At 65.2% G+C, this 57,671-nt stretch carries 51 protein-coding genes and 1 pseudogene (2 of these 52 running past the window's edge); 23 read left to right on the top strand and 29 right to left on the bottom strand.

Annotated features, from left to right (window positions below; all coding sequences use genetic code 11):
• The 7 genes from gndA to BFN03_RS07760 form a co-directional block, all read left to right on the top strand.
• A protein-coding gene (gndA, locus tag BFN03_RS07790) for an NADP-dependent phosphogluconate dehydrogenase (protein WP_070378539.1) crosses the window boundary here: on the top strand, nt 1–187 show its 3' portion. It extends 1,265 nt beyond the left edge of the window; the window shows 187 of its 1,452 coding nt (coding positions 1,266–1,452); its start codon lies beyond the left edge, outside the window; its stop codon occupies nt 185–187.
• Between the two features lie 108 nt (nt 188–295).
• Nucleotides 296–1,684 carry a DEAD/DEAH box helicase gene (locus BFN03_RS07785; protein WP_070378538.1) on the top strand — a complete coding sequence of 463 codons (1,389 nt, stop codon included), beginning with the start codon at nt 296–298 and terminating at the stop codon, nt 1,682–1,684.
• Nucleotides 1,685–1,749: 65 nt separating this feature from the next.
• Nucleotides 1,750–3,186: a GuaB1 family IMP dehydrogenase-related protein gene (locus BFN03_RS07780; protein ID WP_070378537.1), complete on the top strand. Its 1,437-nt coding sequence runs from the start codon at nt 1,750–1,752 to the stop codon at nt 3,184–3,186.
• Between the two features lie 299 nt (nt 3,187–3,485).
• Nucleotides 3,486–4,856: a hemolysin family protein gene (locus BFN03_RS07775; RefSeq protein WP_070378536.1), complete on the top strand. Its 1,371-nt coding sequence runs from the start codon at nt 3,486–3,488 to the stop codon at nt 4,854–4,856.
• Nucleotides 4,849–5,940: a hemolysin family protein gene (locus tag BFN03_RS07770; RefSeq protein WP_070378535.1), complete on the top strand. Its 1,092-nt coding sequence runs from the start codon at nt 4,849–4,851 to the stop codon at nt 5,938–5,940. The genes BFN03_RS07775 and BFN03_RS07770 overlap by 8 nt, the downstream gene beginning before the upstream one ends.
• Before the next feature lie 29 nt (nt 5,941–5,969).
• Nucleotides 5,970–6,845, top strand: coding sequence for a 3-methyladenine DNA glycosylase (locus tag BFN03_RS07765; RefSeq protein WP_084385541.1), 876 nt, complete (start codon nt 5,970–5,972; stop codon nt 6,843–6,845).
• Between the two features lie 38 nt (nt 6,846–6,883).
• Nucleotides 6,884–8,218: a CoA transferase gene (locus tag BFN03_RS07760; protein WP_084385540.1), complete on the top strand. Its 1,335-nt coding sequence runs from the start codon at nt 6,884–6,886 to the stop codon at nt 8,216–8,218.
• Nucleotides 8,219–8,245: 27 nt separating this feature from the next.
• Here BFN03_RS07760 and BFN03_RS07755 read toward each other — a convergent pair whose 3' ends face one another.
• Complete coding sequence (locus BFN03_RS07755) at nt 8,246–8,785, bottom strand: VOC family protein (RefSeq protein WP_070380711.1); 540 nt, start codon at nt 8,783–8,785, stop codon at nt 8,246–8,248.
• A 5-nt stretch (nt 8,786–8,790) separates the two neighbouring features.
• Nucleotides 8,791–9,672: an oxidoreductase gene (locus BFN03_RS07750; RefSeq protein WP_070378534.1), complete on the bottom strand. Its 882-nt coding sequence runs from the start codon at nt 9,670–9,672 to the stop codon at nt 8,791–8,793.
• 115 nt (nt 9,673–9,787) lie between these two features.
• On the opposite strand from BFN03_RS07750, the gene BFN03_RS07745 reads away from it, so the two are divergent.
• Both BFN03_RS07745 and BFN03_RS07740 read left to right on the top strand, forming a co-directional pair.
• A complete protein-coding gene (locus BFN03_RS07745) occupies nt 9,788–10,942 on the top strand; it encodes an RNA-guided endonuclease InsQ/TnpB family protein (protein ID WP_070378533.1) in 1,155 nt (384 codons plus the stop codon).
• A 147-nt stretch (nt 10,943–11,089) separates the two neighbouring features.
• The gene (locus tag BFN03_RS07740; RefSeq protein ID WP_070378532.1) at nt 11,090–12,127 is read left to right on the top strand and encodes a nucleoside hydrolase; all 1,038 of its coding nucleotides are present in this window, start codon (nt 11,090–11,092) and stop codon (nt 12,125–12,127) included.
• 4 nt (nt 12,128–12,131) lie between these two features.
• Here the strand turns inward: BFN03_RS07740 and meaB are convergent, their stop codons facing one another.
• From meaB to BFN03_RS07725, 3 genes are read right to left on the bottom strand one after another with little or no spacing between them, the layout of a single operon-like run.
• Nucleotides 12,132–13,136 carry a methylmalonyl Co-A mutase-associated GTPase MeaB gene (gene meaB, locus BFN03_RS07735; protein WP_070378531.1) on the bottom strand — a complete coding sequence of 335 codons (1,005 nt, stop codon included), beginning with the start codon at nt 13,134–13,136 and terminating at the stop codon, nt 12,132–12,134.
• Nucleotide 13,137: 1 nt separating this feature from the next.
• Nucleotides 13,138–15,417 carry a methylmalonyl-CoA mutase gene (scpA, locus tag BFN03_RS07730; protein WP_070378530.1) on the bottom strand — a complete coding sequence of 760 codons (2,280 nt, stop codon included), beginning with the start codon at nt 15,415–15,417 and terminating at the stop codon, nt 13,138–13,140.
• Nucleotides 15,414–17,339, bottom strand: coding sequence for a methylmalonyl-CoA mutase family protein (locus tag BFN03_RS07725; protein WP_070378529.1), 1,926 nt, complete (start codon nt 17,337–17,339; stop codon nt 15,414–15,416). Before BFN03_RS07725 ends, scpA begins: the two co-directional genes overlap by 4 nt.
• Nucleotides 17,340–17,469: 130 nt before the next feature.
• On the opposite strand from BFN03_RS07725, the gene BFN03_RS07720 reads away from it, so the two are divergent.
• The 6 genes from BFN03_RS07720 to BFN03_RS07700 all read left to right on the top strand — a co-directional run bounded on the left by BFN03_RS07720 (nt 17,470) and on the right by BFN03_RS07700 (nt 20,956).
• The gene (locus BFN03_RS07720; RefSeq protein ID WP_070378528.1) at nt 17,470–18,303 is read left to right on the top strand and encodes a hotdog domain-containing protein; all 834 of its coding nucleotides are present in this window, start codon (nt 17,470–17,472) and stop codon (nt 18,301–18,303) included.
• Nucleotides 18,304–18,353: 50 nt separating this feature from the next.
• Nucleotides 18,354–19,028, top strand: coding sequence for a TVP38/TMEM64 family protein (locus tag BFN03_RS07715; protein WP_070378527.1), 675 nt, complete (start codon nt 18,354–18,356; stop codon nt 19,026–19,028).
• A gap of 59 nt (nt 19,029–19,087) precedes the next feature.
• On the top strand, nt 19,088–19,669 hold the full coding sequence (locus BFN03_RS07710; RefSeq protein WP_070378526.1) for a hypothetical protein: 582 nt from the start codon (nt 19,088–19,090) through the stop codon (nt 19,667–19,669).
• Nucleotides 19,666–20,199 (top strand): hypothetical protein, encoded by a 534-nt coding sequence (locus BFN03_RS07705; protein WP_070378525.1) that lies wholly within the window; start codon nt 19,666–19,668, stop codon nt 20,197–20,199. Before BFN03_RS07710 ends, BFN03_RS07705 begins: the two co-directional genes overlap by 4 nt.
• Nucleotides 20,200–20,306: 107 nt before the next feature.
• Nucleotides 20,307–20,558 (top strand): hypothetical protein, encoded by a 252-nt coding sequence (locus BFN03_RS20795; RefSeq protein ID WP_232320465.1) that lies wholly within the window; start codon nt 20,307–20,309, stop codon nt 20,556–20,558.
• Entirely contained in the window at nt 20,558–20,956 is a 399-nt protein-coding gene (locus BFN03_RS07700; RefSeq protein WP_332309189.1) for a class I SAM-dependent methyltransferase, read from the top strand. The genes BFN03_RS20795 and BFN03_RS07700 overlap by 1 nt, the downstream gene beginning before the upstream one ends.
• A gap of 104 nt (nt 20,957–21,060) precedes the next feature.
• Here BFN03_RS07700 and BFN03_RS07695 read toward each other — a convergent pair whose 3' ends face one another.
• The 3 genes from BFN03_RS07695 to BFN03_RS07685 are packed head-to-tail and all read right to left on the bottom strand — an operon-like array spanning nt 21,061 to nt 23,546.
• Nucleotides 21,061–22,263, bottom strand: a complete 1,203-nt coding sequence (locus BFN03_RS07695; RefSeq protein ID WP_070378524.1) for an SPFH domain-containing protein — start codon at nt 22,261–22,263, stop codon at nt 21,061–21,063.
• Nucleotides 22,264–22,698: an NfeD family protein gene (locus BFN03_RS07690; protein ID WP_070378523.1), complete on the bottom strand. Its 435-nt coding sequence runs from the start codon at nt 22,696–22,698 to the stop codon at nt 22,264–22,266. It lies immediately after the preceding gene.
• 8 nt (nt 22,699–22,706) lie between these two features.
• Complete coding sequence (locus BFN03_RS07685; protein WP_070380710.1) at nt 22,707–23,546, bottom strand: DUF3097 domain-containing protein; 840 nt, start codon at nt 23,544–23,546, stop codon at nt 22,707–22,709.
• 66 nt (nt 23,547–23,612) lie between these two features.
• Here BFN03_RS07685 and BFN03_RS07680 point away from each other — a divergent pair, with 66 nt between their 5' ends.
• Nucleotides 23,613–24,416: a hypothetical protein gene (locus BFN03_RS07680; protein WP_070378522.1), complete on the top strand. Its 804-nt coding sequence runs from the start codon at nt 23,613–23,615 to the stop codon at nt 24,414–24,416.
• Nucleotides 24,417–24,477: 61 nt separating this feature from the next.
• On the opposite strand, the pseudogene BFN03_RS07675 reads toward BFN03_RS07680, so the two are convergent.
• The 8 genes and pseudogenes from BFN03_RS07675 to BFN03_RS07640 all read right to left on the bottom strand — a co-directional run bounded on the left by BFN03_RS07675 (nt 24,478) and on the right by BFN03_RS07640 (nt 33,147).
• A pseudogene (locus BFN03_RS07675) lies at nt 24,478–25,574 on the bottom strand (ferrochelatase).
• A gap of 40 nt (nt 25,575–25,614) precedes the next feature.
• Complete coding sequence (gene inhA, locus BFN03_RS07670; RefSeq protein WP_070378521.1) at nt 25,615–26,412, bottom strand: NADH-dependent enoyl-ACP reductase InhA; 798 nt, start codon at nt 26,410–26,412, stop codon at nt 25,615–25,617.
• 43 nt (nt 26,413–26,455) lie between these two features.
• Nucleotides 26,456–27,205 (bottom strand): 3-oxoacyl-ACP reductase FabG1, encoded by a 750-nt coding sequence (gene fabG1 / locus BFN03_RS07665; protein WP_070378520.1) that lies wholly within the window; start codon nt 27,203–27,205, stop codon nt 26,456–26,458.
• Between the two features lie 61 nt (nt 27,206–27,266).
• Nucleotides 27,267–28,247 carry a VWA domain-containing protein gene (locus tag BFN03_RS07660; protein WP_070378519.1) on the bottom strand — a complete coding sequence of 327 codons (981 nt, stop codon included), beginning with the start codon at nt 28,245–28,247 and terminating at the stop codon, nt 27,267–27,269.
• The gene (locus BFN03_RS07655; protein WP_070378518.1) at nt 28,244–29,248 is read right to left on the bottom strand and encodes a DUF58 domain-containing protein; all 1,005 of its coding nucleotides are present in this window, start codon (nt 29,246–29,248) and stop codon (nt 28,244–28,246) included. Before BFN03_RS07655 ends, BFN03_RS07660 begins: the two co-directional genes overlap by 4 nt.
• Entirely contained in the window at nt 29,245–30,492 is a 1,248-nt protein-coding gene (locus BFN03_RS07650) for an AAA family ATPase (RefSeq protein WP_442971869.1), read from the bottom strand. Before BFN03_RS07650 ends, BFN03_RS07655 begins: the two co-directional genes overlap by 4 nt.
• 142 nt (nt 30,493–30,634) lie before the next feature.
• Nucleotides 30,635–32,119, bottom strand: coding sequence for an NlpC/P60 family protein (locus BFN03_RS07645; protein WP_084385539.1), 1,485 nt, complete (start codon nt 32,117–32,119; stop codon nt 30,635–30,637).
• A gap of 431 nt (nt 32,120–32,550) precedes the next feature.
• On the bottom strand, nt 32,551–33,147 hold the full coding sequence (locus BFN03_RS07640; protein WP_070378516.1) for an Rv1476 family membrane protein: 597 nt from the start codon (nt 33,145–33,147) through the stop codon (nt 32,551–32,553).
• 304 nt (nt 33,148–33,451) lie between these two features.
• On the opposite strand from BFN03_RS07640, the gene acnA reads away from it, so the two are divergent.
• On the top strand, nt 33,452–36,253 hold the full coding sequence (gene acnA, locus BFN03_RS07635; protein ID WP_070378515.1) for an aconitate hydratase AcnA: 2,802 nt from the start codon (nt 33,452–33,454) through the stop codon (nt 36,251–36,253).
• 94 nt (nt 36,254–36,347) lie between these two features.
• Nucleotides 36,348–36,914 carry a TetR/AcrR family transcriptional regulator gene (locus tag BFN03_RS07630; protein WP_070378514.1) on the top strand — a complete coding sequence of 189 codons (567 nt, stop codon included), beginning with the start codon at nt 36,348–36,350 and terminating at the stop codon, nt 36,912–36,914.
• A 31-nt stretch (nt 36,915–36,945) separates the two neighbouring features.
• On the opposite strand, the gene BFN03_RS07625 is transcribed toward BFN03_RS07630, so the two are convergent.
• From BFN03_RS07625 to BFN03_RS07600, 6 genes are all read right to left on the bottom strand, one after another.
• Entirely contained in the window at nt 36,946–38,577 is a 1,632-nt protein-coding gene (locus BFN03_RS07625) for an ABC-F family ATP-binding cassette domain-containing protein (RefSeq protein WP_070378513.1), read from the bottom strand.
• 116 nt (nt 38,578–38,693) lie between these two features.
• Nucleotides 38,694–40,151 carry a sugar porter family MFS transporter gene (locus BFN03_RS07620; RefSeq protein WP_070378512.1) on the bottom strand — a complete coding sequence of 486 codons (1,458 nt, stop codon included), beginning with the start codon at nt 40,149–40,151 and terminating at the stop codon, nt 38,694–38,696.
• Nucleotides 40,152–40,206: 55 nt separating this feature from the next.
• Nucleotides 40,207–41,289 carry a zinc-dependent alcohol dehydrogenase gene (locus BFN03_RS07615; protein WP_070378511.1) on the bottom strand — a complete coding sequence of 361 codons (1,083 nt, stop codon included), beginning with the start codon at nt 41,287–41,289 and terminating at the stop codon, nt 40,207–40,209.
• A 36-nt stretch (nt 41,290–41,325) separates the two neighbouring features.
• A complete protein-coding gene (manD, locus tag BFN03_RS07610) occupies nt 41,326–42,540 on the bottom strand; it encodes a D-mannonate dehydratase ManD (protein WP_070378510.1) in 1,215 nt (404 codons plus the stop codon).
• A 290-nt stretch (nt 42,541–42,830) separates the two neighbouring features.
• Nucleotides 42,831–43,607 carry a FadR/GntR family transcriptional regulator gene (locus tag BFN03_RS07605; protein ID WP_070378509.1) on the bottom strand — a complete coding sequence of 259 codons (777 nt, stop codon included), beginning with the start codon at nt 43,605–43,607 and terminating at the stop codon, nt 42,831–42,833.
• 187 nt (nt 43,608–43,794) lie between these two features.
• Nucleotides 43,795–44,577: an SDR family NAD(P)-dependent oxidoreductase gene (locus tag BFN03_RS07600; protein WP_070378508.1), complete on the bottom strand. Its 783-nt coding sequence runs from the start codon at nt 44,575–44,577 to the stop codon at nt 43,795–43,797.
• 928 nt (nt 44,578–45,505) lie between these two features.
• On the opposite strand from BFN03_RS07600, the gene BFN03_RS07595 reads away from it, so the two are divergent.
• From BFN03_RS07595 to ku, 4 genes are all read left to right on the top strand, one after another.
• Nucleotides 45,506–46,531, top strand: a complete 1,026-nt coding sequence (locus BFN03_RS07595; protein ID WP_232320463.1) for a phosphatidylinositol-specific phospholipase C — start codon at nt 45,506–45,508, stop codon at nt 46,529–46,531.
• Nucleotides 46,532–46,687: 156 nt separating this feature from the next.
• Nucleotides 46,688–47,716 (top strand): phosphatidylinositol-specific phospholipase C, encoded by a 1,029-nt coding sequence (locus BFN03_RS07590; protein WP_232320461.1) that lies wholly within the window; start codon nt 46,688–46,690, stop codon nt 47,714–47,716.
• 97 nt (nt 47,717–47,813) lie between these two features.
• Nucleotides 47,814–48,968: a lycopene cyclase family protein gene (locus BFN03_RS07585; protein WP_084385537.1), complete on the top strand. Its 1,155-nt coding sequence runs from the start codon at nt 47,814–47,816 to the stop codon at nt 48,966–48,968.
• A 36-nt stretch (nt 48,969–49,004) separates the two neighbouring features.
• Nucleotides 49,005–49,877: a non-homologous end joining protein Ku gene (ku, locus tag BFN03_RS07580; RefSeq protein ID WP_442971868.1), complete on the top strand. Its 873-nt coding sequence runs from the start codon at nt 49,005–49,007 to the stop codon at nt 49,875–49,877.
• Between the two features lie 89 nt (nt 49,878–49,966).
• Here the strand turns inward: ku and BFN03_RS07575 are convergent, their stop codons facing one another.
• From BFN03_RS07575 to BFN03_RS07545, 7 genes are all read right to left on the bottom strand, one after another.
• Nucleotides 49,967–50,395, bottom strand: a complete 429-nt coding sequence (locus BFN03_RS07575) for a metal-sulfur cluster assembly factor (RefSeq protein ID WP_070378506.1) — start codon at nt 50,393–50,395, stop codon at nt 49,967–49,969.
• Nucleotides 50,392–50,925 (bottom strand): Fe-S cluster assembly sulfur transfer protein SufU, encoded by a 534-nt coding sequence (gene sufU, locus BFN03_RS07570; RefSeq protein WP_070378505.1) that lies wholly within the window; start codon nt 50,923–50,925, stop codon nt 50,392–50,394. The genes BFN03_RS07575 and sufU overlap by 4 nt, the downstream gene beginning before the upstream one ends.
• Complete coding sequence (locus BFN03_RS07565; RefSeq protein ID WP_070378504.1) at nt 50,922–52,181, bottom strand: cysteine desulfurase; 1,260 nt, start codon at nt 52,179–52,181, stop codon at nt 50,922–50,924. Before BFN03_RS07565 ends, sufU begins: the two co-directional genes overlap by 4 nt.
• A 6-nt stretch (nt 52,182–52,187) precedes the next feature.
• Nucleotides 52,188–52,997: a Fe-S cluster assembly ATPase SufC gene (gene sufC / locus BFN03_RS07560; RefSeq protein ID WP_070378503.1), complete on the bottom strand. Its 810-nt coding sequence runs from the start codon at nt 52,995–52,997 to the stop codon at nt 52,188–52,190.
• A 44-nt stretch (nt 52,998–53,041) separates the two neighbouring features.
• Nucleotides 53,042–54,271, bottom strand: a complete 1,230-nt coding sequence (sufD, locus tag BFN03_RS07555) for a Fe-S cluster assembly protein SufD (protein WP_070378502.1) — start codon at nt 54,269–54,271, stop codon at nt 53,042–53,044.
• Nucleotides 54,271–55,731, bottom strand: a complete 1,461-nt coding sequence (gene sufB / locus BFN03_RS07550) for a Fe-S cluster assembly protein SufB (RefSeq protein WP_070378501.1) — start codon at nt 55,729–55,731, stop codon at nt 54,271–54,273. The genes sufD and sufB overlap by 1 nt, the downstream gene beginning before the upstream one ends.
• A gap of 74 nt (nt 55,732–55,805) precedes the next feature.
• Nucleotides 55,806–56,573: a helix-turn-helix transcriptional regulator gene (locus tag BFN03_RS07545; RefSeq protein ID WP_442971867.1), complete on the bottom strand. Its 768-nt coding sequence runs from the start codon at nt 56,571–56,573 to the stop codon at nt 55,806–55,808.
• Nucleotides 56,574–56,712: 139 nt separating this feature from the next.
• Here BFN03_RS07545 and mptB point away from each other — a divergent pair, with 139 nt between their 5' ends.
• Nucleotides 56,713–57,671 carry the 5' portion of a polyprenol phosphomannose-dependent alpha 1,6 mannosyltransferase MptB gene (gene mptB, locus BFN03_RS07540; RefSeq protein ID WP_070378500.1) on the top strand. The gene runs 817 nt beyond the window's last position, so 959 of the gene's 1,776 nt are visible here — the first part of the coding sequence; its start codon is at nt 56,713–56,715; its stop codon lies off the right edge, out of view.

The following is a 57,671-nucleotide window of genomic DNA, read 5'->3' as shown; positions in this document are numbered from 1 at the left end:
GGGAATCCCGGTGCCGGCGTTCGCGTCGTCACTGTCGTACTACGACGCCCTGCGCGCCGAGCGACTGCCTGCGGCGCTGACCCAGGGACAGCGGGACTTCTTCGGCGCCCACACCTACGAACGGGTCGACGCGGAGGGCAAGTTCCATACGCTGTGGAGCGGTGACCGCAGCGAAGTGCAGGCCTGAGACCGGGGCCTTCGCCGGTTTCGTATTTCTCAGGGAGCGCCGTGCCGCTGATCCGCACGCGCCACGGCGCTCCCTGGGGGGCTCCGCGTAGACGGTAGCCTTCACGACATGTCCGGACACCAGGGTTCCTCGCCCGCACCGCAAGGTGAGACGTTCCTCGGACTCGGCCTTCCCGCAGTGATGATTCACGCCCTGGGCCGTGGCGGCATCACCGTGCCGTCCCCCATTCAAGCCGCCGCAATTCCTGACGCCCTCACGGGAAGGGACGTCCTGGGCAGGGCCCCGACGGGGTCAGGGAAGACCCTCGCATTCGGATTGCCTATGTTGGCGCGACTCAGAGGTGCTGCGAGTCGACGTGGTTTCCCCCGCGGAGTCGTTCTGGTTCCTACCCGGGAACTGGCACTGCAGATCGTGCGTGCTTTGGACGAGCCCGCACTGTCGCTGGGGCTGCGAGTAGCCGCTGTGGTGGGCGGCATTCCGATCAAGCGGCAGGTCGAAACACTCTCCCGCGGCGTTGATCTGCTGGCCGCGACTCCCGGCCGTCTCGCCGATCACCTGGCGCAGGGGTCGGTGTCCCTGGACGACGTCGTCGTCACCACACTCGACGAGGCCGATCACATGGCCGACTTGGGTTTCATGCCGCAGGTCACGCAGATTCTCGACAAGACCCCCAGTGATGGTCAGCGACTGCTGTTTTCGGCCACTCTCGACGGTGAGGTCGATACGCTTGTAGAGCGATATCTGCGCGATCCCGTCACGTATTCGACGGCACCTGCGGAAGCCCCCGCGTCGACGATGCGGCACCACCTGCTGTTCGTGGATAAGAAGGACAAGAGATCCGTTGCGGCACATATCGCTTCACGGCAGGGCCGTACACTCATGTTCGTGCGCACCAAGTTCGGGGTGGACCGTCTCGCGAAGCAGTTGCGCGACGCAGGGGTTTCGGCCGGAGCGTTACACGGCGGTAAGACGCAGAACAACCGAAACCGCACGCTCGAGGCGTTCGCCGACGGGACCACCCCGGTGCTGGTGGCCACCGACGTGGCCGCCCGAGGCATCCACGTGGACGGGATCTCACTCGTTGTCCACGTAGACCCCCCGACCGAATCCAAGGACTATGTCCATCGCGCCGGACGAACCGCCCGGGCCGGAGCGACCGGTGTGGTGGTCACCCTCGTCACCGAAGAAGAGCGCGCCGAGGTCGAGGAGTTGACCCGCAAAGCGGGGATCGTGGTGGAGGGCGTACCCGTACGCCCTGGCGACGCGTTTCTCACCCGGATGACCGGCGCACGGCGACCGTCCGGGAAGCCCATTTCCGTACCCGGCACCGGTGCCACCACGCAGGACACTCCGAAGAAGGGTAGGCAGGCACATGACTCGGAGGGGGTGTCGTCGCGCCACGGCAGACCTCGAGCCGGAAGTTCGGGGGTGCGGCGTGGTCGTGGGCCCGGGTCTGCGCGTGCTACGCAGAGACACCGCAAACGCGGGGCGCGCTGAGACGCCCAGGGCATGAGCACTGGGACGTTCGCCATCACCGCCGTATCCCCGGTATCGTCCTGACCGTGCAGTTCCTCGACGGGCATCGCCCTCCCTATGACCTGACCTACGACGACGTGTTCCTGGTGCCGAATCGCACCGAGGTCACGTCGCGTTTCGACGTCGACCTCTCCACAGCCGACGGGACGGGAACAACCATTCCGATCGTCGTCGCCAACATGACCGCGGTCTCCGGTCGGCGGATGGCCGAAACGGTGGCTCGCCGTGGCGGCCTGGTCGTTCTCCCTCAGGACCTTCCGGCAGCCGCCGTGGCAGAGACCGTGTCCTTCGTGAAGAGCAGGCATCTCGTCGCAGACACACCGGTGACGCTGGACCCCGACGCTGCCGTAACCGATGCACTGGCCCTGATGCACAAGCGCGCGCACGGCGCCGTGGTGGTCGTCGAGAACGACCGGCCCGTCGGTATCGTCACCGAGTCTTCCTGTTCAGATGTCGACCGGTTCGCTCGACTGCGAGCGGTGGCGCTGACCGACTTCGTCACCGCCCCCGTCACCGCATCTCCCCGCGAGGTATTCGAGCTTCTCGAGGGCAAGCACGACTCGCTCGCGGTAATCGTCAACGAAGATGGCACGCTCGCCGGTGTTCTCACCCGTACTGGTGCTATCCGTGCCGGCATCTACCGACCAGCTGTCGACGCCAGCGGGCGGTTGAGTCTTGCTGCCGCGGTCGGCGTCAACGGCGACGTCGCCGCGAAGGCTCGCGCGCTCGTCGAAGCCGGCGCCGACCTGCTGGTCGTCGACACCGCGCATGGCCACCAGCAGAAGATGATCGATGTTCTCGGCACCTTGAAGAAGGCCGAACTCGGGGTTCCTCTCGTCGCCGGCAACGTCGTCTCCGCCGCCGGAACCCGCGATCTGATCGACGCGGGCGCGGACATCGTGAAGGTCGGCGTCGGACCGGGTGCGATGTGCACCACCCGCATGATGACCGGGGTGGGCAGGCCACAATTCTCCGCTGTCGAGGAATGCGCCACACAGGCGCGCACGATGGGTGCCCACGTATGGGCGGACGGAGGCGTTCGTCACCCACGGGATGTGGCCCTCGCCCTCGCTGCGGGCGCGTCGAACGTGATGGTCGGGTCCTGGTTCGCGGGGACCTATGAGTCTCCCGGCGACCTGCAGGTGGATCGGTCGGGCAACGCCTACAAGGAGAGCTTCGGTATGGCCTCCAAACGTGCGGTGGCCGCCCGGACCGCGAGCGACACCGCTTTCGACCGAGCCAGGAAAGGGCTGTTCGAGGAGGGTATTTCGAGTTCCCGGATGCGTTTGGACCCGGAACGCCCTGGGGTCGAGGACCTACTCGATCACATTTGTTCGGGCGTGCGCAGCACATGCACCTACGCCGGCGCGCGAACGCTCGAGGAGTTGCACGACAAGGCGGTTCTGGGTGTCCAGTCCGCGGCCGGATTCGCGGAGGGGCGTCCCCTTCCCACCGGTTGGTGACGAACGCGCACCCCGAGGTTTCGGTGAGTGTCCTGTTCCGCTGAATCGGGCACTCACCGGGTATCATTGACCGCCGAACCACACTGGTTTTCGGCACCGGAACCCTCCGGTTGCCGACTCCGAACGAGAGGACTCCGGTGCCCGAGGCACCCACATACGTAGCAAATGTCCCACCCGTCGACGCATCGGTCGACGCTTCAGAGGGGTCGGACTCCGATTCCGCCGGTTCGGAGGGATCCTCTACCGAGCCGGGCGACAAACCCGGCGCCACTCACTTCCCCGCTTGGCGGCGATGACCTATGGACATCGCGCTCAGCATTCTCGCCCTTCTGGGCTTCCTCGCACTGACAGCCGGCACCGCGGTGTTCGTCGCGGCCGAGTTCTCGCTCACAGCCCTCGAGCGCAGCACCGTCGACGCGCATGCACGCGACGGCGACCTCCGCGCCCGTCAGGTTCAGCACGCCCACCGCACGCTGTCCTTCCAGCTGTCGGGTGCGCAACTCGGAATCACAATCACAACACTGATCACCGGCTACTTGGCCGAACCCGTCCTGGCCCGGTTCATCCGGCCGATTCTGGACACCTTCGGCTTGAGCGAATCTCTCTCTGCAGCTATATCGTTGGTGATCGCGCTCGTTCTCGCGACGTCGTTCTCGATGATCTTCGGCGAACTCGTACCGAAGAACCTGGCCATCTCCCACCCGCTTCCCACCGCACGAGCGGTAGCGGGACTGCAGGCCGGATTTTCGCTCATCTTCAAGTGGGCGATCAACGGACTCAACGGCACAGCAAACATGTGGGTGAGGCGGCTCGGTATGGAGCCCACTGACGAACTGCGGTCGGCTCGGTCCCCGCAGGAACTCGGCTCGCTCGTTCGAGCGTCCGCACAACGCGGTGCCATCGACAAGGGCACGGCCCTTCTCGTCAACCGCTCTCTCCGCTTCGGGGAGCGCACCGCGGAGGAGTTGATGACGCCGCGGGTGAAGATCGAGTCCTTGGCCACCACCGACACTGTGGCAGACCTGATCGACACCGCCGCGCGTACCGGGTTCTCCCGGTTCCCCGTGGTCGACGGTGACCTCGACGATTCCGTCGGCGTGGTGCATATCAAGCATGCCTTCGCGGTACCCGCGAATCGCCGAAGCACCACGCGCCTCAGCTCTCTCGCGCAGACGGTCCCGGTGGTTCCCTCGAGCCTCGATGGTGACGCCCTGATGGAGCGAATCCGGTCCGATGGCATGCAGGTCGCCTTCGTCGTCGACGAATACGGCGGCACGGCCGGACTGGTCACGATGGAGGATCTGATCGAGGAGATCGTCGGTGACGTGCGCGACGAGCACGACGAACCCCAGATCGACGTCCAACGGATCGGCAACAGCTGGTCCTGCTCCGGTTTGCTCCGCGTCGACGAGGTATCCGATACCACCGGCTTCACTGCGCCGGAGGGCGAGTACGAGACCCTCGGCGGACTGGTACTCACCCATCTCGGACGGATCCCCCGAGGCGGCGACGTGGTGGAACTCCCGACGTCCGGCGCCACGCCCGAACCCGGTCTCAGGTGGACGGCCACGGTGACTCACATGGATGGACGGCGCATCGACCGGGTGCTGCTGACACCAGTTCCCGCCGACACCGGCAAAGCCGACCCGGAGGAGGGTGAAGATGGCTAACGATGTACTCGGGATGCTGCTCACCTTCGTGCTGCTGGCCGGCAACGCTTTCTTCGTCTGCGCGGAATTTGCGCTGATCTCGGCGCGACGTGACCGGCTCGAAGCCCTCGAGGCGCAGGGCAAGAAACGAGCCCGCACGGTCATCAAGGCCGGCGAGAACTTGTCGTTGATGCTGGCCGCCGCGCAGTTGGGCATCACAATCTGCTCGATCCTTCTCGGCAAGGTAGCCGAGCCGGCCATCGCGGATCTCCTGGAGGTCCCCCTCGGCGCGCTCGAGCTACCGGACGGCGTGCTGCACGCGGTGTCGTTCACGATCGCAATGTCGCTGATCGTGGTGCTGCACATCCTGCTCGGCGAGATGGTGCCCAAGAACATCGCGCTGGCGGGACCGGAACGATCGGCCATGCTGCTGGTGCCGATGCACTTGCTGTTCATCAAGCTGGCCCGCCCGCTCATCTCGTTCTACAACGTGTGCGCGAACCTCACGCTGAGGTTGCTGCGGGTCGAACCGAAGGACGAACTGGAGGTCACCGTTTCGGCAGTGGAACTGTCGGAGATGATCGGCGAATCCCGTTCCGAGGGCCTCATCGACGCGGAAGAGCACCGGCGGCTGACCCAAGCCCTGGAATCGACCGACCGCACCGTCGCCGAGGTGATGATTCCCCTCGAGGAGGTCCGGACCATCCCGCTCTCGGCTGGTGGAACCCGGCTCGGCAGCATCGAGGAGGCCGTCATCGAGACCGGCTTCTCCCGATACCCGGTGCGCGCCGAGGACGGTTCGCTGGTGGGATACCTCCACCTCAAGGATGTGCTCGACGACGTAGCCGACGAGCACGCGGGACCCGACACGGTGATTCCGAGGTCCGACATTCGACCCCTGCCGCAACTGGCGACCGGCGCACCACTCGCGGAGGCCCTTGCGAGTTTGCGTCGCTCCAGTTCCCACCTGGGGGCCGCGGCGGACCCGACCGGGCGGATCGTCGGCATCGTCGCGCTCGAGGATCTGGTCGAGGAATACGTCGGCACCGTGCGCGACGGAACCCACCAAATCGAGGGCGCCGATCCGGGACAGCGATCGATGTGACGGTGAGCACCGGGTGTGGGCGCCCTCCCGTGGTTCTCTGCAGCCGGGAGTGGACGGCGCGGCGGGCGCGTCACCGCGAACGGGTGGCGCGCATCGTCGAACCACACCAGGACCGCAAGGCCGCCGGGGTCACGCACCCTGTGCACGACTTCCTGTTCACCTACTACAGTTTCCGGCCCAACCAGCTGCGGCGCTGGCACCCCGGTTTCGGAGTGGTTCTCACCGGCTCCGAGACCGGGGAATACCTGCAGTACACCGGATACCGGGCGGTGAGCATCGACGGTGATACCGGCGTTGCGGTGGATCCGGACGTGCTCGACCGACGGCGAGAGACTGTCGAGTTCGTCGCCGGACTTCTCGCCGCCACCGAGTCCCGCAGCCCACACCTGAACTGTTTCGGGCTGCACGAGTGGGCGATGGTGTATCGCGGCGGGGGCGATGCGGTACGGCACCGGCAGGTGCCGCTGCGGCTGAGCCATGAGGACACCGACGCCGTCGTGGAGTCGATGCCGCTGCGCTGCACCCACTACGACGCGTTCCGGTTCTTCACCCCTGCTGCCGTCCCCCGGAACGCAACCCAGCTCGACCGGGCGGGGCAGGTCCGCAGTGAACAACCGGGGTGCCTCCACGCGGGAATGGATCTGTACAAGTGGGCGTACAAACTGGTGCCGTTGATCGACGCCGACCTGGTCGTGGACTGCCTCGAGCACGCCCTCGCCGCTCGCGAACTGGACATGGCCGCCAGCCCGTACGACCTGTCCGAATACGGTTACGAACCGGTGCCGATCGAGACGCCGTCCGGCCGTGCCGACTATGTGCGCCGACAACTGCAGCTCGCCGAGCGGGCCGCACCGCTGCGCGCCGCCCTGCTGGAACGATGCAGGAGCCTGTTGTCCCACCGGTAATCTCGGGCCACAGAGGGTCGAGACGAGGCGAGGTTGCGATGAGTGCGTTCGGTCGGGTGCTGCGCGACTACGACCGTGGAGCCGGTGTAACCACCGACCCCGCCCGGATCTGCTGTGGGGATCGCGGCGACTACCTCGCGGCACGTCTGCCAGTGTTCGCTCTCGCCGCAGGATCCGTCGCGGCACTCACGGCAGCGGTCGACCGCCGTCTCGTGGCCGACGGTCGGGAGCCCCGCAGGTGGCATCTGCACCCAGATCGCATCGCCGCATCGTTCACGAGCGACCGCCTGCTACGCGTGGCGGGTTCTCCGGTGCCCGGGTTCGCGGAACTGTCTGGATTCCTCGCGACCGCCGACGGCTGGGTGCGCACCCACGCCAACTATCCGCATCACCGCAGTCGACTGCTCGCATCGCTCGACCTGCCCGATGACGCAGACCGATCCGCCCTCGCGGCGCGGGTCGCGACGATGACCGCGCAGGACGTCGAAGACCTCGCCGCCGGCGCGCAGGCCGTCGCCGCCTGGGTTCGGTCGGAGTCCGAATGGGCAGCCGACCCCGCGGGCCGGGCCGCCGCCTCCGGGCACCTCGTGCACACCACCTCACACGGGGACACCGCTCAACCGCGGTCGGCTCGGGTGGACTCGGACCGTCCACTCGCGGGTGTCCGGGTACTCGACCTGACGCGGGTCATCGCCGGACCCGTCGCGACCCGGACCCTCGCCCTGCTCGGTGCCGACGTCCTGCGGATCGACCCACCTGCGATCCCGGAAATCGACATCCAGCATCGCGACACCGGTCAGGGGAAGCGAACCGCCCTGCTCGATATCCACTCCGGCGACGGCCGCGCCATCCTCGCCGCCCTGTTGGCCGATACCGACGTCGTCGTGTCCGGGTACCGTCCGGGAGCCCTTGACGACGTATTCGCCGCCCTGCCTGCGCCCCCGGTGCGGGCACGGTTGTGCGCCTGGGGTTTTGCCGGCCCGTGGGCCCAGCGGCGTGGTTTCGACAGCATCGTACAGGCAGCCTCTGGGATTTCCCTGGTCGAGGGTGCTCACGGCACACCGGGCGCGCTACCCGCCCAGGCCCTCGATCACGCGACCGGCTATCTTCTCGCCGCCGGCATCATCGACGCGCTCACCGCCGTGCGGCGCGACGGCCGAATGCGCACCGTCGAGGTGTCCCTTGCCCGCACCGCCGCCTGCCTGCTCGGTGCCGGGGACCGCGTCGCCACACCCGCTGCGGCGGCCGCACCCGACGCCTCCTGCCTCGTCGAGCACGGCAACTTGTTCAGCGCCCGCCCCGCGCTCTTCGAGTACGCCGACTACCCGTTTCCGGCTCGGCCGTGGGGCGAAGACCGACCCGTCTGGGAGTGAACCCGCGACTCGGTGACATCGCGCAGGTCAACCACGATCGCGCGCGGCGAACACCCGCTCCCACAGATGACGGTCGCTGCGCGGTCCCCCTCGGGTGTCGGCACCGTAGCGGGCGATCTCCGCGTCGATGTCCAGCGAACGCGTGGGCGGTTGCGCAGGAACTAGTTCGTCCATCACGAGTTCGTCGGGCACCAGCCAGCACACCTCGAACTCGATTCCGTCCGGGTCGCGCCCGTACACCGCCTTGGTCGAGCAGTGGTTGCTCGACCCGGTCAGCGCATCCGCCGTGACCAAGCGGTTGCGCATCTCGGCCAGGCCCGCGAGCGTGTCGATCTCCCACGCCAGGTGGTAGAGCCCGACGTTTCCCGACGTCACCTGACTGGTCGGATCCTGACTCTGGAACAAACCCAGATCGTGGTCGTTCGCCGAGTCCGGCGCCTGCAGGAACGCCCCACCGGGAAACCCGCCCGGTAACTCCCTGAACCCGAGCACATCGCGGTAGAACGCCAGGCTGCGCTGCAAGTCGGACACGTACAGGACCGCGTGATTGAGTCGCTCGATCGCCATCGCGGTCATCCTCCGAAATCGAAATTGACGCCAGTGAGCTGCTCTGACAACGACCACAGTTGTCGAGCAACGGTTTCATCGTGCGCCTTCCCGTTCGATTCGACCACTTTCGGGTAGCCCCGGGTCTCGAACATCGACGACGGGCCGACGTAGCTGCCGCCGCCGGCATCCGGGACCGTCGCCGCGTACAGCATCGGCAGCGCGCCCATTTCTGCCGACTGTGCGATCACCGGGTTGGCAAGGGACAGGAGCCTGCCCTGGACCGTTTCCGTGTGGGACTGCAGGTTGGTCGCCGCGTATCCCGGGTGCGACGCGAGTGCCTTCACCTTCGAACCCGAGGCCGCGAGCCGACGCTGCAACTCGTACGTGAACAACAGATTGGCCAGTTTCGATTGCCCGTACGCGGGCCACCGCCGGTACTTGCGATGCTCCCAGTTGAGATCGTCGAGTTCGATCGTGCCGATCCTGTGCATGATGCTCGCCATGGTCACGACCCTCTCGCGGACCTTGCCGAGCAGCAGGGCCGTCAATGCGAAGTGGCCGAATTGATTTGTGCCGATCTGCATCTCGAACCCGTCGACGGTGCGGCGCAGCGGAACCCCCATGACTCCCGCGTTGTTCACCAGCACGTCGACCGAGTCGATCGACTCGGCGAACTCACGAACCGACGCCAGATCCGCGAGGTCGAGTCGTCGTACCTTGGCGCGCTCTCCAAGCGGCTCCGCGACCGCGCGACCCTTCTCGACATCTCGGCACGCCAGGATCACGTTGGCGCCCGCTCTCGCCAAGGCCTTGGTCGCTTCCGCCCCGAGGCCACTGTTCGCGCCGGTCACGACAAGAGTCCGGCCCTGCTGATCGATGATGTCCCCCGCCACCCATCCGGTCATCGAACACCGCCCTGGAAACCCTCGGCTTTAGCCGTGGAGAGGAAAGGGTGGTCAGGTACTGCGTCCGACATGGGCATTCTCCTCTTGTGTCGGTGGTGTCGATTAGGTTCCGGTTGTGGTTGAAGAAGTGGTGCGCTACACCTACCGGCTGCGCCCTGGTGTGCAGGCTGAACGCGCATTGCTCGACGAGTGGCATCGTTGCCGATTCCTGTGGAACGAGGCTGTCCACCAACACAGGTCGGGGAACAAGCCGACATTCGGGAAGCTGTCGAAGCTCCTCACCGAAGCCCGCAGCAAGAGCGCATGGCTCAGGTCTGGTTCCCAGAACGCCCAGCAACAGATGCTCCGCACCTACGGGCAGGCCCTCAGCCACTCGTTCACGGTGAAAGGCCGTGGGCGACCGAAGGTGAAGTCGCGGAAGAAGGTGTTTCCGTCGCTCGAGTACACCACTCGCGGGTTCTCGATCCGAGATCGCAGGCTCGTGCTGCCGAAGGGTGTGACGATCCCGGTCGTCTGGTCGCGGGGGTTGCCGTCCGGGCCGACCTCGGTGCGCGTGTACCAGGATTCGCTGGGGCATTGGTACGCCTCGTTCGTGGTGTCCCGCACCCCTGAACCGGTCCCTGTGGCCGAGGCCGTGGTCGGTGTGGATTGGGGTGTCACCACCACGGCCACTACCACCAACGGCGCTTATGACCTGCCGTATCTCGGGCACCGGAAGCGGTGTGCCGCCGAGCTGGCGAAAGCCCAACGGAAAATGGCGCGGCGGCACAGTGGTAGACGTGGTCCCCAGTCGAACGGATACTTGCGGGCCAAACGTGAGGCCGCGCGTCTGCACAAGAGGGCGGCCCGGCAAACCCGACACGACTCGCGGGTATGGGCCAAACAGGTCGCCGACAACCATGCGCTGATCGCGGTGGAGGATTTCACACCGAAGTTCCTGGCGAAGTCGACGATGGCCCGTAAAGCCGCCGACGCCGCGATCGGTGCGGCGAAACGAGAACTTGTCGACCGCGCCGTGCGGGCTGGCCGGAAGGTGGTGTTGGTGGGGCCCGCGTACACGACGATGACGTGTTCGAGGTGTTTCGCGAGAGCCAAGCAGCAACTCGAACTCGACGAACGCACTTTCCTGTGCCGATGCTGCGGACACACCGACGACCGGGACAGCAACGCCGCCAGAGTGATTCTGGCTGTGGCAGAACGGGGCCACACAAGTGTCGACGATGTAAGACACGTGCATCCCTCCTCCGGGTCGGGTGCGTGTGCGGTCTGAGCTTGAAATCCCCCGGCTTCAGCCGTAGGGAACCGCTAAGGTCACCAGCCTACGGAAGGCGGGGTGACGAGCGTCCCGTTCAGCAATTTGTTCCGCCGTGGACAATGGCCCTGTGACGATATGCGACAACACCCTGGCAGCTTCCGCATGAGCACTCGGCGACTGATCGTCGACGTCGATACTGGCATCGACGACTCCCTCGCGCTGCTGTACCTGTTGGCCAGCCCCGAAGTCGAGATCGTCGGGATTGCCAGTACCGCGGGGAACGTGCCCGCCGCACAGGTGGCCGCGAACAACTTGAACTGGCTCGAGGTGTGCCGGGCCCGCGACATCGAGGTAGCACTCGGCGCCCCGGTCCCCCTCGTCACACCGCTACGAACCACCGAGGACACCCACGGCCCGCAGGGCGTGGGGTATGCCGTCCTTCCCGACTCCGGCCGCGCACTGTCGACGCGCGACGCGGCCGCACTGTGGGTCGAGTCCGTCCGCGAACACCCCGGGGAACTCACCGGTTTGGCGACGGGACCACTGACCAACCTGGCCCACGCCATCCGTGCAGAACCGGAACTGCCGCACCTGCTGCACCGGCTGGTCGTGATGGGTGGCGCGTTCAACTACCCCGGCAACACCACCCCCACCGCGGAATGGAACGTGTCGGTGGATCCGGAGGCCGCCAAGGAGGTCTTCGATGCCTTCTCGGGGGCGCCGGAGGGCCGGCGCCCGATCCTGTGTGGACTCGGCGTCACCGAGACGATCGAGATGACACCGCACCACGTCCGGAGACTTGCGGAAGAGGCCGGTAGTACTCCCGCGGAAATCATCTCCCCCGACGACGGCCCGGATGTCCGCTCGCGCGCGTCGAATCCGGTGATCCGGCACCTGTCCGACGCGATCCGGTTCTACATGGACTTCCACCGCACCCACGACCAAGGTTTCATCGCGCACATGCATGACCCGTTCGCGGCGGCGGTCGCATTGAACCCAGGTCTGGTCCGGACTCGCCCGGCCACCGTCGACGTCGAACTGGACGGCCGGCTCACACGGGGAACGACGGTCGCGGACTGGGTCGGGCACTGGAACCGGGAACCGAACGCCGATATCGCGGTGAGCACCGACCCGGACACCTTCTTCGACGATCTCATCGACCGGGTCGGACGCTTCGCGAAATCCGTCGGGTCCCGCTAGCGGGTCAGTCGGCCGAGCCTTCGGTGTCGTCGAAAGCCTCGAGGATTGCTGCGGCGGCCAGTGCGGCCGTGAGTGATCCGGACCGCACCTGCTGTTCGATCTCCGCGCGAATCGCTTTGACCCTGGGATTGGTCTCGAGCCGCCGCAGCAGTTGGTCGTGGACCATGGTCCACGACCAGTCGACTTGCTGGCGTCGACGGTTTTCCTCGAACTGCCCTGCGGCGCTGAGCACCTCACGGTGCTTGCACACGGTGTTCCAGAATTCCTCGAGACCGATTCCCTCCAAACCGCTCGTCGTCAGGACGGGTGGCTTCCACAGTGCATCGTGCGGATGGATCATCCGCAGAGCCCCCGTCAGTTCGCGGGCGGCGCCCCTCGCTTCCTTCTCGTGCGTGCCGTCCGCTTTGTTGACGGCAACGAGATCTGCGAGTTCGAGCACGCCCTTCTTGATGCCCTGCAATTGGTCGCCCGTGCGGGCAAGTGTGAGGAAACAGAAGCAGTCCACCATGTTGGCCACCGTCACCTCCGACTGCCCGACGCCCACCGTCTCGACCAGAATGACGTCGAACCCGGCGGCTTCGAGCAGCACGATCGTCTCCCGGGTCGCACTCGCGACACCACCGAGCGTTCCCGATGTAGGCGACGGGCGAATGTAGGCGTCCTTCTCGACGGCGAGACGCGCCATCCGCGTCTTGTCGCCGAGAATCGACCCGCCGGTGCGGGTCGACGACGGATCGACTGCGAGCACCGCCACCCGGTGCCCCCTGCCGATCAGGTACATCCCCAGAGCATCGATGAACGTCGACTTGCCCACACCGGGAACACCGGTGATGCCGACCCGGTGCGCATTCCCTGATTCCGGCAGCAGCTCGAGAAGCAACTTCTGCGCCGCCGCCCGGTGATCAGTCCTGGTGGACTCGATCAGTGTGATTGCCTTCGCCAGCCCGGCGCGCTGATTGCCGCGCACGGCCCGGGCCAGGGCGTCGATGTCAACTGGCTGACGCCCCATGCTATTCCGGTTTACCGCTGGGATCCGAGGCACCGAGGTCGTGGCCGAGTTGCGCGGCCAACTTCTCGACCAGATCGCTGGCGGCATTGGCGATGACCGTTCCTGGTGGGAAGATCGCGGTCGCACCCGCCTCGTACAGCTCCGCGAAATCGCCGGGCGGGATGACACCGCCGACCACGATCATGATGTCGGGGCGTCCTACCGCAGCAAGAGCTTCTCGCAGCGCGGGTACCAGGGTGAGATGGCCGGCAGCCAGCGACGACACCCCGACCACGTGGACGTCGTTGTCGGCAGCCTGGGCGGCAACCTCTTCCGGTGTCTGGAAAAGAGGCCCCACGTCTACATCGAATCCGATGTCGGCGAATGCCGTGGCGATCACCTTCTGTCCGCGATCGTGGCCGTCCTGCCCCATCTTGGCGACCAGGACACGCGGGCGGCGACCCTCCTCCTCCGCGAACTTCTCTACGAGTTCCGTTGCCCTACTGATGTTGGCGACCTTTCCGGCTTCGTCCCGGTACACACCGCTGATGGTCCGGATTTCGGCCTGGTGACGTCCGAACGCCTTCTCGAGGGCGTCGGAGATCTCGCCGACCGTGGCCTTCGCGCGAGCCGCATCGATGGCCAGGGCCAGTAGATTGTTCTCCATGCCACCCGCCGTGGCGGCCGCGGCGCGGCTCAGTTCGGCGAGTGCCGCGTCAACGGCGTCGGGATCCCGATCGGCGCGCAGCCGCGCGAGTTTGTCCAGCTGTTCCTGACGGACCCGCGAGTTCTCGACCTTGAGGACCTCGATCTCGTCTGCCTCGTCGGGCACGTACTTGTTCACGCCGATGAGCGGCTGCAGGCCCGAGTCGATACGGGCCTGAGCGCGTGCCGCGGCCTCTTCGATCCGAAGTTTCGGGATGCCCTCACCGATAGCCTGCGCCATGCCGCCCGCCCGTTCCACCTCGGCGATGTGCGCCCGCGCCCGGTTCGCCAACTGATGCGTCAGCCATTCGACGTAATGCGAACCGCCCCACGGGTCGATCGGGCGCACCGTTCCCGACTCCTGCTGCAGCAGCAACTGTGTGTTGCGGGCGATGCGGGCGGAGAAGTCCGTCGGCAGGGCAAGTGCTTCGTCGAGGGCGTTGGTGTGCAGCGACTGGGTGTGTCCCTGCGTCGCCGCCATCGCCTCGATGCAGGTGCGGGCCACGTTGTTGTAGACGTCCTGGGCGGTGAGCGACCACCCCGATGTCTGCGAGTGAGTGCGCAGCGACAACGATTTCGCGGACTTCGGTTCGAACTTCGCGACCAGCTCGCTCCACAGCAGGCGCCCCGCGCGCAGTTTCGCAACCTCCATGAAGAAGTTCATGCCGACACCCCAGAAGAACGACAGGCGGGGCGCGAACTTGTCGATCTCCATGCCGGCGTCGAGTCCGGCACGGATGTACTCCACACCATCGGCAAGGGTGTAGGCGAGTTCGAGATCGGCGGTCGCCCCCGCCTCCTGGATGTGGTACCCGGAGATCGAGATGGAGTTGAACTTCGGCATCTTCGCGCTGGTGTAGGCAAAGATGTCGGAGATGATCCGCATCGACGGCTTCGGCGGATAGATATAGGTGTTGCGGACCATGAACTCCTTCAGAATGTCGTTCTGAATGGTTCCGGCCAACTGCTCGGGTGCAACGCCCTGCTCCTCCGCGGCCACCACGTACAGCGCAAGGATCGGCAGGACGGCACCGTTCATGGTCATCGAGACGCTGACCCTGTCGAGCGGGATGTGATCGAAGAGCTGACGCATGTCGAGGATCGAGTCGATCGCAACCCCGGCCATTCCGACGTCACCCTGTACTCGCGGGTGATCGGAGTCGTAGCCGCGGTGCGTCGCGAGATCGAACGCCACCGACAACCCCTTCTGGCCGGCCGCGAGGTTGCGCCGGTAGAAGGCATTCGATTCAGCGGCCGTCGAGAAGCCCGCGTACTGACGGATCGTCCACGGCTGGTTCACATACATCGTGGGGTACGGGCCGCGCAGGAAGGGGGCCGCGCCCGGGAAACTGCCCGCCGGATAACCCTCGGCCTCGGCGGCGTCCCGGTCGGCCTTGGTGTAGACCGGCTTCACGTCGATGCCCTCGGGGGTGGACCACACCACCTCTTCGGGTGTGTAGTGGTGCGCCGCCGCCGCGGCGGTGATCAGCGCATCCGCCTGTTCCTTCGTCGGAGCGGCCGGTTGCGGGGACTGGGGATCCTCCAGCGGCACTTCGGCGAAACTGCCGATAACGTTCTTGACCTCACGAGTTGTCACTTCTTGCTCCCTGCAGCGCCCGAGGCGACGCTCGAGCTCTCGATGGTGTCGAGCAGACTGGACAGGACCGAGACCGCGTCGATGCGGGACGTGACGAATCCGTCGGGCCGCGCGGGGCCGTCGGTGCCGGCAACGACTGCTTCAGGACCGGCCAGCAAGACCGTGTCGATTCCCACGGCGCGCAATTCCTCCACGGCAGTCGCGGCCTCGTCCGCGTACCGCGTGTCCGTGCCACAGATCACTGCGATCGACGCTCCGGATCCCTTGGCGGCGGTGGCGATACTGCCGTCACCGATCGTCAGCGGTCCCGGGTTCACGGCTTCGATCCCGCCCGACGCCAGCAGGTTCGCGCTGAACGTGGTCCGCACGTTGTGTTCGGCGACCGGTCCGAGCGGAGCCAGGACCACGGCGGGCCGCACTCCGTTCGCCGCCAGGTAGGCATCCGAGCGGTCGCGTAACGCCTCGAACGGCGCCGCGCACCGGGCCACCCGGCTCGACTCTGCGGCACCCGGCGGTAGCGGCGGCTCGGCGAGGTTGGGGAACTCGTTGACACCGGTGACGGCGGTCCGGCGATGCGAGATATCCGACTCCCGCCTCGCGCGCGTGGAATCGATACGGTCGGCGATCAGCCCCGATTCACGCGCGGCACGGTAGCCGCCGGCGGCCTCGATCTGCTGAAAGAACTCCCACGCCTTCGTCGCGACCTGTCCGGTGAGTTCCTCGACGTACCAGGATCCTGCGGCTGGGTCGAGCACCCGCCCGAGGTGCGATTCTTCGAGCAACAGCAACTGGGTGTTGCGAGCGATCCTGGAGGCGAACGTCTTCGACACTCCCAGGGCCCCTGCCGGTAATGCGGCGTCGAACGGCAGAACCGTGACGGCATCTGCTCCACCTACGCCGGCACCGAACGCGGCGAGCGTGGTGCGCAGCATGTTCACCCACGGATCGCGCTGCGCCATCATCGCCGCCGACGTGACCGCGTGCTGCGGAGCGCCTCCGCAGTCGGGAGCGCCGCACACCTGGGCTATGCGCGCCCAGACCTGTCGCGCCGCACGGAATTTGGCGATGGTCTGAAATTGGTCGTCGGTGGCGGCGTACCGGAAGCCGACCTGTCCCAGCGCCCGCTCGACGGTCAGCCCACTCGCGGTCAGTGCCCGCAGGTATTCGAGTCCGGCCGCGATCGATGCGCCGAGTTCCTCTGCATCGGAGGCTCCTGAGTTGTGAAACGCTGTGCCGTCCACCGTGATCGCGCGTACGTTCTCGGTGCGCACCGATGCCTCGGCCGCGAGCGCCACCGCCTCGTCCAACCCGACATCCGCCGCGCCGGAGAAGTCGCTCGTCAGGGGCGCCGCACCCAACTGAATCCGGGTCGCGGAACGGTCGGATGCACCGCCGCCCGCACCAGCTCGCATATCGAGTAGTGCAAACAGCGCCCGCGCCGCCAGTGCGACATCGGATCCGGCGTCGAGCGTCAGCGGTGCGAGGTCCAGGAGCACACCGTCGAGCGCCGACTCGAGCGACCGGACCGGCAGATTGCCGCAACCGACGGCGAGCCACAGCGCGCTGACACCGTTCTCCAGGGAGTCGAGGATCGACCGGTTGACATCCGCGACGGCGGCCGCGTCATTGCCGTCGCCAAATCGGCCGCTGACCAACCAGCCTGTGTTGACGTCGCGAGTAGCGTCAACGCCGCGAACGTAGGGAAAGGTGCCGGGCAGCGGCTGCTCCGGCCGCTCATCGCGTGGGCTGTAGAGCGGCGCGACGGTGACGCCGTCGTACGTGACCGTTTCGAGGAACTTCTGGGGATCCGTACCCAATTCCGCAGCGTCGATCCGACGCGACTTCGCGAGGACACCGGCCACTGCGCGCTGCCAGTCCGCGTACGCCCGCGCAGCTTCCTCGGTCTCTGAAGCTATCGACACGGTGTCGGCTTCCTCTCCCTGTGGACGATCCTGATGAGCGATCGATCAGTATATTGGCTTGACTGTGATGCTAGCCGCACTTCGACGCCTCCTATCGTGCGGATCACTCTTTGGCGCATAACCTCTGGACATGCGTACTGCGCGAGAACCGACAGCCACCGATCACAGTGTCACACGGCGGTTGTTCGGACTCGGCCGACCGGTCAGGGGCGTCGACGACTGTGGCGAACCACTCAATCGAATGAGCATGGACATCGGGGCGATCGGGCCGAACACCGAAGAGACCTCCTACGGCGGCGTGCTCGGCGTTCTCCTTGACGATCTTCTGGGATTCACCTTGTGGGACAAGCGCGGCGGACGTGCCGGAATCGTCACCGCGGAATTGTCGATCGACATCCTGACCCCCAGGCGCTGGCAGGGATCTGCGCTGCGGGCGGAGGGCAGACTGCTCACGCTCACCGCGGACGGCGGTGCCGCCGGCGCGCAGGTGTTCGACGCCTCGGGCACGTTGATCGCCACCGGCACCCTGTGGGGCAACTTCGTGGACGATCCCGGCCGTGATTCGGGGGCTTCCTCTTCGAATGCCTCGCAACTTCCGGAATTTCCGGCAGAAGGAATCCCCCCGCTCGAATGGATCGGCGGGCGGATCGAGGACGGGCCTGCGGTGCGAATCGTGATTCCACCCAATCCCCTGATCTCGAACAAGCGGGGGTATATGCACGGCGGTGTCCAGGCGTGCGCGGCGAGCCTTGCCGCCAACGCTGCCATGAAACGCAACGGCCTCGACATGGACGCGGCATCCGTGCGGATCAACTACTTCCGGCCCGTCGGCCTGGATTCCGACGCCGCCTTCACCCCGGCAGTGGCCAGAGCCGGCCGCACAGTGTCCGTGGTCCGGGTGACCGGCACCTTCGGCGGGCAGGTCTGCACTGAGGCGACAATCACAGGGCGCCGTCTGACCTGACGCTTCCTCGTAGAGCCCCTCCGCGGATCATCAAGGTAGCCTCGTGCCCTGTGAAAAGACGCCTCGAAGACCGTAGGACTGTCGGCGTCGCGATACTGGCCGTGGCACTGGTTGTCGTCGCACTGTTGACGCCACACCCCTCCGTTCTTCAGGTCAGGGATTGGGCGCAGTCGATCGGACCCACCTTGCCCCTGGTCTTCTTCGTGGTGCACGCCCTCGTCACGATCCTGCCGGTCCCCCGCACCGTATTCACCTTGAGTTCCGGATTGTTGTTCGGTGCATGGTTGGGCATCACGATCGCCGTGCTGGCGTCGATGGTCAGTGCGGTTGTCGCGCTCCTCGTGGTGCGCGTCGTCGGCCGAGACGTGGTGTGGCGACACATCTCGAGTCCCACAGTCCGCCGGGTAGACGAGCGGATAGCGCGTCGGGGCTGGCTCGCCGTGGGTTCTCTGCGTTTGATCGCATTCGCCCCGTTCTCCGTGGTGAACTACTGCTGCGGCGTCTCCTCTATCCGCTTGGCCCCGTACGTTTTCGCCACCGCCGTGGGCATCCTGCCCGGGACCGTTGGTGTCGTCGTCCTCGGCGACGCCCTCACCGGGCAGACGAAGCCGGCGTTTCTCATCCTTTCCGGCGTGTGCATCGTTGCCGGAGTCGTCGGGCTGATCATCGACTCGCGACGACCGGCGCGCGAGCCAGGCACCGAGTTGGCAACCCGGCAACCTTGAATCCACCATGTCAAGCCATAGTGCTTGACATCCAAATATCTAGTCCTTAGCCTTGACGAATGTTCGTACTGACGGTCGATCAGCGCGGGAGTCGTCGTGACGTAGACCGCGTCGACAAACTCATCGGCGAACTCGACAACCACGATCTCGCCCGCCCCTTCCAGCGCACTGCAGGCGACGAAGTACAGGCCGTCGTCACCGATCCGGCCACCGTTGTCGATCTCGCCCTAGAACTCGTCGCGCGAAAGCACTGGAGTGTCGGTATCGGGGTCGGTCCCGCCGAAGAACCTCTCCCCACCGAAACCCGTGCGGGGCGAGGTCCAGCGTTCGAGCTCGCACGCGCTGCCGTCGAACGCGCCAAACGTGCACCCGCACGCGTCGCAGTGGAGGGCGCCGACCTCGACAGCGCCGAGGACGCGGACACCGCGCTGACCCTCGTTGCCACAGTCGTCGCCAGGCGCACCGACGAGGGGCGTGAGGCGGTCGAGCAGATACGGCGAGGTCGCACCCAGACCGAGGCGGCGCAAGCACTGGGCATCAGCAAACAGGCTGTTTCTCAACGCCTCTCCACCGCAGGCCTGCAAGTCGAGATCGCTGGACGACGGCTGGCCGAACGACTCCTGAAAAGAGCAGACGGATGACGACACTCTCGCTCATCGCCCTCGGTGTCGCCGCACTAGCACCCCCAGCACTCGGGGTGACGCGAAGTCCGCTGTGGGTGCCGCGACTGGCCGCGCCGATAGTGGCCGCGGCAGCCCTGGCCGTTGCCGCGGTCGCCGCGGCCGCTACCACGCCCGTCACGGGATTTGCCCTCGGTGCGACGCTTGTACTGTCCGTGTTGGCGGCCACCACCGGCGGCGGGCCGCTCGTGTTGGCCGCCTTCCGTATAGCTCGCAGACAACCCGATGCGGGGGAAGAACCCGATACCCCACCCGAGGCGGGGCCTCTGCGCGGTGGACGAGTCATCGGACTGCTCGAGCGCGGCGCCGTCGCCGCGGCGATACTCGCCGGCTGGCCGGAGGGGATTGCCATCGTCCTGGCGGTGAAGGGGTTGGCCCGCTACCCCGAACTCCGCGAACCGCACGCCTCGGAACAGTTCATCATCGGAACGTTCACGAGTGTGCTCTGGGCGGCCGCGGTGTGCGGAACTGGATACGCGCTCATCACCTGAGAACGAAGGCACAGTACGAGCCCAACTTGGACGGCCGGATCGAACAGGCGTGGTGCCTCACCCTGGCCGTCGTCGGCGCAATGGCAAGGTCCTAGTGTCCATGCCTTGTGACTGAACCTTCCCCGCACGCTCGGGCGACAGCAGATGCCTACGATGCCGTCGCCGTCCGCTATGCCGAACTCGTTCGCGACGAATTCGACGGTCTCCCATTGGATCGCGCGGTACTCGCTGCTTTCGCTGAGCTAGCACCGACCACCGGTCCGGGACCGGTCGCCGATCTCGGCTGCGGCCCTGGGCGGGTGACCGCGCACCTGGAAGACATGGGCTGGACGTCTTCGGTGTCGACCTCTCACCGGTGATGATCGACCTCGCCCGTGCAACATACCCACGGCTGCGGTTCGAGGTCGGTTCCATGGACGCTCTGGACTTGGCCGACGAAACACTGCAAGGCATCGTTGCCTGGTACTCGGTCATTCACACTCCTCCGCACGAGATGCCCTCGTACATAGCCGAGTTCCGGCGTGTGCTCATGCCGGGAGGCCACTTCTTGCTCGCCTTCTTCGAGTCGGAGAGTGATCCGGTGACGGTGTTCGACCACAAGGTCGCTCCCGCCTATCGGTGGCCGATAGGCGACCTCGCGACATTGGTGGTCGAAACCGGATTCACCGAAGTCGGCAGGATGCTGCGCGAGCCGCGGGAGGGGGAACGGTTCCGCCGTGGCCATCTGCTGATGCGCAAAGACGAGCAACTCAGGTGACCGCCCGCCCGTCAAGGGTTGTCGACCGAACAGACAACTGCCCCGTGACTGTGGCTTCAGCAGTCACGGGGCAGTCGTAGTCGATCCCGGGTATCGGGCGCGAGTCAGGCGTTGTCCGGCGGTGGTAGCTGCCCCGGCACCGGTCCACCGGCGACCGAACCCTGCTCGCCTGAGGCGGGCCGCTTGCCCAGAGCCCCCGGAGCCCCAGGGCTCTCGACCGGCTGACGGGCCGCGACCTCAGCGGCGCGAACCGCCTGGGCGATGGTCGGGTCGGATTTGGTCTCGAACCAGTCCGCTACCTCTTCCGAATCGTCCTCGGGCTTCGGCAGATCCTCGTCCGTGGTGGACGGCTCGTACCGGAACACGCCGTCCATGCCCTGCGCACCCAGGTTCTTCGCGAATCCCTTGAGGGCGTCCCCGAAGTCGCTCGGCACCATCCACACCTTGTTCGCATCACCTTGCGCCATCTGCGGCAGCGTCTGTAGGTACTGGTATGCGAGCAGTTCGGGGGTCGGCTTGCCGGACTTGATTGCCGCGAAGACCTTTTCGATCGCCTTCGCCTGACCCTGCGCCTGCAGGTACTTGGCCGCCCTCTCACCCTGAGCCCTCAGAATGCGAGACTGTCGCTCACCTTCCGCGCTGAGGATGGACGCCTGCTTCGCCCCCTCCGCGGCGAGGATCCGGCTCTGCTTGTCACCCTCTGCGGTCTTGATCGCCGATTCGCGGTGCCCCTCGGCGGTGAGAATCGTGGCTCGCTTCTCACGGTCCGCCTTCATCTGCTTCTCCATCGACTCCTGGATCGACGGCGGCGGATCGATGCTCTTGAGCTCGACGCGGGCGACGCGCAGGCCCCATCGCCCGGTGGCCTCGTCCAGAACTCCACGGAGTTGGCCGTTGATGGAATCGCGGGAGGTCAACGTGTCCTCCAGCGTCATACCGCCGACGACGTTACGCAGAGTGGTGGTGGTCAACTGCTCCACGCCGACGATGTAGTTGCTGATCTCGTACACCGCGGCGTGCGGGTTGGTCACCTGGAAGTACACGACGGTGTCGATGCTGAGCGTCAGATTGTCCTGGGTGATCACCGGCTGTGGTGGGAACGAGACCACCCGTTCCCGCAGATCCACCTTGGCGCGAATGCGGTCAACGAACGGGATCAGGAAAGTCAACTGCCCCGATATCGTCCGCGAGTATCGGCCCAGGCGCTCGATCACCGCCGCATCGGCCTGCGGAATCAGCGCCACCGACTTGGACACCACCAAGGCGATGAACAGCACGATCACGATCAGCACTATGAGTGCTTCCATCTACAGTCCTCTCCATACAACGGCGGTTGCGCCGTCAATTTGCATTACCGTCACGGTGGTTCCCGGCGGGTACACCTCGGTGCTGTCCAGCGGCCGGGCCGTCCATACGTCTCCGCTATCCAACTTGACCTGCCCCCTGTGCTCCGCGACTTCCTCGAGGACCAATGCCTGCTTCCCCGAGAGCGCCTCTGTCCCGATCGCGATGGGTGGCGGACTCGCGAACCTCCGCAGCAACACCGGACGTACCCCGAGGATCAGTGAGATGGAGAGCACTCCGAAGATCAACGCGTCGATCCAGACCGGGAAGTCCGTAACCGCCGTAACACCCGCGGTCGCCAACGCACCGCCCGCGAGCATGAGGAGGAAGAAGTCCCCGGTCAAGGCTTCCGCGGCGGCGAGCAGGACGCCCGCTACCAGCCAAATCAATGCAGCCACAACACCATCTAACCAGAATGTCCGGAATCGACGGTGACGAAGTCGACCAGTTGTTCGACCGCCCCGATCAGCGGCGCTTGAAGATCGCGGAAACTGTTGACGGCAGAGTAGACACGGCGCCAGCCATCGCGAGCGCTTCCCCACCCCAACTCCCTGCACACACCCGTTTTCCAGTCCTGGCCGCGTGCGATCTGCGGCCACTCGTCGATACCCACCGCAGCGGGGCGGACGGCCTCCCAGACGTCGATGAACGGGTGCCCGGTCACGAGCACGTGCGGCCCGAGGCCCCGGGTCAAGTGGGCCTCCTTGGCGCCGGCCACCAAGTGATCGACGAGCACACCGACGCGCCGACCCGGACCGGGACCGAATTCGAGCAGCCGATCCGCGAGATTGTCGAGACCCTCGAGATGTTCGACGACCACACCCTCGACGCGCAGATCGTGCCCCCACACACGTTCGACCAGGGCGGCATCATGCACGCCCTCCACCCAGATGCGGCTCGCCCGGGCCGTCCGCGCACGCAACCCTTCCACCTTGGTGGACCCCGAAGCAGACAAGATCCGCCCCGACGGGGTCGCTGTCGGAGCCGGACGCACCAGAGTCACCGGCTCACCGTCGATGAGGAAGGCCGCCTCTCGCATCGCGAACAACCGGGTTCGCCGGGCGGCGTCCTCCAACCGTACGAAATCTCCGTCGTACGTCCGCTCGAACCCCACTACGGCGCCGCAGAAACCAGTGCTCGCATCTTCGACCACTAGGTCGCGCTCGGCGGCCAGCGTGGGAATCGCCGGTTTCCTGGATCGGGGATGCCCGGAAAAGATGTCGCCGTATCGGTCGCCTCCAGTCACGGCGAAGACCGTATGCCAGCGGCTCGGTTTCAGGCACGCCGCCACGCCGACCTATGCTCGTAAATCGTGACCTCACCCAGCGCCACTCTCACCGTGTGGGCCAGCTCGTGGCTCGCCGGGAAAAGCGCCCCCGACAACGTCATCGACGCACTGCACGAGTGGGCGCCGATGCATCTGGTGTGCGCCGAGAACGAAGCGACGGCGGAGCACACCGGATTGCCGTGGCCCGATCCCCGCAACGACGGCGTCGCCGCACTGTTGTCGACCATTCGACGGGCCGCGGGAGATCCGGGGGCACGACTGCACGTGACGCTTCCCGGGCCGGGAGATGTGCGCGGTCTCCCGGCAGGAACAAGCTTCGCTACCGCGGCGATCGACGCCGGTGAGGGAGTGCTGATCGGCGCGCCGGGCAGTCCGGGCCTGGGACTGGTTCCGCGTGTGGAAGGACCGGACGTGCTGCGGTGGACGGGGTACACCATCGACCGAGTCCCGCTCGACCTTCACCACACCGGTCTCGGTGAGGCCGAATACTGCATGCGGGAGGCAGTTCGCGACGCGGCAACGGCGCTCGAGACCCTCGAACTCCTCGACACCGGTTCCGACGACGACCCTCGTGAACTGATCGCGGACGCACTCGCCCGGACAGCACGACACCGTTACCCCTCCGAGGTGCCGGCACGCATGCTCCGCATCATGGACTCCGCCGATCAGGTGGCCGCCATTCTCGTGGTCGCCGAGAAGTTGGCCCCGGGCCGAACCGTGAGCGCGACCGGGGCCACAGCCGTCGAGGACCTCCTGCGACCGCTGTGGTCGGCAGTCCGCTCGGCGCGCAGCTCCGCTGTCAACAGCGCCGCGGCCGCAAGCGCCTGAGATCCCATTCTCCGAGCCGCCGCCTTGCTGCAGCAGGGCTACCGGTTCTCCGGCCCGGTCGTCACTTCGCGGGGCGTCGGCGCTCGGGTAGCGCACAGCATCCCGGCGCGCACAGCTGTCCATTGCATCCCACGCCGAGCAGTGGCTCGACACCTGCGCGGCGTGCGGTGTTGCCCTCGAGTTTCTCCCGCACGAGGTCGACCACGAGCCGCGCGAACCGCGCGTCGGTGCCTGCCGTCGCGGCCCGCGCGAACGCCATACCCAGTTCGGCGGCACGATCTCTGGCCTCGGTGTCGAGATCCCACACCACCTCGAGATGATCGGACACGAACCCCACCGGTACGACGATCACACCGCCCGCTCCCCGGGCGTGGAGGTCGTCGAGGTGGTCGACGATGTCGGGTTCGAGCCAGGGCACCTGTGGTGGCCCCGAACGGGACTGCCACACGAGGTCGTAGTCGCCGAGACCGAGTTCCTGTGCCACCAATCGCGCAGCCTCGGCGACCTGCCTGCTGTAGAGGTGACCGCCCGCATCCGGCGGACCGCCGGTCGCGTCGGCCGCAGTGGGAATCGAGTGGGCGGTGAATACCACCCGGGCCGTATCTCGGTTCGCTGCGGGCAATTCCTCACGGGCAGCACGTACCGCGTCGGCCACTGCGCCCAGAAAATGTGGATGGTCGTAGTAGTGCCGCAGTTTCACGAGATCCGGCGCGCTGTCGCCTCCCGCAACCCGAGCACGCGAAATATCCTCGTGGTACTGGCGGCACCCCGAGTACCCACCCCACGCGGAGGTGGGAAACACGAGGGCCGACCGCACGCCGTCCTCGGCCATCCGCGCGACGGTGTCCTCGACCATCGGATGCCAGTTCCGGTTGCCGAAGTAGACCGGGATGTCGATTCCGGCACTTGCCAGTTCGGCCTCGACGCGGGAAATGATGTCCCGATTGAGGGCATTGATCGGTGACACCCCACCGAAGTGCATGTAGTGTTCGGCGACGGCATCGAGCCGTTCGGGCGGCACTCCCCTGCCTCGGGTGACGTTCTCGAGGAACGGGCGTACGTCGTCCGGTTTCTCCGGCCCCCGAAGGACAGTACGAGCAGGGCATCGAATCGTGTCCCGGATTCGTCCGTTGAACTCACAGTGCTCATGATGCCCATCTTCGTGGTGCCGTTTCGGGGCACGCTCTCCGGGTCGGTCTCAGCCGGCCATCGCGTGGGCGCCGCCGTCGACGTAGATGATCGACGCGGTGGTACCGGGTAGCCAGTCGGACAGTACGGTGCACACCGTCTTCGCGACCGGTTCCGGGTCGTCGACGTTCCAGCCGATCGGCGCACGCTCGTCCCAGGCGGTGTTGAGTTCGTTCAGTTGCTTGGCGTCGTCGGTGGCGGTCCCGGCGATTGCCTTGGCGGCGAGCGTCTTGATCGGCCCCGCGGCGACCAGGTTCGAGCGGATGCCGCGTTCGCCGACTTCCTTTGCCACGTAGCGGTTTACGGACTCGAGGGTGGCCTTGGCGACACCCATCCAGTTGTAGAACGGGACCGCGCGGGCGGGGTCGAAGTCCATGCCTACGATCGAGGAATTGTCGTTCAGGACGGGAAGCAACGCCTTCGCCAGCGAGGCATAGGAGTAGGCGGATACCTCGAGGGCCACCCCCACATCGGACCAGGGTGCTTCCAGGAACGGATTACCCAGGCAAGACCTCGGGGCGAACCCGATCGAATGCACGACACCGTCAATGCCCTCGGGGGCTAGCTCGCGGATGCGCCCGGCGATGCTCCCGAGGTGCTCGGGATCCTGCACATCGAGTTCGAGCGCCGGCGGAACCGGTTGCGGCAGACGCTTGGCAATGCGGTCGATCAGCCGAAGTCGACCGAAGCCGGTGATGATCACCCGGGCGCCCTGTTCCTGGGCAACTTTGGCCACATGGAACGCGATCGACGCGTCGGTGATGATGCCGGTGACAAGAATGGTCTTACCGTCGAGCAATCCACCCATGAGGTGTCCTCCTGTTGATGAAACGAGTCCGGGAACTGCGGGTCTAGTGGCCCATTCCGAGGCCGCCGTCGACGGGGATGACGGCGCCCGAGACGTACGCCGAGTCATCGGACGCCAGGAAGCTCACAACAGCGGCGACTTCCTCGGGCTTGCCCTGCCGCTGCAAGGGAATGGCGCCCGTGATCGTTTCCTTGTACTTGTCGTCAAGCACCGCAGTCATGTCGGTGTCGATGAATCCCGGCGCCACCACATTGGCGGTGATCGAACGGGAGCCCAGTTCGCGGGTGAGTGATCGGGCGATGCCGACCACGCCCGCCTTCGAGGCTGCATAGTTCACCTGACCGGGGCCGCCGGCGAGTCCGACGACGGATCCGAGGAATACGAATCGCCCGAAACGCGCACGCAGCATCGAACGGGTGGCCCGCTTCGCGACCCGGAACGCGCCGGTGAGGTTGGCATCGATGACCGAGGTGAACTGATCTTCGCTCATCCGCATGATCAGCGTGTCGTCGGTAATACCCGCGTTGGCCACGAGGACTTCGATCGGGCCTTGATGCGCTTCCACTTCCTTGAACGCACGGTCGATGGAATCCGAGTCGGTGACGTCGCATTTGACGCCGAACAGTCCCGCGGGCGCACCCGACCCTCGGTGCGTGACGGCAACCTTGTGTCCGTCTGCCGCGAGTCGTTGTGCGACGGAGAGACCGATCCCGCGGTTGCCACCGGTGACGAGTACCGAGCGCGGTGTGGACACTGTCCTTGCAGACTCGTCCGCAACATTTGAGTTAGACATGGGGATCAACCTATCTGCTCAGCACCGACGGAATGGAAGGTATGTGAAGGTGCAACGGAGATCACGGAATTCGTTGTCGCAGGACCAACGCGAGGATCAGTCCGGCGGTCGCTGACAGAACCCCGAGCACCAGCCAGGGTCGGCTCGCGTCACCGCGGGTGGTCTCGAATCCGATCTGTTCCTCGAGTGTGTCGTAGACGTCCCGCAACTCCTCGAGACTCGAGGCGGTGAAGAAACTGCCGCCGGACAGATCGGCGATCTCCCGCAGCGAAGGATCATCGACGGGCACGGGGATGCGCTGGTGCTCGATCTCGACGGTGCCGTAGCTCGTGCCGAACGAGATCGTCGAAATGGGAACATTCTTGTCCCGCGCCAGCCGCGCTGCCGTGAACCCACCGCGCGGGTCGTCGGGACTCTCCGGCACCGTCTGCTTGCCGTCCGAGAGCAGCACGATGCGGGCAGGTGGCGCCTGATCGCCGCCGCCGAGCACCGTGGCCAGTGTGTCGATCGACTGCAGCGAGGTGAAGATGGCCTCGCCGGTGGCCGTGCGTTCGCTCAACTGCAGATGGTCGATCGCAACCTTCGTGGCCTCCCTGTTCGTCGTCGGCGAGACCAGGACCGAGGCGGTACCCGCGAAGGACACGAGGCCGAGGTTGATTCCCGGCGTCAGGCCGTCCGCGAACGACTTCGCGGCGTCCTGTGCGGCGGCGAGGCGCGTCGGTGCCACGTCGGTCGCCTTCATCGACAGCGACACGTCGATGACGAGGATGACGGTGGCACGGTTGCGAGGCACCCGCTTCTCCGCGGTCGGCCCGGCGAGAGCGACGGTGAAGAAGACCAACGCCAGCACCATGAGCAGGGCTGGAATGTGGCGCGCGCGTCCCGGCCTCGACGGCGCAACCTTTTCGAGAAGAGCGAAGTTCGTGAACCGGAGTGTGTGCTTCTGCCGCTGACGCTGAACCCACACGTATGCGGCGACCAGCGCGATGACGACCAGAAGAAACAGCAGCCACCACGGTGACGTGAACTGGGACAGGCTCACCGGTGCAACCCCTGATTCCCCGCGCCCCGATTGCGAGGCCCATGATTCATCGTTGTTCCGAAACTGTGCTTGCGGGCAGACACGAAGCGTACGACGTCCGAGATCCAGTCCCGATCGGTCCGCAGCTTCAGCAGTGGGGCGCTGCATCGGCGCAGCGCCTGCGACACCTGGAGCCGGTGCTCGTCCGCCGCCCGCGCGAAATCGGCGCGCAGCTGAGGTGTGGTCGTGAACTCGCGGGTCCGTCCGGATTCCGGATCGTGCAGCACTACATCCCCCAAGTCGGGTAGTTCCAGATCTCGCGGGTCGAGCACCTCTACACCGAGCAGATCGTGGCGGCCCGAGATCGCCCGCAGCGAGCGCTCCCAGTCGATCGGCCCCAGGAAGTCACTGATGACGACGGCCAGACCGCGACGCCGCTGCGGACGCCGCAAAGACTCCACCGCGGCCTGCAAGTCCCCGCGCACCCCGTCCGGGGCGTGCGGGGTCGTCGCGATCTGCCGCAGCATCGCCTGCACATGAGTCCGCCCACCGCGTGCCGGGATGCGGGTGATCTGATGGCCGGTCGAAACGATCGCCCCGATACGGTTGCCGCCACCACTGGTCAGGTGCGTCACCGCAGCCGCGGCCGCCACCGCGAGATCACGCTTCTCACAGCCCGCGGTACCGAAGTCGAGGCTGGACGAGAGGTCGACGACGAGCCACGTCTCGAGTTCCCGGTCTGCCACCGTCTGACGGACGTGCGGATGCGTCGTCCGGGCAGTCACCGACCAGTCCATCCGACGCACGTCGTCGCCGGGCTGATACTCGCGCGCATCGCCCGGCTCCGAGCCCGGACCCGGGATCAGGCCGAAATGATCACCGTGCAGCACGCCGTCGAGTCGACGCCGGACGGTCAGTTCCAGCGTCCGCAACGCAGCCGAAAGCTCCGGGTCGCGAAGGCTTCCGGAACGAAACGACGGTGGCGAGCCGGCGCCCGCAGCACCTGGAGTACGCGAACTCACCGTGACTGGCTCATCGCCGTCGGTCCGGGTACCGACGTGGGCTGGGCTGCTGATCCGTCGTGACCGGCGACCGGCGGCGGCGCTGTCGGCTGGGCGGCGATCTGCGGGAGGCCAACCGTCTGCAGGACACGGGAGATGACGACGTCGGGGGTTACCTCATCGGCCAGCGCGTCGTACGAGAGCACGAGCCGGTGGCGCAGAACGTCTGGGATGACGTCCAGGACGTCCTGTGGCACGACGTAGTCGCGGCCGCGCAACAACGCGAGGGCACGGGCCGAGGAAATGATTCCTAGTGTGGCGCGAGGAGACGCGCCATACGCGACCCAGCCGTCGACGTCCGATAGGCCGAATTCGAGCGGCGCACGGGTGGCCGCGATTACCCGGACCACGTAGTCGACGAGCGCATGATGGACGAAGACGCCGCTCGCGACCTTCTGGAGACGGACAAGTTCCTGGGGATCGAGTACCTGGTGGGGTTCCGGTGCGGCGACGCCCATGCGGTAGACGATCTCTCGTTCCTCCTCCACCGAGGGGTAATCGACGAGGATCTTGAATAAGAACCGGTCGCGCTGCGCCTCCGGCAGCGGGTAGACACCCTCGTTCTCGATCGGGTTCTGCGTCGCCATGACCAGGAACGGGTCGGGCATGTGGTACCGCTTCCCGCCGATCGACACGTGCCGTTCGGCCATGACCTCGAGCAGAGCCGACTGCACCTTCGCCGGTGCCCGGTTGATCTCGTCGGCGAGAACGAAGTTCGCGACGACAGGTCCGAGTTCGGTGTCGAACTCCTCTCGACCCTGTCGGTAGATTCGCGTACCGATGAGATCGGTGGGTACCAGGTCGGGGGTGAACTGGACACGCGAGAAGGAGCCGCCGACCACCCGTGCGAACGTCTCCACGGCCAGCGTCTTCGCGACACCGGGCACACCCTCGAGCAGCACATGGCCCTTCGCCAGCAGACCGACCAGGATCCGCTCCACGAGCCGGTCCTGCCCTACGATCACGCGCTTGACCTCGTAAATCGCCCGCTCCAGCGTCTGGACGTCGGTCGCGAGATCAGGTGTGGAGGATGCCGCCGGTTCCGTCGCTGCACCGGACTTCGGTGACTGTAAATTCGGCTCGGTGACGTTCTGTGGACCCGATCCGTTTCCCGAGCTGCCGCCTTTCACACCTTCGGGAGCGGCCTGTGCGGGCGACTTCTCCCGTTCCGCGCTCTTCGACACCGCATCATCACGTTCGGTCACCAAGAATCCACCGCTTCCACCTAGATTGTTCCGCCACTTCACGTACTTGCTCAACTATTCCAGGTACAAGCAACCCCCGCCGCCACCAAGCACGATCCACCCCGCAGACTACGACATCGGCACCCGCGCTCGAGACACCATCTCAAGACACCATACGGACAGCGTAGGGGGTCATGCCGTCCCACCGCACCGGCGAGATCTTGACCCTCGATCCGGATTGTGGCGCTTCGAGCATCTGACCGTCGCCGAGATACAGGGCAACGTGCCGACTTGCGTTCGGCCCCCAGAAGATCATGTCACCGCGCCTCATGTCCTTCGAAGGCACCTGCTTGCCGGCCGTGTACTGGTAGCCCGAGTAATGAGGCAGGGAGATCCCGATTCCGGCGAAGGCGTAGATCATCAGGCCCGAGCAGTCGAAACCCACCTTGTTGAAGTCACCATAGCTGTCGGCGACGCCACCGTCCCTGATTCCCTTGGTAGGCCCGTTCTCGTCGCCGCCCCCCCACGCGTACTGGACACCCAACTGGGATAGTCCGCGATCGATCACGGTCTCAATGGCCGCGCTTCCGGTCGGTCGGGTGTTTCCCCAGGTCCTGGATTTCGGGGTCGACTTCGTGTCGCCCGTCGTATATCCCCCGGCATCATCATCGATCGCCGTGTGGGAAGGCTGCTGAGCGGCCAGGTCTGCCGCGCGCTGGCGGGCCGCCTCATCGGCTGCGACCCGTGCAGCAGCCTCCCCCGCCGCTGCCTCGGCAGCCGCCTGCCGCGCTTCCTCTTCGCGGCGCTGCTCGTCCCAGGCGATGTACGCCTCACGCTGGCCCTGGAGACCCACGACGTTGCTACGGGCGCTATCGAGTCGAGCCTGCGCCGAAGCGCGGGCAGCCTCGATCTGTTCCTTCGCCACTTCCTGATCCTGCAGCGCGGACTGCGCCACCGCGATAGCCTGCTCGGCCGCCGACTTCAACGCCGCCGCCCTGTCGGCTGCCTCGTCCGCCAGTTGTTTGGCTTTGCGGGCCTCGGAATCCCGGTTCGCCTGCTCGGTTCGCGCCCGCTGCAGGCCGTCCAGCATCGATTTCTGGCTATCAGCAACGAGTTTCAGAACCATCGCACGGTCCAGGACGTCGCTGGGCCCCTCCGCGCCGAGATAGGCCGAAATCGTCGAGGCGTTGGTGCCCCGCGTGTAGCTGGCCCGCGCGTATTCGTCGAAGTCCTTCTGCGCGAGTTCGATCTGGGTGCCGGCGTCGCGCAACGCCTGCTCTGACGCCGCGGCGACGCCCGCTGCAACTTCGGCCGCGGCGCGGGCGTTCTGCAAATCGACCAGGGCCTTGTTCACCGCCTCACGTTTGATCGCGACCTCGTTGTCGAGTTGAGCGAGTTGCTGATCCGCCGCCGCTACCTGTTCTATGAGATCGCTGACCTGCCCCACTCCCGCCCTCACCTGCGCTTGGGCCTGGGCGATCTCGGAATCCGACGGGTTCGGGGGTGGAGGGGGCACGGCGGCGGCCGGAACGGGCGTCCCTCCGACCAAAGCGCCGACGACACCCAGGCCGATCAGAAGACGCACACCGCGACTGAGCCCACCAGGAAACTTGCGGTGTCCGAATCCAAACCGTGTATGTCGCTTCACAGCAATCTCCCTCGGTTCCGCACCGACTACACAGCCGAGTCGCGCGAAACCTCTCGCACATCGCTGTGCTCGCTGTGGGGAGAAATCCGGCAGTCAACCCTTCCCGTGTTCCGGCGATGCGGAGCAGTACGGCATCGTCGTCACTCGGACCCCAATCACCAGTCTGTGACACTTCTTCCCCAAGAGCGCCAATTGCACCGTACGACACTTCTGGCATCTTCGGAATCAATAGTCACAAATAACACAAGGGTAATTCGACCAGCGGGAATGTCTGCGTGCATGACCGTCGAACCGACGGTCATCCACGCCAGTGGAGGGTGCGCCGTCAGGCGGTAGTTTCGGGATCGCGACCCGGTTTCCGGGGGATCTCGGAGTATCTGGATTCGAGACGAAAGGGATGCTCGCAGATCCCTTTCGTCGCGTCAGCGCCTCTACTCCTCCGGCGGGGCGGGCGCGGCGGACGGGCCGTTGCCGGCCGCAGGCGTCTCATCACGGCGCTTGGTCGTGCGGCGCAATTTCGCGACGAAGGTAGCCGCCGAGGCGATCACGACAATGGCGATGAGGATCGCGGTGAGCAGAGCCCACGGGAGTCCGGGTTCCACAATCTCGTCGACGAAGTTGTTGGCGGCGGTCACCGGGTTGCCGGTGTAGGTGTAGTCCTGGCCGGATTCGAGCAGAACCCGACTCAGCGAATCGCTGTAAGTGCCGACCCAATTCGGACTGAGCACCAGGACCGTGCCGCCTTCTACCTCGCCCACCTCGGTGGCGAGGTCCCGCAGTTGAGAGTCACGGCCGGGATTTCTGTCCAGCACCACGATGCTCAACTGGATGCCGTGCTCGGCTGCCCGGTCCACCACCGCGGTGAGATCGCCGACCTCCCCGGCCGGCGCCGATACGCCGTCACGGGACACATCCGCGATGACGTCCGGGACGTCGATGCCTTCCGGAAGGTCTGTTGCCAGGGGCAGTGCCGAGTAGGCGGACAGCGTGGAACTGGCAGGTAGCGCTGTGGCGATCAGGGTAGTCATCTCTCATCCGGGATTGCTGTAAGAAACATCGGCCTCGCGTGAACCCTACGTGAGGAGTCGATGAAGCCTAGTTGCCTCCATGTGCGGCGCACCGAAGGGTTCTCGAATAGTCGGCCGAACTCACATCCGACGGCGGCCCCGAATTTTCACAGGACAAGCGTACTGTTAGACTGTCGGCGGTATCGCGGTACGCGCCGATTCCGTCATCGCCAGCATCGCAGCACACGGATCAGCAGCGCCCGCACACCCCCAGCCGTCGACACAGCCCCGTCGGCGGCGACCCTCATAGACGAGTGGAGCTGACGTGAGCACGAGCATTGATTCGTTCGGCGCCAAAGGCACCCTCGAGGTCGGTGAGAACTCCTACGAGATCTTCCGCCTCGCGGCCGTGCCCGGCACCGAGAAACTACCCTACGCATTGAAGGTTCTTGCCGAGAACCTGCTTCGCACCGAGGACGGCGCGAACATCACCGCCGACCACATTCGCGCCATCGCGAATTGGGACCCATCCGCCGATCCGAGCGTCGAAATCCAGTTCACGCCTGCGCGCGTGATCATGCAGGACTTCACCGGTGTCCCCTGCGTCGTCGACCTCGCCACCATGCGTGAGGCCGTCACCGCGCTCGGCGGCGACCCGAACAAGGTCAACCCCCTCTCCCCCGCCGACATGGTCATCGACCACTCGGTGATCCTCGACGTCTTCGGCCGTGCCGACGCGCTCGAGCGCAACGTCGACCTCGAGTACCAGCGCAACGGCGAGCGCTACCAGTTCCTGCGCTGGGGCCAGGGCGCCTTCGACGACTTCAAGGTCGTCCCCCCGGGCATGGGCATCGTCCACCAGGTCAACATCGAATACCTGGCCCCCACCGTCATGACCCGGGGCGGACAGGCGTACCCCGACACATGTGTCGGCACCGACTCGCACACCACGATGGTCAACGGCCTCGGTGTGCTGGGCTGGGGCGTCGGCGGCATCGAGGCCGAGGCAGCCATGCTCGGCCAGCCAGTCTCCATGCTGATCCCGCGCGTCGTCGGCTTCAAGCTCACCGGTGAGATCCAGCCCGGCGTGACCGCGACCGACGTCGTGCTCACCGTCACCGACATGCTGCGCAAGCACGGCGTGGTCGGCAAGTTCGTCGAGTTCTACGGCAAGGGCGTCGCCGAGGTGCCGCTGGCCAACCGCGCGACCCTGGGCAACATGAGCCCCGAGTTCGGCTCGACCGCGGCGATCTTCCCGATCGACGGGGAGACCATCAACTACCTGCGCCTGACCGGCCGCAGCGACGAGCAGCTCGCGCTCGTCGAGGCGTACGCCAAGGAGCAGGGCATGTGGCACGACGCGGACCACGAGCCCGCGTACTCCGAGTACCTCGAGCTGGATCTGAGCACCGTCGTGCCGTCCATCGCCGGGCCGAAGCGCCCGCAGGACCGCATCCTGCTTTCGGAGTCGAAGAACGCTTTCCGCCGCGACATCGTCACCTACGTCACCAACGGTGCCGAGGCTGCGCACTCCGCGCTCGACGAGGCCGTCGAGGAGTCGTTCCCGGCGTCCGATCCGGTCGAACACTCGACCGCGAACGACGACGCTGCGATCCCGTCCGCCGCGAACGGCACCGATGGCCGCCCGACCAATCCGGTGCAGGTCCGTTCCGCCGAGCGCGGCGACTTCGTGCTCGACCACGGCGCGGTCGTGGTCGCGGGCATCACGTCCTGCACCAACACTTCGAACCCGTCGGTGATGCTCGGTGCCGCGCTGCTCGCCCGCAACGCGGTCGAGAAGGGCCTCGAGACCAAGCCGTGGGTCAAGACCAACATGGCTCCGGGTTCACAGGTCGTCTCCGACTACTACGAGAAGGCCGGCCTGTGGCCGTACCTCGAGAAGCTCGGCTTCTACCTCGGCGGTTACGGCTGCACCACGTGCATCGGTAACACCGGCCCGCTGCCGGAGGAGATCTCCAAGGCTGTCAACGACAACGATCTGTCGGTCACCGCCGTCCTCTCCGGTAACCGCAACTTCGAAGGTCGAATCTCCCCCGACGTCAAGATGAACTACCTGGCGTCCCCGCCGCTGGTCATCGCCTACGCGCTGGCCGGAACGATGGACTTCGACTTCGAGAACGACGCCCTGGGCCAGGACAAGGACGGCAACGATGTCTTCCTGAAGGACATCTGGCCTTCGGCGCAGGAGATCGACGACACCATCAAGTCGGCGATCAGCGAAGACATGTTCCGCAAGTCCTACGCGGCAGTCTTCGAGGGCGACTCCCGCTGGCAGAACCTGGACACCCCGGAGGGCGACACCTTCGCGTGGGACGAGAACTCGACCTACGTCCGCAAGGCGCCGTACTTCGACGGCATGACCATGGAGCCCGCTCCGGTCGCCGACATCAAGGGTGCTCGCGTCCTGGCGCTGCTCGGTGACTCGGTCACCACCGACCACATCAGCCCGGCCGGCCCGATCAAGCCCGGCACTCCGGCTGCGCAGTACCTGGACTCGCATGGTGTCGAGCGCAAGGACTACAACTCCCTGGGCTCGCGTCGCGGCAACCACGAGGTGATGATCCGCGGCACGTTCGCGAACATCCGCCTGCAGAACCAGCTGCTGGACGGCGTCTCGGGTGGCTACACCCGCGACTTCACCCAGGACGGTGCGCCTCAGGCGTTCATCTACGACGCGTCGCAGAACTACCAGAAGGCCGGCGTCCCGCTGGTCGTCCTCGGCGGCAAGGAGTACGGCTCCGGCTCGTCCCGCGACTGGGCAGCCAAGGGCACCCGCCTGCTCGGCGTCCGGGCCGTGATCACCGAGTCGTTCGAGCGCATTCACCGCTCCAACCTCATCGGGATGGGCGTCGTGCCGCTGCAGTTCCCGGCCGGTGAGTCCGCTGCGTCGCTGGAGCTGGACGGCACCGAGGTCTTCGACATCGAAGGCATCGAGAAGCTCAACGAGGGCGTCACGCCGAAGACCGTCAAGGTCACCGCTACCCGTGAGAACGGCGAGAAGGTCGTCTTCGACGCGGTCGTACGTATCGACACCCCCGGTGAGGCCGATTACTACCGCAACGGCGGCATCCTGCAGTACGTGCTCCGCAACATGATCAAGAGCTAGTCCGCTAGCGAACGACGCGCACGGCGGGCTCAGCTGCAGGCTGGGTCCGCCGTGCGCGCTGTCGGCACATGCAGTGTGAGACGAGGACGGGAAAGTGCCAAAGGTCAGTGAAGACCATCTTGCGGCCCGGCGCAGTCAGATCCTGGACGGCGCCCGTCGTTGCTTTGCCGAGTACGGCTACGACGGCGCCACCGTCCGCCGACTCGAAGAAGTCACCGGGCTTTCGCGCGGGGCTATCTTCCATCACTTCAAAGACAAGGACGGGCTGTTCCTGGCCCTCGCCCACGAGGACGCGACCAGGATGGCGGACGTCGTTGCGCAGGAGGGCCTCGTCCAGGTGATGCGGGACATGTTGGCCCAGCCCGAGCAGTTCGACTGGCTCGGAACACGCCTCGAAATTGCCCGTAGGCTGCGTACCGATCCCGAGTTCCGCAAGAGTTGGTCGCTGCGTTCGGCCGAACTTACCGACGCGACCCTGGCCCGACTCGCGCGGCAGAAGTCCGCGGGCCGCCTCCGCGACGACGTGCCCACCGATGTCCTGATCGGGTACCTCGACCTCGTGCTCGACGGGCTGGTCGCACGCATCGCATCGGGTCAAGCGACCGACAATCTGTCGGCCGTGCTCGATCTCGTCGAGGAATCCGTCCGCCGCCGGGACTGATCCAGCCTCTTCCCCGGTAGCTCTACTTCGATCAGGCGAGCTGGATGAGCTCGAGGTAATCCTGCGACCAGTGGTCCTCGGTGCCGTCCGGCAGGAGGATGACCCGCTCCGGATCCAGTGCCTCCGCAGCTCCTGGATCGTGGGTGACCAGTACCACGGCGCCGGTGTAGCTGCGCAGCGCGTCCAGAACTTGTTCACGCGAGACGGGGTCGAGATTGTTCGTCGGCTCGTCGAGCAGGAGGACGTTCGCCGCTGACGACACCAGACCTGCGAGGGCCAGACGAGTCTTCTCGCCGCCGGACAGTGTCCCTGCCGGCTGTTCGAGTTGCGGGCCGGTGAACATGAAGGCGCCGAGCAGCGAACGAAGCTCCTGCTCCCCCGTGTCGGGAGCGGCGTGACGGATGTTCTCCCAGACGGACGCGTCGTCGTCGAGCGTGTCGTGCTCCTGCGCGAAGTACCCGACCTTGAGGCCGTGTCCGGGGGCCAGCCGCCCGCCGTCCGACGCCTCGACTCCCGCGAGGATCCGAAGCAGCGTCGTCTTGCCCGCACCGTTGAGGCCGAGGACCACCACCCGCGAACCACGGTCGATGGCGAGGTCGACGCCGGTGAAGATCTCGAGCGAACCGTAGACCTTCGTCAAGTTCTCCGCCATCAGCGGCGTCTTGCCGCATGCCGCCGGTTCCGGGAACCGGATCCTCGCCACCTTGTCCGACACTCGTTCGGCGTCCAGGTCTGCGATCAGCTTGTCGGCACGCTTGGCCATGTTCTGCGCTGCCACGGCCTTGGTTGCCTTCGCGCCGAGCTTCGCGGCCTGGGCGCGCAGGGCACTCGCCTTCTTCTCCGCATTCGCCCGCTCGCGGCGGCGGCGCTGCTCATCGGTGGCACGAGCGTCCAGGTACTTTTTCCAGCCCATGTTGTAGACGTCGGCCTCACCGCGCACCGCGTCGAGGAACCACACCCGGTTCACGACGTCATTGAGCAGGTCGACATCGTGGCTGATCACGATCAATCCGCCCTCGTGGTTCTGCAGGAACCCGCGCAGCCAGGTGATCGAGTCGGCGTCGAGGTGGTTGGTCGGTTCGTCGAGCAGAAGCGTCGTGTCGGATCGTCCACCGCTGCCATCCGAGGCGGCGAACAGGATCCTGGCAAGCTCGACGCGGCGCCGCTGCCCACCGGACAGGGTGCGCAACTGCTGCCCGAGGATGCGGTCCGCCAACCCGAGGCTGCCGCAGATACGCGCCGCCTCGCTCTCGGCCTCGTAGCCACCGAGTGCGGAGAAACGGTCTTCGAGGTTGCCGTACTTGCGCACGGCCTTCTCCCGCTCGGCGTCGTCTACGACCTCAGCCATCAGGATCTGCTGCTTCTCCATCTCCCGCAGCAGTGAGTCGAGGCCTCGCGCGGAGAGCACCCGATCCTTCGCGAGGATGTCGAGGTCGCCTTCCTTGGGATCCTGCGGAAGATAACCGAGATCACCGGTGCGCATGACCGACCCGGCGTACGGCTCGCCCTCACCGGACAGGATGCGGAGCGTCGTCGTCTTGCCGGCACCGTTGCGGCCCACGAGACCGATGCGGTCGCCCGGCTGTACCCGCAAGGCCGGCCCGGGGGCGGACAACAACGTCCGCACTCCCGCTCGAACTTCCAGGTCGGTGGCGGTGATCAAACAGAACTCCTAGGAAAATCACGCTCGCGCTGAAGAATGCCCTCGCGCAGAACACACGAATCAGCGATTTTACCTTGAAGTTCGACAGCCGGAGAACGCGCCGACCAGTGATTTCCCTAACTCTCGGTCCGACTGTGGTGAATGGATCGAACCGATCCCAGATCCTCTAGCGTCTTGCCCTTGGTCTCACGCACGAACAGGATCACGAACGGAGCGGATACTGCAGCGAATGCCGCGAAGATGAAGTACGAAACCGACAGGCTCCAATCGGCCATGCTCGGGAAGGTCACCGTAATCAACCAATTGGTGATCCATACCACCATGCAGCCGACGCCCAGCGCGGCGACGCGGATCCGGTTCGGGAACATTTCGCTGAGGAGGACCCACAGAATGACACCCCACGTCGAGGCGAAGAACAGCACGAACGCATGCACAGCGATGAGAGCAATGGTTGCTTGCGGGTCGGGTAGGAAGGCGTCGTCACCCTGCCCGACGAGGAACGAGAAGGCCCAGGCGGCGGTGCCCAACGAGAGAGCCATACCGACCGAGCCGACAACGAGGAGCGTCTTGCGCCCGATCCGGTCGATCAGGAGTATCGCGATGATGGTGCCGATGATGTTGATGATCGACGAGGTGAACGAGTAGAAGAAGGAGCTCGACGCATCGATGCCGACCGACTGCCACAGGGTGGCGCTGTAGTAGAAGATGACGTTGATACCGGACATCTGCTGGAAAAGGGCCAGTGCAATGCCGATCCAGACGATGGGCAGTAGGACGGCGCGTCCGCCGAGAAGGTCGCGTAGTTGCGGCTTGTGGTCCGAGTGCATCTGGGTATCGATGCGGGCGACTTCGGCATCGAGATCGGTGCCGGCGCGTTCGATGTCGGCGAGCACGAGTTTGGCTTCGGCGATCTGGCCTCGAGCGACAAGGTAGCGCGGCGACTCCGGGATGCGTAGCGCCACAAACCCGTAGACGAGTGCGGGCAGGACTTCGATGCCGAGCATGATCTGCCATGCCTCGAGGCCGAGGAGCGGGCCCCGCTGGTCGCCACCCGCCAGGCCGAGTATCGCGAAGTTGACCAGCTGGGATATCGCGATGCCCAGCACGATCGCGGCTTGCTGTAAGGACCCGAGTTTGCCTCGGTGCTCTGCTGGTGCCACCTCGGCGATGTAGGCGGGTCCGATCACGGATGCCATCCCAATCGCGACTCCGCCTAGGGCGCGCCACACGCTGAGATCCCACACGGTGAACGGGAGCATCGACCCGATACCACTGATCGCGAAGAAGAGGGCTGCGATCTGCATGACGCGGCGGCGTCCGATGCGGTCGGCGAGGCGCCCGGCCGTCATGGCACCGACCGCAGCACCGAGAAGGGCGATCCCGATCACGGTCCCGAGGGTGGCGGACCCGATATCGAACCTCCCGCGGATGCCTTCGACGGCTCCGTTGATGACGGCGCTGTCATAGCCGAACAGGAACCCGCCCATGGCGGCGGCGGACGAAATCAGGACGACATGGCGTAGGCGGTGTGCACTCTGATCGGTGGAAGAGGAGGTACTCATGGTGTTGGACATAACGTTTTCCTGGGAGCTGGAGGGCTATGGGGGAATCGGTGTCGTCGCGGGATCGCTATGGCGGATTTTCGGTTTCCGGTCCGGTTTCTCCGGAGCAGTTGATGAGCACCTTCACCGCACCGGCCGCGGGGTCGGCGAGCAGTGGCAGGGCGACGGGAGCCGTGTCGTCGAGCGGGATACGGTGTGTGATAAGCGGTTTGGGGTCAACTGTGCCTGCAGCCAGAAGTTGGACGGCGGCGCGGACGTCGACGTCATACATGTGCGCGGCGGTGCCGAGTATGCGCCGTTCCCCGATGACGAGCGCTGGAATGTCGACCGGCCCGTCACCACCATGTAGCCCGACCGCGATGACGGTGCCGCCCGGGCGGACGGCTTGCACGGCCCGATTGAGCAGACCAGGGCTGCCTGAACATTCCAGTACCGTGTCGATTCCCGGTTCCGGCAGGGAGGCCAGCAGCGCGGACAGCTCATCTGGGCGGATTGGGCTGGCCCCGAGCTGCTCGGCGAGTTTCAGGCGATCGTCGCGAACGTCGACGACGAAGACTGCCTCGGCGCCGTGACTACGGGCAATCTGGGCGATGAGGAGTCCGGTGGTCCCGCCGCCGAGGATCAGGACGGTGGAACCGAGGATGCGCGGCACCTTGTCGAGGGCGCGCACGGCCACGGCGGTGGGTTCGGCAAGCGCGGCGTGGGCGGGGTCGAGCGAGGGCGGAACCGGTACACAGCGGTCGGCTCGGGCGACCATGTATTCGGCGAGGCCGCCGTCATCGTGTAGACCGAGCACCGTGAGCTGCGGGCACAGTCCTTCGTCGTGGCGATTGCACCACCAACAGGTTCCGCAGCCGACGACGACGTCGGGGATGACGACGGTGCCTGCGGGGAATCCGCTGCCATCAGCGGCAGCCTGTTCCACGACGGCAACTACCTCGTGACCGAGAGTGATGGGGGCGACCCGTCCACTGCCCGGGTGAGGGTGGGTCACCGGGATGGTCAGCGGCCCGTTTCGGTACTCCTCGAGGTCGGAGCCGCAGATGCCGCACCACAGGACTCGCAGCAGCGCTTGCTCCGGCGTAGGTACCGGCGCCGCGATGTCGACGACGGTGATCTCGCCGCGACCGAACCACCGGGCAGCCTTCATGGGTGCGCTCCTTCCGAGGCCGGCATCGGGTACGCGTTACCAGTCGTGGACGGTGCCGTCGCGCAGGTACGCAACCGGGAGATAGGCGCTCTCGTAGGGGTAGCGGGAGGCGAGCTCCTCATCGAGGCTGACCCCGAGTCCCGGATCGTCACCGGGATGCAGGTAGCCGTCGTCGAATCGGAAGGCGTGACGAAACACCTCGTCAACGAGCGGCTGCTGACGCATGTGCTCTTGGATGCCGAAGTTCGGTGCCGAAAGGCCCATGTGCAGGGCGGCAGCGATACTGACCGGAGAAACATCGGTGGGTCCGTGGGATGCGGTACGCACCTGATACAGCTCGGCCAACGACCAGATCTTGCGAACGTGTGTGATGCCTCCGGTGTGCACGATCGCGCAGCGAATGAAATCGATCAGCTGTTCACGCAGCAGTAGTTCGGTATCCCAGATGCTGTTGAACACTTCCCCGATGGCGAGCGGAATCGTGGTGTGCTGGCGTACCAATCGCAACGACGCTGGGTTCTCGGCAGGGGTGACGTCCTCGAGCCAAAACAGGTCGTAGGGCTCGAGGTCCCTGCCCAGTCGCGCTGCCTGCTGGGGCGTGAGCCGATGGTGTACGTCGTGTAGCAACGGCAGCTCGCTGCCGAATTGGTTGCGCAACTCCTCGAAGACCGACGGGATATGGCGCAGATACGCCGACGTGTCCCAGTCTTCCTCGAAAGGCCGGGCGCCGCGTCCGGCGGGCTCGTAGTCGGCTTCGCCGGAGTGACTGATCCCGTAGACATGATTGAGGCCGGGCACGCCTGTCTGCGCGCGGACTGCACGATAGCCGAGTTCGAGTTCCCGGTGCACCGAGTCGATCAGCTCGGGCACATCCGCTCCGGTGGCGTGGGTATAGGCGAGGCACCCGGCACGGGAAGCGCCGCCGAGGAGCTGATACACGGGCATACCGGCGACCTTGCCCTTGATGTCCCACAACGCCATGTCGACCGCGGCGATCGCGGCCATCGTGACCGGTCCGCGTCGCCAGTACCCACCCTTGTACAGGTAGTTCCAGGTGTCCTCGATCCGACTGGGGTCGCGCCCTATCAGAAGTGGTCCGACATGGTCCCGCAGGTAGGACGAGACGGCCAACTCGCGGCCGTTGAGTGTGGCGTCGCCGAGGCCGACAACGCCATCGGAGGTCGTAATCTTGAGGGTCACGAAGTTGCGAGTCGGGCTGGTGACGATGACCTGGACGTCCTCGATCTTCACTGCCGTTGAGTTCCTTCCGGTGCGCGACAGATGATGTCGCAGTCCTCGCTGTTGCCTCGATCAGCGGGGCGCGGAACAGCCGGAAGCTCGCGCAGAGAACGGTGACCATCCACGCTGATGGGAGTCGAGGCCGGCCACGTTCAACAATCCTGTGAACTGACCAACAAAGGACATTTGGTCTTACTGGTCTGACCACTATTGTGTGACTATTGGCTCGCCACTGTCAATACTTCGAATGTCAGTACCGGATCAGCGGGCAACAAACGGGCATCCGAAGGAGCCTTCCCCGACTAGGCGAGGTCGTGATCGATCCGAGAGACGTCGATACCCCAGGCGGTCAGCACATCGTCGAGCGGAAGGTCCAGGTCTTCGCCGTAATAGTCCAGCGCGAGCCGTAGGTGCTCGGCCATGGCCGCACGTGCCTTGTCCGCGTCCCTTGCTGCGATCGCGTCGTAGATGGCAACGTGCCAGGGATCGCCGGCCTGCGTGACTTTCCGGTCGCTGAGACTGCGCAGCATCAGCCCGTACACCAGGGAACGGATGGCCCCGAACATCACAGCGATCACCGGGTTCGTGCTGGCCTGCGCTACCGCCTCGTGGAATTCGAGATCGGTACGCGCCATCTCGGGCAGGATCCGGGCGGCTTGGTGCCGGTGCAGGGCATCCCCGATCACAGCGACCTGTTCGTCGCTGCCATTCTTTGCAGCCATCGCGGCCGCCTCACATTCGAGCATCGTGCGTGCGGACACCAGATGCCGGGCAGTGACGTTGCTGCGCTGCGCCATACGCGCCAGCGGCCGCGCAAGATCGCTGGGGGCCACTTCGCGCACGAACGACCCGCGGCCAGGAAATACGTCGATGTAGCCACGCTCCTGCAAACCCCGCAGCACCTCCCGGATTACGGGGCGACTCACCTTGTACTCGGTGCACAGGGCACGCTCCGACGGTAGTCGGTCACCAACCGCAAGGGTGCCGCTGAGAATTCGCTGCTCGATCTGACTGAGCACCTGCTCCTGGGTGAAATACGGTACCCGCGCGGCGCCATTCGGCGCAGACGGAGATGCCATGGTGGGGAAACCCTTCCTCGGTGAGGCCACAAGGATAGACCGGTATGACCATAGCGGCAGCAGACTGGATCCGCAGGCCCGTTTGAGACTGCCCGTGGACCAATCCGCCCGATCTCCTATGGGATGTCGCGATCAGAAGCGGAGCCGATGGTACCCACCCAAGCGCAATGTTGCCTTTCGATCCCGATCACGAATCCTCGGAGGCCACCGTTGCGGCTTGTGGGACGCGCAGTGATGCGCCCCCATCGGCGAGCAACACGCTACCTGTCATGTAGTCGCCGGCATCGGAGCACAACACCCCGACGGAACGTGCCACCTGTTCAGCAGTCTGCAGTCGACCCAGCGGAACGGCTGTGGCTACCCGCGCAGCGTACTGCGGTTCGGTCTCCAACTGCCGCTTGGCCATTCCCGCGTAGACGATCCCCGGGGCCACAGCATTGACGAGGATTCCATGCTCGGCCAACTCCGCCGCCATGCAACGGGTAAGCATTCGTACACCAGCCTTGGTGACCGAGTACGCGGCCACCTCGGGCCACGGCATCTCCTGAATAAAGGATGAGGTCAACACGATTCGGCCCGGCTTGCCCCGGTCGAGCATGATGCGCGCCGCAGATTGCCCCACGTTGAAACAACCCGTCAGGTTCGACTCGAGTTGGGAATTCCACTGTTTCGGGGTGATCTCGAGAAAGGGAGCGGACTCTACGATCGCAGCGTTGCTCACCACCACATCCAGCGGATCGATCGACGCCAGCGTCGCTGCAACGGCGTCGGGATCGCGCACGTCCATCCGCCGGTAGCACACCTTCCCGGGCGCGCCGAAACTATCGACCACCGCAGCAGCCTGATCGTCTGTCGCAATATCGAGCAACGTCACCTGCGCACCACAGTCAAGCAGCAGAGCCGCAATCGCTCGGCCGATATCTCCTACACCTCCGGTGACTGCGACGCCAAGTCCAGCAGGGATATTCATGCGCACCTCGTTTCGTAGACATGCCCGCTCGGCGAGCGATGGACTGGGCGGTACACCCACGACAGAACAATTTAGGTCTTACTGGTAATACCGCTATACGTCAAGCAGGCCTCCACCGCATGGCCATTAATCGAGAACCAACACCTCGCCTGACCCAAGCCCCGATCACCAGCTTCCAGACCACAGAAGGTCCGCCCGGCTCGAGCCTCTCCCCACGAACCGGGGCCACGAACTGCGCGTCGGTGCCGCCGCGATCGTCATGGCTTGATCGTTTGTTGGAACGTGTTGGTGACGTGACGAGGTTTCTGGGGACTTGTGCGGATTGGGCGCGCTGCCCTTTTAGTTCGGGCAATTATGCTGTTCCGTCACGGCCCGAGTCGACACACCGTATTGCGATCCCTCGATCACGGAACCGCAAGTAGCAGTCCGCGAATTGGCTCGATCCCCCGTGGCAGCGCCCTGGCAATCGCCGCATCCACTCCCCTACTCATATAGCAGGCAGCCCGGGAGACACTGTCCCCCATATGCGATTCGTAGGTCCGCGGATCGCCCCCCCCCGCCTCGCCCCAGTAGCGCCTCCTGCGTCGAACTCTAGGCTGAGACGATTCACCGCGATGCGATGTTGCGGGTCGGCCCCGAACGCTCTCAAAATAGTTCTGCATTTCCGGGCGTTCCGTCCGAGGCCGAGACTGTTTGATCCGACGGTCGCGCCCGCGATCAAGAAGATAAGTAAACGGCCAATCTCGAGCCCACCTCCGCTGCGACTTCCCGCCTGCAGTGACGGACCCGGTCCCTCGCCCGCAACGCGGTGGCGGCTATATTTTGCCGAACCCGCTCCACCACATCACATTCCCTGCCATATTGTGCTCTTTGCAATCCGGCGGGGATGGACCTCGGGCGGGTACGTGATACGACGAGGAGACTTACATTGACCGACACCGACCGTCTCGGACGCCGGAGCGTGCTGCGGGCACTTGCCCTGAGCCCGGTAGTGCTGTCGGTTCCCATGCTTTCCGCCACAGCCTCGGCAACCTCATCGAGCTTCGGGAGCAGCGATTTCGTTGCCGGCAGCATGGGCCGCGGCGGCCTCGACGCCCTGTCCGAGCCGGCCTGGATGCGAGATCTACCCGATTCCGTCAACCCGACCGAACTGTCCCTGGTGGGCACCCACGACACCATGGCCTACAGCGCCACACTCATCGGTGCCACCCAGGACTACGATCTCGCGACCCAACTCAACGCCGGTGTCCGAGTGCTCGACATCCGGACCCGACACTTCCGGGACGAGTTTCCGATCCACCACGGCATCGAGTACTTGCAGGCCGACTTCGCCGATGTCGTGCGGACGGTCAGTGAATTCTTGCGCGACAATCCGAGCGAGACCGTGCTCATGAACATACAGAAGGAGTACACCGAGACCAGGAACACGAGGTCGTACGAGGACACGTTGAACTGGTACATCCACGACAACCCCGACACTCGTGACCTGCTGGCCGAATACCTGTGGACGCCACCCGCCGACTACGACAACACAATCCCGGACCTGGGTGAGATCCGCGGCCAGTTCGTCATCATGCAGAACTTCACTGCCGAGAACGTCTACGGGCCCCGCGGCGGCAAGCGGGACAGCCAGAACGACTGGATCCTGCCGACCCTCGACGAGATCGAGACGAAATGGCAGAAGGTCCGCGCACACTTCGAGAAAGCCGCGGAAGGCTCGATGGACACGCTGTTCATCAATGGCCTGAATGCGACCAGCGGGGAGGATCTCGGCGCGATTCTCGATGGCGTACTGCCGATGACTGTCGCGAAGGGAACCCGGAAGGTCACCGGGATAGTCCCCCGCACGGAAGACTATCTACGTGAGACCGGCACCGGCCGCACCGGCATCGTGATGGCCGACTTCCCCACCGCAAAAATGGTCGAAGCGATCATCGCCCGCAATTTCGACTAGTCGAGCGTGAGAGCCACACTCCGAGTTCCCCCCGACCGAGCCGAGACGCAATACATCGAAACAGTCCCTCTGCGGCTTGCTTCCTGCAATAGTGGGCCGTTCGTATTTCGGGCATCGCAGTTTGTGAGTGCGTATGCCCCTCAAAAGGAGACCGCGTTGACCAACACCACCCTTCCCGGGCGCCGTAGTGTGCTGCGGGCACTTGCCCTGAGTCTGATGCTGTTGATGGCTTTAATGAACCCCGCCACAGCATCAGCGGCGTCATCGAGCTTCGGCAGCAGCGATTTCGTTGCCGGCAGTATGGGGAGCGACGACCTCGACAGCATGTCTGCGCCCGACTGGATGGGAGATCTTCCCGATTCGGCCAACCCGACAGAACTGTCCCTACCGGGCACCCACGACACCATGGCCTACAGCGCCTCACTCATCGGCGCCACTCAGGACTTCGATCTCGCCACTCAACTCAACGCCGGGATACGGGTGCTCGACATCCGCACCCGGCACTACCAGGACGAGTTTCCGATCCACCACGGCATCGAGTACCTGCAGGCCGACTTCGCCGACGTCGTGAGCACGGTCAGCGAATTCCTGCGCGAGAATCCGAGCGAGACCGTGTTCATGCGGATGCAGAAGGAGTACAAGGACGCCGAGAACACCCGCTCGTACGAGGACACGTTGAACTGGTACATCCACGACAACCCCGACACACGTGACCTGCTGAGCGAATACCTGTGGACACCACCCGCTGACTACGACGGCGCGATCCCAGATCTAGGTGAGATCCGCGGCCAAGTCGTCATTCTGCAGAACTTCAGCGCCGATGGTGTCTACGGGCCCCGGTGGGGGCGCAACATGGACATCCAGGACGACTACCTCCTCCCCAGCCTCGACGACATCGACACGAAATGGGAGAAGGTCCGCGACCAGTTCGAGAAGGCCGAACAAGGCTCGATGCAGACGATGTTCGTCAATGGACTGAACGCGACCAGCGGCGAGGATCTCGGAGCAATTATCGATGGCGTACTACCGATGACTGTGGCAAAGGGGACCCGGAACGTCACCGGCATAGTCCCCCGCACGGAAGACTACCTACGCGACTCCGGCACCGGCCGCACCGGGATCGTATTCGCGGACTTCCCTTCAGCGGCCCTGGTGGAGGAAGTCATCGCCCGCAACTTCAACTGACGATGTTTTCGAACCCGACCGGCCCCCGATTCGGTAACTCCAGCCATTCCGTCGGGGGCCGATCCCGGAACGAGTGCAGGTGTGAAAGGCTGGCGACGTGACGACTCGCGTGCCATCACACGTCTGGGACGTCGTGATCGTCGGCCTCGGGCCGGCGGGCCGCGCACTCGCTCACCGCTCCACCGCACTCGGGTTATCGGTGGCCTCGGTCGATCCGCTCCCCCGACGACCTTGGAAGGCGACGTATGCGGCGTGGGAGGACGAACTCCCCGACTGGCTCCCACGCCGCACTATCGCCTCGAGCGTTGCCAGACCGACTGCCTGGACCACGCGGCGGCACACGATCGATCGCACCTACTGTGTCTTGGACACATCAGCACTGCGCTCACTACTCATGAAAGACTCGGGCACGGTTGTCTCTGGTAGAGCAGTAAACCTCTCCCCCACCTGCGTCCGCCTCGCCGACGGCTCCATTCTCAACGCTCGCGCGGTGGTCGATGCTCGCGGAACCGGGGACAGCCACGGCCTTGCTCAGCAGACGGCGTATGGAATCGTCGTGCAACCCGACGTCGCCGCCCAAGCACTATGCGGTGAGAATGCGGTGTTCATGGACTGGCGCCGGGACAACGGCACGTTACCCTCTGCGCCGCCGTCCTTCCTATATGGCGTTCCGCTCGGACCGGACGCCTACCTGCTCGAGGAGACATGCCTGGTAGGCCGGCCTCCCATTCCGATTCCGGAGCTGACTTCTCGCCTCCTTCGCCGACTACGCGAAAGGCGCGTAATCGTTCCACCGCACTCGGACGTCGAGAGGGTGCGCTTCGCGGTCGAACCACCGCATAGTCCTGGAAGTTCCCGCGCATCGGACCCACTACGGTTCGGTGCGCGAGCAGGACTGATGCATCCTGGAACCGGCTTCAGCGTTGCGACGTCCCTCAGATACGCGGATGTTCTGGCTCACCAACTGCGCGACGGACGATCCGATGGTCTCTGGCCGTGGCGGGCTCGCACCGTTGCCGCTCTCCGATCACTCGGTCTTCGCGTGCTGTTGAATCTGGACGCCGAACAGGTCCCCGAGTTCTTCGAGCACTTCTTCGACCTACCGATACGACTACAAGCGGCGTACTTGTCCGACCGTGCGAATCCGCGCGGAACGGCGGCTGCGATGCGCCGGATGTTCTCAGCTTCTTCGAATGAAATTAGGGGCGTAATTCTGAGTTCGGCCCTTCGCCCGAGAAATTCGATGAACTGACGCGAGAATGGACCAAAACAGACGATCATGGAATGCATGCGGTCTATTTGGAAGGGCTCGATAGCGTTCGGTCTCGTGAATGTGCCGGTCAAGGTCTATTCGGCAACCGAAGATCACGATATCAAGTTCCACCAGGTCCACGCCAAGGACGGCGGCCGTATCAAGTACAACCGCGTCTGCACAGAATGCGGCAATATCGTGCAGTACGCGGACATCGACAAGGCCTACGATTCTGACGACGGCGTCCGCGTCGTTTTGACCGACGACGACTTCGGGAAATTACCCGCCGCCGAGAAACACGAGATACCGGTTCTGCAATTTGTTCCGACGGAACAGATCGATCCCATTCTGTTCGAGAAGAGCTACTTTCTCGAACCGGACTCCAGTTCGCCGAGGGCGTATGCACTACTTGCGACGGCACTCGCGAAAAGTGACCGCACGGCCCTTGTCCACTTCACGCTGCGTCAGCGCACTCGATTGGCGGCCATGCGTTCTCGTGACGGCGTGTTGGTCATTCAGACCCTGTTGTGGCCGGACGAGGTACGCGCGGCCGAATTCCCTTCACTTGAAAACGTCGAGCAACCAAAGGCGAAGGAACTGGCGATGGCCGAGACACTCGTCGACAGCATGGCCGAGGATTTCGCCCCCACGGAGTTCACCGACGAATATCAGACACAATTGCGGGCCCTACTCGACGAGATGATCAGTTCCGGTGGAAAGAAAGTCATCCCGGTCTCCCATGTGGGCACGGCCGGTGAGGACGCCGAAGTCGTCGATCTGGTGGCGGCACTTCAGCGAAGTGTGGCCGCCGCCGGAAAGAAGGCCGCACCTGCGAAGAAGAAGGCAGCAGACACCGCTGCGAAGAAGAGGACATCCAAGTCGGCCGGCTCCGAACGCAAACGCGCCTGACCCCCCGTGACGAAAAACAGTGGGCGACAACGGCCCCGGCGAGTCACTGATCTCACCGGGACCGGGTAGCGCAGGTTGGTCTGGTCTGATCAGACCGTGAAGCCGAGGGCGCGCAACTGCTCGCGGCCGTCGTCGGTGATCTTGTCCGGACCCCACGGCGGAAGCCATACCCAGTTGATCTTCATCTCGGTGCACAGACCACTGCGCACCAATGCACCATGGGCCTGATCCTCGATGACATCGGTCAACGGGCACGCCGCCGACGTAAGGGTCATGTCAAGTGTGACAACGTCCTCGTGCTCGGTGATCCCGTACACGAGACCGAGGTCGACCACGTTGATGCCGAGTTCCGGATCGACGACGTCGCGCATCGCCTCCTCGAGTTCTTCGAGGCGTTCCTGGTCGAGAATCGCACCCGGCACTGCGGTGGTCTCAGCCTGATCGGTCGTCGCCTGCTCCTGTGCAGCAGCGACCGCCGCCTCTGGGACCTCCGCCTCTGGCGACTGCGTCTCGCTCATGATTTCTGTCCTCCGATTCGAACCGGTCGGCCGTCATCTGTCCGAGCGGCCGAATCTTGCTCTTCCACGTCTGTGTCGTCTCTGTCGTCTCTGCCGTCCACTATTTGAACAACCGCGTCCTTGAATGCCATCCACCCCAGCAGCGCGCATTTGACGCGGGCCGGGTACTTCGAGACTCCGATGAAAGCGATGCCGTCCCCCAGGACATCCTCGTCTCCCTCGACGGTACCGCGACTGCTGACCATCTCACTGAATGCGGCAACCGTCTGCAGCGCCTGCTCGACCGGCACTCCCACAACCTGATCGGTGAGAACCGACGTGGATGCCTGGCTGATCGAGCACCCCTGACCGTCGTAGGACACGTCCGCCACCGTGCCGTCGTCAGCCAAGTGCACCCGCAGAGTCACCTCGTCGCCGCAGGTGGGGTTCACGTGATGTACTTCGGCGCCATACGGTTCACGCAGACCGCGACCGTGGGGATGCTTGTAGTGGTCCAGGATCACTTCCTGGTACATCTGCTCCATCCTCATGAGGGCACGACCCCGAAGAACTTCTGTGCCCGTCGCACCGCAGCAGCGAGCGCCTCGACCTCGTCGACCGTGTTGTAGAGCGCGAAAGACGCCCTGGCCGTGGCTGCCACACCGAACCGACGATGCAGCGGCCACGCACAGTGATGACCGACGCGGATGGCAACGCCCTCATCGTCGAGGATTTGGCCGAGATCGTGGGCATGGATCCCATCCACCACGAACGACACGGCCCCACCGCGGTCGACGGCGGTCGTCGGACCGATGATGCGCACACCGTCGATGGCGCCCAGAGCCGCCAGTGCAGCCTCGACGAGCGTGTGCTCGTGCGCAGCAACGGCGTCCATCCCCACCTCTTCGAGATAGCGCACCGCAGCAGCAAGTCCGATCACCTGTGAGGTCATGGGAACTCCCGCCTCGAACCGCTGCGGTGGCGGTGCGTAGGTGGTGCCTTCCATGGTTACGGTCTCGATCATCGAACCGCCAGTGATGAACGGCGGCATTGCATCGAGGAGTTCGCGGCGGCCGTACAGCACGCCGACACCCGACGGACCCAGCATCTTGTGGCCGGAGAACGCCGCGAAATCGACGTCGAGACCGTGGAAGTCGACGGGCATATGCGGCACCGACTGGCACGCGTCGAGCACGACGAGAGCCCCGACGGCGTGGGCACGCCGGACCAGTTCTTCGACGGGGGCGACCGCGCCGGTCACATTGGACTGGTGGCTGAACGCGACGACCTTGGTAGCGTCGGTGAGTTCCAGCGAATCGAGATCGATCCGCCCGTCATCGGTGACGCCGTACCAGCGAAGTGTCGCGCCGGTGCTACGCGCGAGCTCTTGCCACGGGACCAGATTCGCATGATGCTCGAGTTCGGTGATGACGATCTCGTCACCGGGACCGAGATGCTTGTCGAAACGGTCGTCGGCGAAGACGTGCGTGACGAGATTGAGCGCTTCGGTCGCGTTCTTCGTGAAGACGAGTTCATCGCTGTCGGCCCCGACGAATGACGCGATCGCCGCACGCGCGTTCTCGTACGCTTCGGTCGCCTCTTCCGCCAGCTGATGAGCACCTCGGTGTACCGCCGCGTTGCAGGTGGTCAGAAACTCCCTCTCGGCGTCGAGCACCTGATTCGGGCGCTGCGATGTCGCGCCCGAATCGAGGTACACCAGCGGTTTTCCGTCGCGGACCGTACGCGCCAGGATCGGAAAGTCCGCCCTGATCCGGGTGACGTCGAGTACGCGCGCCGAGGTGGTCATCTGTGTCTATACCCCTTGCGTTGCTGCAGCCTGGGTGAAGCGCTCGTAGCCGTTCGTCTCGAGCTCGTCGGCCAGCTCCGGGCCGCCGGACTCGATGATGCGACCGTCGACGAACACGTGGACGTGGTCCGGAGCGATGTACCGCAGAATTCGGGTGTAGTGGGTGATCAGCAGAACTCCGCCGTGCTGGCGTTCCTTGTAACGGTTGACTCCCTCGGAGACGACGCGAAGAGCGTCGACGTCCAGGCCCGAATCGGTCTCGTCCAGGATCGCGATCTTCGGCTTGAGCAGGCCCAGTTGCAGGATTTCGTGGCGCTTCTTCTCACCGCCGGAGAATCCTTCGTTCACGCTGCGGTCACCGAACGACGGGTCGATGTCCAGTTCGGTCAGCGCCTCCTTGACTTCCTTCACCCAGTGGCGAAGCTTGGGGGCTTCGCCCCGGACAGCGGTCGCTGCGGTACGGAGGAAGTTGGACATCGAGACGCCGGGAACCTCGACCGGGTACTGCATCGCGAGGAAGAGACCCGCCCGGGCACGCTCGTCGACGCTCATCTCGAGGACGTCCTCGCCGTTGAGAGTGATCGAACCCGATGTGATCCGGTACTTGGGGTGACCCGCAATGGCGTAGGACAAGGTTGACTTGCCGGACCCGTTGGGGCCCATGATCGCATGAGTCTCACCGGAGCGAACCGTCAGGTTCACGCCCTTGAGGATTTTGATCGCATCGGCATTCTCGTCGGTGTTCGCGACATCGACATGCAGATCCCTTATTTCAAGGACCGAGGTTTCAGGAGTGGAAGCGTCAGGGGCAGACATTGTGATCCTTCGAAGAATTGGGGGTGGTGGTGGCGCGCCGCGAGTCAGGCGCCGACTGCGGCAAGTTCGGCCTCGACAGCGGCTTCGAGGCGTTCGCGAACCTCGGCGACAGCGATCTTGTTGATGATCTCGTGGAAGAAGCCGCGCACGACGAGTCGCCTCGCCGCGTCCTCGGGGATTCCTCTGGCACGCAGGTAGAACAACTGCTCGTCGTCGAATCGGCCTGTGGCGCTGGCGTGGCCGGCACCGACGATCTCACCGGTTTCGATCTCGAGGTTCGGCACCGAGTCGGCGCGTGCACCGTCGGTGAGCACGAGGTTCCGGTTCAGTTCGAACGTGTCGGTGCCCTCCGCCGCGGCCCTGATCAGTACGTCGCCGACCCACACGGTGTGTGCGTCGGGTTTTCCGGATTCTGGGTCACCCTGCAGGGCTCCCTTGTAGACCACGTTCGACTTGCAGTGCGGCTGAGAGTGATCCACCAGTAGCCGTTGCTCGAAGTGCTGTCCCGCGTCCGCGAAGTACAGGCCCAGGAGTTCGGCGTCTCCGCCGGGCCCGTCGTACTTGACGGTCGCGGACAAGCGAACCAGGTCGCCACCGAGGCTGACGGCGTTGTGCCGCAACACCGCATCGCGGCCCAACCGCGCATGATGCGCCGCGACGTGCACTACGTCGTCGGCCCAATCCTGTACAGCAACGACGGTGAGGTGGGCGCTGTCGCCGAGCACGAATTCGACGTTTTCCGCGAACGTTCCGCTACCGCGCTGGTCGATGACCACCGTTGCCTTCGCGAAGGCGTCGAGGCGAATCTGCAAGTGCCCGTGCGCTACTTTGCCCTCGCCGGGGCCCGTGACGGTGATGTTGACGGTGTCGGCGACCTCGAGCTCACTGCCGAAGGTCACGATGGTGGCCTCTTCGAACCCGGAGTAGGCCGCAGCCGCTACCCGATCTGCGGGGACGCCAGCCTTGCCGAGGCGGTCGTCTCCGCGTCTGACGGTCTCCACTTTCACGGAGTCCGGGGCAGCCACGTCGACCGTGACGGTTCCGTTCACCACGGCGCTGCCGTCGTGCAGTCCACGCAGGCGTCGCAGCGGAGTGAACCGCCACACCTCGTCCCGGCCGTGCGGGACCTCGAATGCGTTTACGTCGAAGGACGTGAACACCTCACCTTTGTTGACGATCGGCGAACCGGTGGCGGTCCGCGTCATCTGCGGATTCTCACCCGCGGCAGCTCCGGTGACTCCGAGATTCTGGACACCAGCTTCTGGCGTGGTCACTAACCCACCGCCCCTTCCATCTGCAGTTCGATCAGGCGGTTCAGTTCCAGGGCATACTCCATCGGGAGTTCCTTGGCGATTGGTTCGACGAATCCGCGCACGACCGTGGCCATCGCTTCGTCTTCTGTCAGACCACGGCTCATCAGGTAGAACAACTGATCGTCGCTCACCTTCGAGACGGTGGCCTCGTGGCCCATGGTCACGTCGTCCTCGCGGATATCGACGTAGGGGTAGGTGTCCGATCGGCTGATCTGATCGACCAGCAGTGCGTCACACTTGACTGTCGACTTCGAGCCGTGGGCACCCTTGTTGACCTGGACCAGTCCACGGTAGGACGCACGCCCACCACCACGCGCCACCGACTTGCTGATGATGGTGGACGACGTATGAGGCGCGAGGTGGAGCATCTTGGCACCGGTGTCCTGGTGCTGCCCCTCGCCGGCGAATGCCACGGAGAGAACCTCGCCGCGCGCGTGTTCACCCATCATCCACACAGCCGGGTACTTCATGGTGACCTTGGACCCGATGTTGCCGTCGATCCACTCCATCGATCCCCCGGCCTCGACCTTGGTGCGCTTGGTGACCAGGTTGTACACGTTGTTCGACCAGTTCTGGATGGTCGTGTAGCGGCAGTGTCCGCCCTTCTTCACAATGATCTCGACCACCGCGGAATGCAGGGAGTCGGACTTGTAGATCGGCGCGGTGCAGCCCTCGACGTAGTGCACCGAGGCGCCTTCGTCGATGATGATCAGGGTGCGCTCGAACTGGCCCATGTTCTCCGTGTTGATACGGAAGTACGCCTGCAGCGGGATGTCGACGTGCACTCCCGGCGGGACATAGATGAAGGACCCTCCCGACCACACCGCGGTGTTCAGCGCCGAGAACTTGTTGTCACCGGCCGGAATGACCGAGCCGAAATACTCCCGAAAGAGCTCGGGGTGCTGCTTCAGGCCCGTATCGGTGTCGAGGAAGATGACGCCCTGCGACTCGAGGTCCTCACGGATCGAGTGGTAGACCACCTCGGACTCGTACTGTGCGGCGACACCGGCAACGAGGCGCTGCTTCTCCGCCTCCGGGATGCCCAGCTTGTCGTAGGTGTTCTTGATGTCCTCGGGCAGGTCTTCCCAACTCTCGGCCTGCTTTTCGCTCGAGCGCACGAAGTACTTGATGTTGTCGAAGTCGACGCCCTCGAGGTTCGAGCCCCAGTTCGGCATCGGTTTCTTGTCGAACGTCTTCAGCGCGCGCAGCCGGATGTCGAGCATCCAGTCGGGTTCGTTCTTCTTCGCCGAGATATCGCGCACGACATCTTCGGAAAGACCTCGCTGGGCACTGGCGCCGGCCTCGTCGGAATCGGACCAGCCGTACCCGTAGTGCCCGAGCGACGCGATGGTCTCTTCCTGCGTGAGCGGTTCTGTGCTGGCCGGCGCAGTGGGTGTCACCTGATCTGATGTGACGGTCATGCGAGCTCCTTCCGGAGTCTTGTTTACGAAACCGGCGAGGGCTGGTCGCCGGTAGTTCTTTCGGGAAAAGGGGGCTACGGGGAGGGCGGTTCTGCTTCGGGCCGAGAGGCAGGACGGGTGGGAACGTGGGTGGTGCATGCGCAGTCACCGTTCGCGATGGTGGCAAGCCGCTGGACGTGAGTACCGAGCAACTCGGTGAACGCTTCCTGTTCGGCATCACACAACTCGGGGAACTCCTCGGCCACGTGCGAGACCGGACAGTGGTGCTGGCAGATCTGCACACCGTTCCCGACCGGACGCGTCGACGCCGCGAAGCCCGCCGTGGTGAATGCGTCGGCGATGGCTTCTGCTGTGGCTTCGACGCCTTCGGCGCTGTGGTCGGCCGCCGGGGTCACGTCCTCGATGATGGCCTGGACGCGGCGCCGAGCGAAATCGGTGATCGCGGCATCTCCCCCGACCTCCCGAAGCTGCCTCATGGCGGCACCGGCGAGATCGTCGTAGGCGTGATCGAGCCGGCCGCGTCCCTCCGCGGTGATCTGGAAGTACTTGGCAGGCCGTCCGCGACCGCGGTGGCGTGTACCGGCGGCGGACACCTCGCGCGCTTCACCCGATTCGAGCAAAGCGTCGAGATGGCGGCGCACACCCGCCGCGCTCAGGCCCAGCCTGGTTCCGATTTCCGATGCGGTGATGGGGCCCTCCTCGAGGAGGAGCTTCACCACAGCTGCCCGTGTTCGGCCTTCGTGACCACCTGTGACGACCGGCGCAATCGAGACAGCTGCAGTAGAAGAAGGTGCGTGAGCTGCACTTTCTTTCCTGGCCCGTCCTGTCGCCTCCGTTTTCACAACACTAGTGTGACGGAATTCCGATCGCAGGTCTACTAAGGCTGCCCTGTCTTGAATGTGCAGTTGGGCACACGCCGAGTTCGGCGCCACGGCGTGGTAGCCGAACCGAGTGCGCTCTCGACACCGCTACGCTGCCTGTGTGCCGCAGACCCCCGAGAACACGGAGCCGACCCCCGTGAAGCCCTCCCTGACGGCCCGCGTCTCTCTTCGTCATCCAACCGAACTGGTTCGAAGGATTCTGGGCATCGACGGTCGGTCTCCACGCCCCTCGGTGGCAGCGGCATTGCACGGTGACGAAGCGGAAACCGCGGGTCTGGACCGCCAGGAAACCGCTCAGTTGCGCGGCATCCGCCGATTCGGCGCCACCGGCGCGATCTTGATGGCTGTGGGTGCCCTCGGTGCCGGCGCTCAACCCGTGTTGCAGAATCCCGTCCAGGGGCTTCGCGTGCTCGGCCTTCCCTCCCGAATCCCCAGCTCCGCGTTGACACTGACCATGACCGGCACGGTGATGATCGTGCTCGCGTGGTTGTTGCTCGGACGGTTCGCCATCGGCACCCTCCAGGCCGGAGCGGTGCGGCGACTCAACCGCTCCCAACTCGACCGCACCCTGCTTCTCTGGATCATTCCGCTATCGGTGGCACCGCCGATGTTCAGCAAGGACGTGTACTCGTATCTCGCTCAAAGCGAGATCGCGGCCCGCGGAATGGATCCGTACGAGATCGGTCCGGCGGGAGCGCTCGGCCTCGACCACGTCCTGACCCGCACGGTGCCCACGATCTGGCACGACACGCCCGCGCCCTACGGGCCGCTGTTCCTGTGGATGGGGCGCGGCATCAGCTCCCTGACCGGCGACAATATCGTCGCCGGCATCTTCTTGCACCGACTGCTGGCCCTCGCCGGTGTCGCCCTGATCGTTTGGGCGTTGCCACGCCTGGCCCGACGCTGCGGGGTCGCGGAGGTCAGTGCCCACTGGCTAGGAGCAGCCAATCCGCTGCTGCTGTTTCACCTGGTTGCCGGAGTTCACAACGAAGCCCTGATGCTCGGATTGATGCTCGCCGGCATCGAGCTCGCGTTGCGATCGATCGAGCGGGCCGACCC

This window comes from Rhodococcus sp. WMMA185 (assembly GCF_001767395.1).
In the GTDB taxonomy this organism is placed as follows: domain Bacteria; phylum Actinomycetota; class Actinomycetes; order Mycobacteriales; family Mycobacteriaceae; genus Rhodococcus_F.
This window is presented reverse-complemented; position numbering and strand designations above follow the sequence as displayed.

Coding starts and splice junctions, on each gene's coding strand:
- BFN03_RS07785 (WP_070378538.1), top strand. CDS start 296: ATGTCCGGACACCAGGGTTCCTCGCCCGCACCGCAAGGTGAGACGTTC.
- BFN03_RS07775 (WP_070378536.1), top strand. CDS start 3,486: ATGGACATCGCGCTCAGCATTCTCGCCCTTCTGGGCTTCCTCGCACTG.
- BFN03_RS07770 (WP_070378535.1), top strand. CDS start 4,849: ATGGCTAACGATGTACTCGGGATGCTGCTCACCTTCGTGCTGCTGGCC.
- BFN03_RS07760 (WP_084385540.1), top strand. CDS start 6,884: ATGAGTGCGTTCGGTCGGGTGCTGCGCGACTACGACCGTGGAGCCGGT.
- BFN03_RS07755 (WP_070380711.1), bottom strand. CDS start 8,785: ATGGCGATCGAGCGACTCAATCACGCGGTCCTGTACGTGTCCGACTTG.
- BFN03_RS07750 (WP_070378534.1), bottom strand. CDS start 9,672: ATGACCGGATGGGTGGCGGGGGACATCATCGATCAGCAGGGCCGGACT.
- BFN03_RS07740 (WP_070378532.1), top strand. CDS start 11,090: ATGAGCACTCGGCGACTGATCGTCGACGTCGATACTGGCATCGACGAC.
- meaB (WP_070378531.1), bottom strand. CDS start 13,136: ATGGGGCGTCAGCCAGTTGACATCGACGCCCTGGCCCGGGCCGTGCGC.
- BFN03_RS07720 (WP_070378528.1), top strand. CDS start 17,470: ATGCGTACTGCGCGAGAACCGACAGCCACCGATCACAGTGTCACACGG.
- BFN03_RS07710 (WP_070378526.1), top strand. CDS start 19,088: ATGTTCGTACTGACGGTCGATCAGCGCGGGAGTCGTCGTGACGTAGAC.
- BFN03_RS07705 (WP_070378525.1), top strand. CDS start 19,666: ATGACGACACTCTCGCTCATCGCCCTCGGTGTCGCCGCACTAGCACCC.
- BFN03_RS07700 (WP_332309189.1), top strand. CDS start 20,558: ATGATCGACCTCGCCCGTGCAACATACCCACGGCTGCGGTTCGAGGTC.
- BFN03_RS07695 (WP_070378524.1), bottom strand. CDS start 22,263: ATGGAAGCACTCATAGTGCTGATCGTGATCGTGCTGTTCATCGCCTTG.
- inhA (WP_070378521.1), bottom strand. CDS start 26,412: ATGGGTGGATTGCTCGACGGTAAGACCATTCTTGTCACCGGCATCATC.
- fabG1 (WP_070378520.1), bottom strand. CDS start 27,205: ATGTCTAACTCAAATGTTGCGGACGAGTCTGCAAGGACAGTGTCCACA.
- BFN03_RS07640 (WP_070378516.1), bottom strand. CDS start 33,147: ATGACTACCCTGATCGCCACAGCGCTACCTGCCAGTTCCACGCTGTCC.
- BFN03_RS07620 (WP_070378512.1), bottom strand. CDS start 40,151: ATGTCCAACACCATGAGTACCTCCTCTTCCACCGATCAGAGTGCACAC.
- BFN03_RS07615 (WP_070378511.1), bottom strand. CDS start 41,289: ATGAAGGCTGCCCGGTGGTTCGGTCGCGGCGAGATCACCGTCGTCGAC.
- BFN03_RS07605 (WP_070378509.1), bottom strand. CDS start 43,607: ATGGCATCTCCGTCTGCGCCGAATGGCGCCGCGCGGGTACCGTATTTC.
- BFN03_RS07600 (WP_070378508.1), bottom strand. CDS start 44,577: ATGAATATCCCTGCTGGACTTGGCGTCGCAGTCACCGGAGGTGTAGGA.
- ku (WP_442971868.1), top strand. CDS start 49,005: ATGCGGTCTATTTGGAAGGGCTCGATAGCGTTCGGTCTCGTGAATGTG.
- BFN03_RS07575 (WP_070378506.1), bottom strand. CDS start 50,395: ATGAGCGAGACGCAGTCGCCAGAGGCGGAGGTCCCAGAGGCGGCGGTC.
- sufU (WP_070378505.1), bottom strand. CDS start 50,925: ATGAGGATGGAGCAGATGTACCAGGAAGTGATCCTGGACCACTACAAG.
- BFN03_RS07565 (WP_070378504.1), bottom strand. CDS start 52,181: ATGACCACCTCGGCGCGCGTACTCGACGTCACCCGGATCAGGGCGGAC.
- sufC (WP_070378503.1), bottom strand. CDS start 52,997: ATGTCTGCCCCTGACGCTTCCACTCCTGAAACCTCGGTCCTTGAAATA.
- sufB (WP_070378501.1), bottom strand. CDS start 55,731: ATGACCGTCACATCAGATCAGGTGACACCCACTGCGCCGGCCAGCACA.